We start from the raw sequence: 57671 nt of genomic DNA on the forward strand, positions 1-57671 counted from the left end.
GAACGTTCGACATGAAACTGCGCAACGAAATCTTCCTTGTGGAGCTTCGCTTCGATGCAAAGCCCTCTCTCACAACATTTACCTTTCACTTTTTAATTTAGCCCCTTCACTCTTCCTCCATGAAACCCGCCTGGGACATACTTAAAACCCTCGCCGACCCGACACGCCTTCGCATTCTGAACCTGCTTGTCAAAGACGAGCTCTCAGTTGCCGAGCTCCAAGACGCTCTCGGCATGGCCCAGTCGCGCATCTCCTCGCAACTCTCTGTCCTTCGCCAATCCGAACTCGTCGCCGACCGCCGAGAAGGCAAAAAGTCCTTCTACTCCATCTCCCCGTCGATCCCAGAGCCTGAAGCCCAACTCCTGCAAGCAGCTCTCCATGCAGCCGGCGACTCCCCTGAAATCCAGGAGGACAACGACAATCTAAACCGCGTCATCGCCAAACGCCGCCGACAAGCAGAAGAATATTTCAACCTCATCGCGGGACGCCTAGGCAAAAACTACTGCCCCGGCCGCTCCTGGGAGGGCATCGGCCACTTCCTACTCTACCTCGTGCCCAATATTCGGGTCGCCGACCTTGGAGCAGGCGAAGGTCTGATTTCCCAGCTACTCGCCCGCCGAGCTGAACACGTCTACTGTGTCGATAGCTCAACCCGCATGGTCGAAGTCGGCACCGACCTCGCGAAACGGAACAATCTCGAAAACCTAGAGTACATACACGGCGATATCGAGGAAACATCCCTCCCCGACCAGTGCGTGCACCTTGCTCTACTCAGCCAAGCCTTGCACCATGCTCTCCATCCGGAAAAAGCGATCGCGGAAGCCTTCCGCCTCCTAAAACCGGGAGGTCGCCTCGTAATCCTCGACCTCAAAGAACACACCTTCGAGAAAGCCCATGAGCTCTATGCCGACCGTTGGTTAGGCTTCTCTGAAAACAAACTCCACCACTGGCTTAAAGACGCCGGTTTCGAAAGCGTAGAGGTCACCGTTGTTGCTCAGGAAGAACAAGAACCTCAGTTCGAAACCGTATTGGCCAGCGGACTACGTCCCGCGTAAAGAAAACGTTCCTGGCACCTAAGCCCCGAGAGGTCCTAATACAACTCGTCCATCTTCGACGTATAAAAGTCGAGCAGACGTTCCAAGATCAGCGATCCATCAGTTGTTTCAAGGGCCATCTGGGCGATGTCTTGAGCCTCGGTCATATCCATATTCTGCACCACGTACTTCACGTTTGGCAGTAAGGAAGGAGACATGCTCAGCTGCTGTACCCCGAGACCAATAAGAAGCGGCACCATCACTGGATCTCCCGCAACTTCACCGCAAATACTGACTCCGATGTTGCCGGACTTCGCTGCATCGATGATCATCTTTAGCGTACGCACCACCGCTGGGTGTGTCGGTTCGTAGAGGTGAGCAACTCGGTCATTGAGCCGGTCAACAGCCAGCAAATACTGGATCAGATCGTTGGTTCCGACACTGAAAAACGATGAGCCTTCCAGTAGAGTATCCGCTGCAACCGCAGCGCTCGGGATTTCGATCATCGCTCCCGCCTCTATCTCTTCGTCGAAGGCTACTCCCGCATCGCGAAGCTCCTGCTTCGCCTTTTCCAACATTTCATTAGAGCGACTTAGCTCCAAGGCGCCACTAATCATTGGATACATGATTCGAGCCTTACCAAAGGAGCTCGCCCGCAAGATCGCTCTCAACTGCTCCAAGAAAAGTTTTTCGTGATCGAGACAAAAACGGATCGCTCTGTATCCAAGAAATGGATTGGACTCCCGATACATCGGCATGTCCGTAGAATCCATAACCTTGTCTCCGCCCAAATCCAAAGTGCGGATCGTTACAGGCCGGCCTTCCATTTTCTCGACGGCCAATTTAAAAGCGTCGAACTGCTCCTCCTCCGAAGGCAGCCTGCCAGCATTCATAAAAAGATACTCGGAGCGGAACAAGCCCACGCCATCCGCCCCCAACTCGAGAGCTTTTTCCGCTTCATCGCCACGCTCGATATTAGCCAGCAAATCTACAGGCACGCCATCTCGCGTACGCGAAGAGGCATCCTTGGCCAGCTCGATCATCCGCTTTTCTAAAGAAAGCTTCTCATCCTTGAGCTTACCGTACTTGAACAACGTCGCTTCGCTCGGATTGATGATCACCTTCCCATCGTAGCCATCAACCAAAACCACAGAATCCGAATGGACCCGAGCGGAGACGTCCGAAAGCCCTACCACCGCCGGGATTCCCATGGACCGAGCCACAATTACCGCGTGACTGGTCTTGCTGCCCGCATCCGTAACAATCGCTAGCAAACCTGATTGGTCCATCGATGCCGAGTCAGACGGCGTAACATCGTTCGCCACCAAAATACGGTTCTTCACGATTTCGCCCAAATGCTCGAGCTGCTGGCCCGTCAAATTGGACAACAAACGACGCATTACGTCGCGAATATCGCTCGCGCGCTCACGCAAGTACTCGTCGTCGATCTGGTCAAACGCCTCAATATAACGAGTCCCCACTCTCCAAACAGCGTTCTCAATATTGCAGCCATGTGTCTGCATTTCGCGAATCGTCTCACCGATCAACGCCTGATCTTCTAGAACCAGCAGGTGGGCATCGAAAATCCGAGCCTCGTCCTCGCCGATCGAGTTGCGGATCTCATCCTGTATATTCTGAATCTGCTGACGGGTCTCGACGATCGCATTGTCGAAACGGATCTCCTCGTCAGCCATCTTCGAAGTGGAAATCGCGTACTTGGGAACCTTGATCTCGCGCTCCGCAAGCAAGTAAATCTGACCAGTTGCTATCCCTGGTGACGCAGCGATGCCCGACAATACCTGTTCAGATCTTTCATTATTTTCCATGCAGCAACAAGTTGCCTGCCAAGAGGGGTATTCGCGGGCAACTGCGACATAGCAAACTGGAAACGCCTAAGCCTCAAGAGGAAATATCGGATAGGGCAAATTCTTCATCCCAAAACCCGGGCTCGCTGCACAAAGGCCCGCTCGCCCCAGCACTCTCCTACCAAGCCCTCCACCTCATTTGCCTCCGAATCCGAGCGCACCAAGGAAAAACAACAGCTTCCACTTCCAGACATTAGAGAGGCTACTTTTTTCTCTCTCAATTTCCCGAAGAGCGCATCAAACGCCACGTATTTGGAAAACGCCGCCTTCTCAAAGCTATTGTGAAGCAGCTCACCCGTCGACATCCCTCCGTCACGCCACGCCGCCAGGCGCTCCTCCGCCCAGGCGCTTTCATCGTAACAATCGCCACGCTTGATCAGGCTCCCGTAAGCCCAACCCGTATTGATCGAGAAACTCGGCTTGAACAACACGATCTCCACTCCCGCCAAACTCCGATCCACCGCGGAGAGCAGCTCCCCGCGCCCTCTCATGACAACAGGCCGTTTCTCCAAAAACAAAGGGCAGTCCGATCCCAACTCCGCCGCGAGCTCCAAGCGCTCCCCCCGCGAAAGCCCCAAAGCCCCCGCATCCTCCGCCAATTCCGACAGGCCTCGCAATACAGCAGACGCATTGCTGCTCCCGCCGCCCAACCCCGCCCCATGCGGTATCCGTTTCTCCAATTCGATCCTCACCCGCCAGTTCAAGCCGCTTCGCAACAGAAATCCCTCCGCCGCCGCGTAGGCCAAATTGCTCCGATCCGTCGGCAAACTCTCGTCGCTGCAGCGCAGCTCCACCGACGCAGCGCTCGCCTCTTCCACCTCGATCCTCAGCGTATCGCCGAAGTCCACCTGCCCCACCAAGCTCACAAGCTCATGGAACCCATTCTCCATCCTGCCGAGCACCGACAGAAACAAGTTGATCTTTGCTGGACTGAAAACCTCGATTTGCCCCATAGTCGCCCAAACCAAAACCTGTATGACCGATACGCTTCAAAGCAAAAATACCTGCGAGCTCATTCTCGCCTTGGACATCGAAGACCGCGAGGACGCCCTCGCCCTACTCGCCAAAGCCGGCCCTGAGCTCAAATGGGCCAAAATCGGCCTGCAGATGTTCACCAAATACGGCCCCGACTACGTCCGCCAAATCGCCGATCTCGGCAAAAACGTATTCCTCGACCTCAAGCTGCACGACATCCCCAACACCGTCGCCAAAGCCATCGAGTCAGTCGGCCAGCTGCCAATCCAGATGCTCACCATCCACACCTGTGGAGGCAAAGAGATGATGGAATGGGCCATCAAAGCCCAACAATCCGTCAATCCAGAGCTACAGCTCCTCGGAGTAACCGTCCTCACCTCCATGGACCAGACCTCCCTCGACCTGCTCGGCATCCAACAAACGCCCGCCGACCGCGTCGCCCATCTCGCTAGCCTCGCCAAAGACGCCGGCATGACCGGCCTCGTCTGCTCCACCCACGAAGTCAAAACCATCCGCGAAGCCCACGGCGACCACTTCAAGCTCATCACTCCCGGGGTTCGCCCAGCCGGTTCCGCAGCCGGCGACCAAAAACGCATCATGACTCCCGCCCAAGCACGAGAAGTCGGCTCCAACTACATCGTCGTCGGCCGCCCCATATACGGAGCAGAAGATCCCGCCGCCGCCGTCGCCGCCATCAACGCCGAACTAAAAGGGTAGGGCTGGACCGCCGGGCCAGCCGCATCAACCATGACGATCGCCACCGCCATCCTCCTCGCCGGAGGCTCCGGCAACCGAATGCAAGGCAAGGTCGAGGACAAGATCCTCGCCCCCCTTGCCGGCAAGCCCGTCATCGCCCATTCCATCGAAGCCTTCGTATCCAGCGACCAAGTACAGCACCTCGTCATCGTCACTCGCGACGCCGAACAACGATCAGAACTCGAAAAGATCGCGTCCATCGTCCCCAATAGGCAAATATCCCTCTCCTTCACCACCGGCGGAGCCCAACGACAAGACTCCGTCTACGCCGGCCTGCAAGCTGCTCCCAGCGAAACTCAAATCGTCCTCATTCACGACTGCGCCCGCCCATGCGTCACCCCCGCAGCCATTCGAGAGTCGATAGCGAAAGCCTCTGAGTTCGGAGCCGCCTGCCTCGCCCGCCCCGTCGCCGACACCATCAAATCTGCCGACACCTACGACGGAGCCTACCTCCCTACTACCGTAGACCGCTCCAAACTCTGGGCCATGGAAACCCCACAAACCTTCCAGTACCCGATCATTCTAGACGCCTACAAAAACATAATAGAGTCAGGCACCCCCATCACCGACGACCTTTCCGCGATCGAAGACATCGACCAACCCGTCGCCTTCATCGACAACACCCGCCCCAACCCCAAGCTCACCACCCCCTCCGACCTCCCCTACCTCGAGTACCTCCTACAATCTTAATCATAATCTTCCTCCTAATCATAATCCACCACCCATGCTCCCCCCCATCCGCATCGGCCAAGGCTACGACATCCACCCGTTCGAAGACGGACGCCCCATGGTGCTCGGCGGAGTCACCTTCGACACTCCCTACGGCCTGCAAGGGCATTCCGACGCCGACGTCCTTACCCACGCCATTTGCGACGCCCTCCTCGGAGCCGCCGGTCTTCCGGACATCGGTCACTACTTTCCCAATACAGATCCCAAGTACAAAGGCATCGACTCTCAAGAGCTCCTCAAAGAAGTCGCCAAAACGCTCCGCGAAAAAGGCTGGGAAATCGTCAATATCGACACCGCCATGATCGCCGAGAAACCCAAAGTCTACCCCAAGCTCGAGCCCATGAAAGCTCGCCTCGCAGACTCAGCTGGAATCACCACCGACCAGATCGGCATCAAAGCGACCACCAACGAAAAGATCGGCTCCCTCGGCCGAGCCGAAGGCATCGCCGCCCACGCCTCCGCCCTTATCTTCAAAAAGTAGTCGTTCAACGCATACCATGCGAAACCTCACCGCCCACTACTTCCCATTCGCCACACTAGCAGTCTTGCTGCTAACCGCCTGCTCCAATCACGAAGAAGGCACCGCCATACGCGACGAAGCCGCAGCCAACAGCATTTTCCTCTTCGGAAACTCAAGCGAGCCACCCAGTCTCGATCCCCACATCAATACCGCCAACAACGGCAACCGCATCATCACCACCTTGATCGAGGGGCTCGTCACCTACCACCCCAGCAACGACAACATCGCCGAACCAGGCGTAGCCGAATCCTGGACACACGTCGACAACACCATCTGGACCTTCAACCTCCGCAAAAACGCCCGTTGGTCCAACGGCGACCCCGTCACAGCTCACGACTTCCTCTACGGCTACGAGCGCATGCTCCACCCGGATCTCGGAGCCAAATACGCGCAACTCCTCTACCTCCTCAAAAACGCCAGACAGTTCAACGAAGGCACCCTTAGCGACTTCTCTCAAGTTGGTGCCAAGGCGCTCGACGACCATACCCTCGAAATCACGCTCGAAGGTCCCACCCCCTACTTTCTCGGACTCATAAAGCACCACTCCTGGCATCCCGTCCACCCCCCCACAGTCGAAGCAGCAGGCGGCATGACGAAACCCGACTCCACCTGGACCCGAGACAACTACGTCGGCAATGGCCCCTACCGACTCAAGGAATGGGTCATCAGCAAAATCATCAAAGTCGAAAAAAGCCCGACCTACTGGGACGCCGAAAAAGTATCCATCCAAGAGGTACACTTCCTCCCCATTGACGACATCAATACGGAAGACCAGATGTACAACGCCGGGAGCCTCCACTACCAAAACACCATTCCCACCCACATGTACCCGATCTACCAAAAAGAGGGCGACCCGCATCTCCGTGTCGAACCTTGGATCGGCTCTTACTTCTACCGAATCAACACCACAGAACCCCACATGGCGGACAAACGCGTACGCCAAGCCCTCTCCCTCGCCATAAACCGCAGAGCCATCACCAAACGAATTCTCAAAGGCGCCCACTTCGCCTCACGAAGCATCACCCCCAACGGCATCGAAGGGTACGAGCCACCCCAAACCGCCGACTTCAATCCCAAGAAAGCCCGCCAACTCCTAGCCGAAGCAGGCTACCCCAACGGAGAGGGCTTCCCTACCAGCGTGCTGCTCTTCAACTCCTCCGAGCAACACAAGCAGATCGCCGAAGCCGTACAGCAGATGTGGCTCAACATCCTCGGCATCCAAGTAGAACTGCGCAACCAAGAGTGGAAGACCTACCTCGAGACAGTGATAAACCTCGACTACGATGTCGCGCGCGCTGCCTGGATCGGCGACTACGTCTACCCCGACACCTTTCTCACTATGTTCCGCACAGGCGACGGCAACAACAACACCGGCTGGTCAAACCCCACCTACGACCGGCTCGTAACAGACTCGATGCAAGAGTCCGACCCACAAAAACGCCTCTCCATGCTCGCCGAAGCCGAAGCCCTCCTCATGGACGAACTTCCCATCATCCCCATCTACCACTACGCCCGCAATTACCGCATCGACCCCGCCGTCAAAGGGTGGTATCCAAAACTCACCGACAACCGAAACTACAAGCACCTCCGCCTAGAGAAGACCCCGTAGCGCGGTGCTTTAGCCCGCGTCACCATTGCAGGATCCCCCAATCACCACCTTCATCCTCCGATTCAGAATCCCAAGAATCCCTTCGTGACACTAAGTGCCCTTCGTGGGCGACAAACCATGCTCACCTTCATCCTCAAACGCCTCGGTCAAGCCATCCCCGTCCTCCTGGCGATCTATACGATCACGTTCTTTATGATCCGCCTCGCCCCGGGCGGTCCCTTCTCCGACGAACGCAAGGTCGCCCCTCACATCATCGAGCGGCAAATGGAGTACTACGGATACAACGAGCCGCTCCCAGTCCAATTCGTCAACACCCTCGTTCAGCACGTCAAACTCGACCTACCCCCACTTACCTCCCACATCGGTCTCACCGCCGCGGACATCATCTCCGAATCATTCCCCGTATCCCTTGAGCTCGGACTCTGGGCCATGTTCATCGCCCTCATGCTCGGCATTCCAGCTGGAGTCGTTGCCGCATCACGCCAAAATAGCTGGCTCGACTACACCCCCATGTCGCTCGCCATGACCGGCATCTGCCTCCCGACCTTCGTTGTCGGCCCCGTTCTCGCCCTCGTATTTGGTATCTACCTACGATGGACTAGCGTAGCCGGCTGGGCCGGTCCGATCGACCGGATGTTGCCCTCCCTCACCCTCGGCCTCTACTACGCCGCCTACATCGCCCGCCTCACCCGCGGCGGTATGCTAGAAATTCTAAGCTCCGACTTCGTGCGGACCGCCCGAGCCAAAGGGGCGAGCGAATTTCGAGCGGTAGTTGTCCACGCCCTACGCGGCGGCATACTACCCGTCATCTCCTTCCTCGGCCCAGCCCTCGCCGGACTGGTAACCGGGTCCTTCGTGGTGGAAACCATCTTTCAAGTTCCCGGACTCGGTCGCCACTTCGTACTCGCCGCCGTCAATCGCGACCACTCGCTCATCCTCTCCACCGTGCTCTTCTACGCCTCGCTCATCATGCTGGCGAACCTCGCCGTCGACGTCCTGCAAGTCCTCCTCAACCCCAAACTTCGCTACAAGTAGTCGCCCCGCTCACTACTCACACTTCAACACCTGCTACTTGACATGCGACTATCGCCAAACATCTCCGTCGATCCCGAAGCCCCACGCTCCCTATGGGCTGACGCCTTCCAGCGACTCCTCGACAACCGGCTGGCTCTCTTCGGACTCGGATTCTTCGTCTTTATCTCGGCTCTCTGCTACCTCGGCCCCTTCGTCTACCGGCTCAATCCAGACTCACAAGTCCTCGCCCTCGATAGCCAGCTCCCCTTCGCCAACGTCCAGCTCGTTGAAGTTCGCTACGACGCCGAGAAAGCCACCCCAGACGAGACGACCACCCTCGACGACTTCGTCGAAGTCTACGCAAAAAATCCCGAAGCTGATTTAGCCGCTCTCGCACAATCCGGTACCCTCGTCCTCGGAGACATCCACTTTCGCACCCTGTCCCGGTTCCATCTGCTCGGCACGGACTCCAAAGGACGCGACATCCTCGCCCGCATCATGCGCGGAGGACGCATTTCCCTCGGAGTCGCCTTCCTCGCGACCCTCACCGCACTCGTCATCGGCGTTAACTACGGCCTCATCTCCGGTTATTTCGGAGGCAGGGTCGACGCTCTCATGATGCGCGTCGTCGATATTCTCTACGCTCTCCCCTTTCTCATTTTCGTCATCCTGCTGATGATCCTCTTCGACGGATTCCGCTTTAAGATCCTGCTCGTCTTCATAGCGATCGGTGCCGTCGAATGGCTCACCATGGCCCGTATCGTCCGAGGACAAGTCCTCCACCTGAAGGAACAAGACTTTGTCGCCGCCGCTCGCGCCACCGGAGTTAAGACCTTCTCTATCCTTACGAAACACCTCGCCCCCAACCTACTCGGCCCCGTCATCGTTTATTCAACCCTCCTGATTCCCGCCGTTATGCTGCTCGAGTCTACCCTCAGCTTTCTCGGGCTCGGCATGCAGGCCAATATGGCGAGTTGGGGCACCCTCATTAAAGAGGGGCAAGAGTCCATGCGCTCAGCCCCATGGCAGCTCATCGCCCCTTCCCTCTTCTTCTCCGCCACTCTCTTCGCCATGAATTTCCTCGGCGACGGCCTGAGAGACGCACTCGACGTGAAGTCCGACAAGGACTAGCCGAAACCAAAAAACGGCGGTTTCGGCCTCCAAAATGTAAAGCGAATGTAAACGAGCGCTAAATCGAGTTCACAAAACGCGAACATCACAACGCCGGAAAAATCTGCCGTACGCGGAAACAAGCCCTAGCGCCCATGCCTCACTGAGCAGCATCACTCATCGAGCCTTCAAAAGCCTAAGCCCTTTCCGCAAGAACGTTACCTAGGACTCTGCCTGACAAGGTGTTAGGAGGGCTAGAAGCTGTTTTAAGGTTCCGTTCTTTACGTTTTTTTAGCACAGTTAAGGCAACATCAAGAACAGCTAATGGAAACCGCATTAAACAGTACCGATCACATTCCAACGCCAGAGGTAGTCTCTCCCACTGCCAACTGGGGGAAGCCAACGTTCAAGAAAGGCCTCAAGCTCAGAACAAAGCTCAAGCTCCGTAACGAGTTTGGAGAGCGCAGCATCCACCAGCCAACTGAGCAACCAACGCTCAACCGTATCAAGGCGGATCAGGACGAGCTGCTCGACGCGATCAACCAGATCAAGTCCACCGTAAACACGACACGCCGTCTCCACGCCCAGTACTTCAACCAAGAGGAAAAGTAGATCCTCTCTCTAGCATTGGACGAATCTGGCTTACCAGAGCTCGTCTAATCAAGATTCCCGCCTGCCAACGCCATCTCCAGTTGCTCAGGGGCAATCTCTTCGGCAACGAGTCGCCCGAAAGCGTCGTACAAGTAGAGAGCCGGAGCCTCCGTCTGGCCGAGAGCATTCCAAGCTCCAGCTCCGCCCCCGCTTTCCGAAACGCCACTCTCGTCGAGAAAAACAAGCTTATCGGATCCATACCGCCGAGCCAGATCGATCCCGCGATTTCGGTCGCTCCCGACAAAGGAGCACACTACGACCGAATTCGCCGTGGCAAACGGACCACTCTCAGAAAGTCCCCTCAACGCTCGAAGCCAGTCAGCCGATTGGTCATCTTCCTGCCAGAAGAACACTGTAACCGTCTTGCCGACCAGAGTCGACGAATAGAAGCGTGTCCCCGAACCTCCATCGAGGTCCAACAGGTTTGCCTCGAAAGCTGGTAGAGACGGTCGAACATCCCCACCTCTGGATCCTCCCAAGAAATGGGTATACGCAAAATAGCCCCCTCCAGAGACGAGGGTAACGAGTGCCAGAAAAACAATCCACCGCCCCAAGCCTAAGCCAGAGCCGCTCGTACTCCTCTTGCTTTTTCCCGGGCTCAGCTGCTCCTCAGTCAACACCTCCTTGTGAAGAGCACGCAGGCGCCGGAACGAAACCTGATAGCCTTGCGAAAATCCCCAGTCCTTGTCGTGCGTTGTCTGATCCATGTTTACCGAGAGCTCGTCCCTATCTTGAAATACCGATGAAGGCTCCTCCATTTTCGCTGGAAAGCCATCTCAAGGCATTCGCAAACTTAAATGCCCCATCGCTGTCCGTATTGCTATTTCGCTTTAGAATCGAAGGGAAACCAACCCCGTGTATCCGGAATTGCCCGTTCGCATTCTTCTGTTGAGTCAATTGAACCATGCGGTCCAAATTATCTCCCCAGTCATCGCCGAAGACGAAAATAGAGATCTCCTCCTTGCCGCCTGAGTAAGACTGGAACGCTTCCTCCAAGCCACGACGAGGACTACTCTGGCAGGGAACTCCCATTCTCACGTATTCAACAAAGGCATCGAAGATGAGCTGCCGTCCTTGCCGGTCAGGCTTTACCCAGCGCCCCGCTTGCGCACTCCCTCCCCGCACAGGCGGAATACTCGGTCCTCCCCCTGTCAGCATACTTAAAATCGATTGCGAATTGAATGCCTGTACGCGACTCGAAGCCATCGCCTTATCAAGCATGTAGGCTCCATCAGAACTGAGGATCTGAAATCCTTTCGCTTCTGGATACATGGCAAGTACGTCCCGAAGCTTGTCCTTAATCGTATCCAACATTCGGAACTTCCTGTCCGTCATGCTCCCAGAGGTATCGATGATAAAGATCACATATTCACTGTCAGCCGGAATTCCTCCCACAAGATCGGCATTCCATGGCTGAGGCGTATTACGCTTTTTTTCCAGCTCCTGCTTCGCTTCGTGCAACTGGTTGCTCAACCCCTCCACTGAGGTCGCCGCTTGCGAGAGGTCGGGAACTCGATTAACCACCTCCGAAACGCTATTGTACAAAGTCGCTACTTCCTGATCTACGGACTGCAACTTCTTCTGAGTCTTCGTGATCTCTTGCTTCAACAAGTCACGTTTCACCTTCGCTTTCAGAGTATTGACCATGATCTCCGCTCGCATCTCGTGCATTGCGTCTTCCTCCTCCTGGCTAGTCTCATAGATCTGCCCCATCGCTCCCACCGTGGTACCTCGATTGAGAACAAACAGAAGAATCACCGCACCAAAGCCGCAGCAAATACAGTCCATAAAAGAGAGACTGAAGATATTAAGAGGTTTCTTAGCTCTTGCTTTCATCTTCTAAACTTAATTCGGCCAATTGGGAGAAGGAGTAAAAAGCGACCCCTGGGTCGCGTCCGCAAGTTTCCAATACAAACCCGGCGCATTGAAGTCCCCATCGAGCGGAAACAAAATCACATTCATCGGATAACTATTCTTTAACGCGACACGGTAAGCGTTTTGAAAATGCTTCACCCTCTCCACCTCATTCACTGTGGCCCCGGTAATCAAACCCGAGTGAGTCGGCAGGCTGTCGGTGATAACAAATACGTTATCAGGTTTGGGAGACAGGCTTGATACCAACTCGAGAGCATCCTCCAGGTTAGATCCACCATTGGGCAACGTATTCCACATCGCATCTGAAACCTCCTTCGCAATCGGCGGATCATTGGTCGGCAGCCAGTCGCCAGCCGACTTTGGCAGAAGGTACTGAGCGCTTTGGTTGTAGGTTACCACTTGGTAGTACTTCGACTCATTGGTCGCCATCAACCAGTCTACAGTATCCAAAATTCGGGTCCACTTTCTCGATGCCAATTTGTTAGGATCCGTCACACCATAAAACTGGGCGACCCCGCTAACCGTCTCGCTGACCATACTCGAAGACGTGTCGACTAGGATCGCGACGCGCTCCCCGTCAACCTTCATACCGGTCAAGTAGTGCCGCCGTCCATCTCCTTGGAATGGCGATACCGCCTTCCCAGTAGAGCCTGTCTCCCCATCGGAAGCGCTAGCGATCTCTTGCTTGATCGCCGCAATCTCCTTCGCCAGGCCTTGCTCTTTCTTCATGAGCTCCTGCAACTCTTTTGACTGCTTGCTTTGAGTTTCGATGGCAGCGGTCAGTTCCTCCTCTGCCTCGATCTTCTTTTTATCAGCATTCTCGAGAGCCGAGAGAATCTCTCCTAGCTCTCCTTCAAGCGAAGCAATCTCCGCTTCAATCTTAGCCAAAGACTCCTCTTCGCTCTTGAGCTTATTCTTCGTCCCCTGGATCGCGACAGTCAGCTTGTCTTTCGTCTCGCTAGCCTCTTTGGAGTTCTCACCAGTGGTCAAAATAAACATTAGGATCACCGCTCCAAAACCGCAGCAAATGCAGTCCATGAAGGAAAGTCCGAAGATATCGTTTTCAGCCTTTTTTCTAACTTTCATTAATCGATTAACGTATCCTCAATTTCATCACGAATCCCGAGAGAGCATCATCAACACGTTCGTACTCTCGATCTCTATGATATCACCGACAAACACCTCCACCTCTGACTCTACTCGTTTCGAGTTCCTCAAAAACCGCAGACGATTGGTCAAAGGCGTTAGGAAAGCTCTTCCCGAACGATTGGCCAAGCGCAGCAACTCACCTTCAAAATCGACATACTCGGTTCCTACAACCAGCCCCCCGTTCGAGGAACGCGTACCTGAGCTGACAAGCAACTCCTTCTCCCTAAAATCGAAAAGCCAACCTTGAAACAATAGCTTCTCCGGAGTCGCCGGTGCAAACCAACGAGAGTCGGATGAAAAAACCTCCTTAGCTTCCGATTTAGGACTGACCACCTTTTTCGGATTAGCTACCGACTTGGGTTCAGCGACCACTTCAGGCTCACTCTCTGCACGAGCAGGCTCTGGCCGAGGTTCCAATGCCACAAGAGATACCGTATTCATAATATCATCACCTGAAACAGCCTCATCGATCACCCACGAAATGGCGTAGGCCGCAACTTCGGAAACGTCCTTCCCCGAAACGTAAGTCCGTCCCCCGTCTGTTTCATTTGCCAGCATAGAAACGGCGCCATTCAGACCAGAGCAAACCACAGTAGTAGCTTGCTTCTCCAGCAATTCGTACCCGCGTTGAAGTTCGCTACCGAGATCTGACTGACGAAGGATTGAAGCGAGATCGAATCGCTCCTCCTCCACATCCGGAACATAATCTCCAACGGAGAAGGATTGATCGGGATTTAAGAGCGATTGCGACAGCCCTTTGAATAGAGCGAGCATAGCTTCCGGATCTGCACGACGGAGATCCAAACGAAACTGCTCTCGGATGTGCGACAAGACACTCTTAAGAAAATCAGGATATTTGGATACAAGATCCAGCGATCGCTCCTGCACATCGCCAGAGGGAACGACCATCTCTCCATCCCTCTCAAAACGAGAAGAAGAAGAGACTCTAGAAAAATCGTTTAGAAAAACGGATACACTTTGACTCGCATCCCCCGAACCCCGCAAAGCCGTGCCTGCAACCAATGCAGCTCGCGAGAAGAAGCTGACGTTCTCAACGCCCGATTTCTGAAAAACGCCAGCAATTACCTCAAGCCAAGCCTCATCCAGACTGGCGTCGACAGAAATTCCAACAGCCGAGATCTCCGCCAGAGCTAATCGCTCCTCCTTTAACAAATTCTCCAAGAAAAAAACGAGTTGCTCTGCTCTCGTCCCAACGATTCCCCGTCCCTCTTCAATCGTCTCGGTCGGTCTCCCTGCTAGGACAGGGACACACACAGAATTAGGCGTACTGGCCAAGAGCTCGAATGCAGCCTCACCAGCCACCTGCTTTCGTCGTTTAACGGCAGTGGCGATCGGGCAATTCCCGTATTGAGTAGCTTGCCCTGCCGCACGATCCCATAAAGTCAGCGACACATCAGCATCGCTAAGGTCGATTCCTAAGTACTTCATTCCGAGCCTTAGATATGGCTAAGCAGGCGTTCCTGACAGTATTCCTCGGACTCCATCACAAAGCCTTCCTGCATGCGCTTCAGGATATAGATGAAGAACATCAGGACCATGCTGACCAGGAGAGAGACCAAGGTCGAATTAAACGCCAAGCCAAGAGCCGCCGTCACCTGACTCATACCTCCCTCTTGCCCAACTAAGTCGGCCTTCGCGAGAGCTGCTCCAATACCACGTACCGTTCCGATAAACCCTACAGACGGGATCGCCCACGCAATGTAGTTCACCATGGCCAACTCCGACTCCAGCTTGCTGAGTTCGCTCTCGCACACCGTACTAATCGTGTGCGAGACCTCTTCGGCCTTCGCGCTTTGATCTTCGTTAAAACGGTTCAATCCTCTGCGAAACGCCCGAACGACCAGCGAATTCCTGAAACTCGGCAACGCCATCGACAAAGGGCGTGGCATGTCAGCCGGTAGATTCTCCTCCATCTCAAGAGCAAACTCGCTCGCCTCTTCACGCGGTATGATACGGCCCTTCGGCAAGTCGATAACATCAATCGTCAACATATGACGCTCCCGAAACACGAGCAGGTATTTATAGAGCAGGATCGAGAGCGACAAAAGGAAGAGCACGAGAGTGAGCTGCTGCTCGTATCCATCCAGCACTACCCAAATCGAGGTTGCCCCTGGACTGCTGTCCTTTGCATAAAACAGCTCGACTCGCGGATTGACGATAAACTGGTAGACCGCCGCCACAAATCCGTACGCGGCGATAAACGCAAACAAAGTTAAGAAGTTTTCGAAAGAAAGCGGGAACTTCTTCCGGGCGTTGTTACTAGAGGATTTTGCTGTCATTGATGTTATTTTGCGAAGTACGTTTTTAAAGTTTCACCGTCGGCCAATCTGATCGTTTTGAAATTTTCCAAACTCCCATCGATGCACACGTAAGCTTGTCCAGCTGGCCGCGCGTCAAATCGAAAGGTGCCATCCTTTCCGGTTCGAGTCTCACTCCCTTGGCAACTCACCAGAACGTCCGGCAGAGGGCGACCACTACCGCTAGAGCGAACAATACCATGGACCGTCCCTGCAAAGTCGGGCGTATCGCAGTCCTCGATTACTTTGAGAAAATCTACGGCAAACTCTGTCTGCGATCCAGTATCCCCCAATCCGATACGAACGCCTAAGCTCAAATCATCAGCATCAAGAACGTCACTATAAAACTGATACGAAAACAGGTAACCTTGCCGTGGCTTCATTTCGGTCAGACTTATCAAACGACCAAGTTCGGGCTGACTCTTACCATTCAACGCGACCTTCCAATCGTTGCTCCCCGAACGTTGCCCCGAGGTGACAAGGTAAAATTGCAGCGTATACGATTGAGCACCTTCGGAACGCCCTTCCAGAAAGACCTCCGCCTCCAAGCTCGACGGACTAGACTCAGCCAAGGTCCGATTGAAAACCGTATCCGTCACCTCTTCACCTTCCGTCCCATTGACGGATAGACCTAGGATATAGGACTCTTCGTCCACACCCTTTGGCAACGAGGCTTTTGCCTCTTCGGGAATATCTCTTTTTTTAAGTCGCGAGGCGATCTCACCACTAAGAGGATTGTGAGCAATTCGCCACGTCTGACCGAAATTGTCGATATCGCCGACGCGCCAACTCTTCGCACCTTCCGGCGTATCGCTGATCGTAACGGCCGCCTCCATCCAAGCTCCATCGCTCGCAGTCTCCGCAAGACTCAATCGCTTAGCCAGCACACTGTAATCAACATCCTCTTGAGCCACAGCCGCCCACCCCTGGAGAGCGAAACACGCTAACCCAATTACCGCGACCGTTCGTATTTCCAATTTCACTACAGTTCTCAAAAAAGCCATTCTCCTACCACTCCTCAACCTCTTCGCCCTTCACGCCTTTCGGAGCTTCGTTCAGCAACTCCGAATCAGACCGCTCCAAATCCACACGTTTCTTCCCTTGGTAAACTTCTGACCGAGACGTCGTTTTGGCTTTCTCTCCCTCGATCTGATAAACAGTCGCCGACTTCAAACGAGCCGAACTCATGTTGGGAACCTGCAAGGCCAACTGGCTCACCTTTTGAGCATGCTGCGCCACCTGGCTGAGACTCGACGACGAAGGCTGCATCCCCGCCGCTTCCTGCTTCATTTGCTCCACCTTCTCGCGCAGCTCGGCATTCTGCTCCTTCGCCTGAGAAGTGGGGTTGGGGCGACTCTCTATTTCCTGAGCCTGCTCCGCCAGATTTTGCTCCATCTGCTCAAGCTGCTCCTGCGCTTGCTGAGCCATCTGCTGCGACATCTGCGACATCTCTTGCTGGACTTGCTGCTGGGCTTGCTCCGCCTGCTCAGAAATTTCGCTGGCCTGCTCGGCTTGCTTCGCCATTTCCGACAAATTCTCGGCGCTCGCTGGCGTCTGAGACATCTGTTGCTGCAACTCCTGAGCCTGCTCTGAAAGCTCTTCCATCTTCTGCGATTGCTCTTGCAGCGTCTCATTCGCCTGTTTCGCCATCTCGCTGAATTCGGGAGATTGCTGCATTTCCTTCAAGGTCTCAGCTTGCTGCTTCATGCTCGCCTGCTGCTGCTGCATTTCCGACTCGAGCTTTTGCATGGACTGTTGCACCGCTTCCGAGGTTGCCTCGGCTGCCTGCTGCTTTTGCTGCTCGGTCGATTGCTGATCGAAATTCTTAGGCATCGGCTTGTCCATCATCTCGCTCGCCTTCTGCATCGCTTTTTGGGCCATACGCTCCTGCATGAGCGGACTTTGAGAACTTTCCATTTCCTGCAAGCTTTCAGCGAGCTCCGACATCTCCGACTCTTGCTGCGAGGACGGCTTCTTGTCAGGTGCCTGCTCCTCCGGGAGTTGCTGCCCGGTCATCGCCTTCTGAGCTTTATCCGCCAAGCTCTTCGCTTCTTCCGCCTGCTTTTGCAGTTTCTCAATATCCTCTCCCGACTCACTCTCTTTCGAGACTTCTGACTTCAGTTCAGAAACGTCCTCTCGAATCTGCTTCAAAGTCTCCTGAGTCTTTGGATCCTGCGCCTCAGCCTCTCCCGCCCCTTCGTCGATCGCCTTCTCCAAGGCTTCCAACTGCTTTTCAATCGCTTCCGATGCCGATTTCGCAGCCTCCTTAGCTTGAGCCTCCGCGGGCTGGTTCGGATCCGACTGGCTCTGTGGTTCCCCCTTCATTGCGTCCGCCTGCTCCTGGAGTTCCTGAGAGGCTTGCTCGAGCTTCTTTTCCGCCCCAGCCGCCCCACTTTGCTTCTGCTCCATGGCCTTTTGCAATTCGCTTAGCCCGCTCTCCAATGAAGACAGCTCGCTCTCGACCTCTTCCGCCTTTTCGGCGGCATCCTTTCGCTCGAGCCCTTCCGAACTCGCCTTGGCCAACTCACTGAGCGTTTCCGCATGTTCCGCAAGCGTCTTGGGATCCTGCGGCTTCCCTTCGCCTGCCTGCAGCTCTTCCTTCAGCTTCTCAATTCCACCAGCTGTCTCTTCGAGCTGGCGTTTCTGTTTATCAGTGAGTTCCCCTTCCTTCTGCTCTCCCAAGGCGCCATCAACCATCTCGCTCAACTGCTCGAGTTTCTGCTCCATCGCAGCCTGAGCCCCGGCCGAGGCCGCCTCTTGCTTCTCCTCCAGGGTCTTCGGCTCTTCAGAAGGCGCTCCGCCCCCCGGTTTCTGCGCCTGCTCCAACACCTCTTCCGCCGCTTCGCTCGCAGCTGCCGCCTTGGCTGAATTCTCCGGCTCGGACTTTGCTTCAGCCGAAGTTCGTCCCAGCTTATCAAGAGAAGCCTCGAGCGCCTTTGCTTCCGCCTCTATTTTTCTGGCAGCTAGACTTTCCTGAGACTTCTTCTTTTGGGAAGACGATGCCGCTTGGGAAGGAGCTCCCGTTCCTGATTGCTGATCAGAGTTGCTCGGCTTTGCCGCCTCTTGCCCGTCTCCGCTGCCTTGCGTTCCTTCCAGCTCTCTATCTTCAATTCTGTACGGACCCGACTGAGCAAGACAGATTGGAGCGACCTGCCAAAGCAGAACGCAGAGAAAAGCCCATTTTGCAGGATTTTGCATCATCAAATATCAGATGGCATCTCGACCGAGCGTTTGTAAGGATGACGAGCCGGAGCGCCTTGCTTCTTTATCTCCGCCTCCTTTTTCCTCGCAGCCGCTCTTCGAGCAGCCTTGTCCACTTTCACCTGCGACTTGCCGGCCGTATTCGGCGCGACCTGCGGAGCTGGGGAGGGCGAGTTGGACGTCGCTTGAGAAAACAACGAATGAGGCGAAGCAGCCGCAAAGGCAGTCAACGCCGCAAGTATCAATCGAGCTGTCAGTCGCCTCTTCATTTCGATTTCACCAGGTTAATGTATGCTTGCGAAGGCAGGACTACCCGAAAGCCGAGATCATCCTCCTTCGCATCCTTAGGCTCTCCCTGCCGGTAGGAAACCATCAGCTCCTTCTTTAGCCCGGTCATGTAGCTTCCTCCTTTAACAACCCGCATCTCCACTTCCGCAAAGTTTGACGGATCTTCAGAACCGGCATAGCGCCAAAAGGATCGCTCGTATCCATCGTGACACCACTCACGCACATTGCCGGACAAGTTGTAAACGCCGTCAGGGTGCGATCTGAATGAGGCGACTTGAGCGGAAAACGCATTTCCATCATCGTATCCCGAAATAGGATACTCGACTTCATATCGCTTCCCGGTCTTGTCCGCAAAATTATCGGTGAACTTTGGAGGTGGCCATTCGTCCCCCCAGGCAAATGAGCGAGGCGATCCTCGATCGTCGATCCGCATCAGGTATTCATATTCCGCTTCAGTCTGCAAACGCACGCCTCTCGAAAAAGCTTCCTCGGTTGTCGTGTAATTCGATCCCACCTGACGGTAGACCTCTCCAAAACCGAGCGCTTTGTTAAGTTCGTTACAAAAGAAGGCAGCGTCATTCCAGCTAACCCGCACCGCAGGGTAGTCGCTCTTGTTCAAATTAAATCCCTGCTTGTCGAGCTCTCCCCGACGAATACCAGTGATCGACTCGAATACGAAACTCGGAACTTCAGTCGTACTGACGTAAAAAGCGTTAGAGATGGTTACCTCCTTCGTGTTGCCGGGCTCGCCAAACGGAAAGGTCCCAGGTTCGATCAGAATGAACTCCAATCCATCCACCAACTCCAGCTTCGGCGGCAACCGCACCTCCCGTTCCTTCTCGACCACCGCCTGTGCCGGTGTTTTCACGAAGTCATGATGAAGCGGATACGTATTTCCCGCCCCAAGCTCGACAGTAAACTGCTTTTCGCCCTGCCCTGCTGCCTTCAAAACCACACTACGCGTCCCAGCAAGATACTCACCTTGAACGGGAGTGAACCCCACGAACTCGCCATCAACCATCACTGCAGCCTCGATGTCGCTGGTAATCTTCAGTTCACCCATTTTCGAGACAAGCGTCACATTAATCGAGCGGGACTGATTCGGCATCATCCCTCCCATAATTCGAGACTTATCCTCGTATCCACTCTTCGATACAACGACCGACACGTCCTTCTGCGGTTCTATCTCAATCCCTCGGATCGGCGTCTTTCCTAAAAGCTGTCCGTCGATGTAAATGTTCGCCCCACTCGGCTCACTGGTAAAATGCAACACCGCCGGCTTAGGACTCAACTTTATGTCAAAGGTTCTCGTCTGCCCGGGCACCAAAGGAGCACTCCACGCGTAAGGCTGGTAGTTCTCCAACTCGAAACGGATCCGCGGTATTGGATTCTGCTCCAAATCGAAACTGATCGTTTTCTCCCCCGTCGCCACCACACCGAGGGAGCGTCCGCCGCGATTCAGGTCGCTGATGTTCGCGCCTCTGGGTTCCACACGGAAGGTGATATCGGCAGCGTTTCGAATCATCTCCAACTTCAGTTCCTGATCCGCGCCTCCACCCTTGACGGTAACCTCCGTCTCGGAACGCACCCCCACATAACTCCCCGTATTCCCAAGCGTGATCGTGTAGACTCCGGGGTCGATCCGATGCGAACGAAGCGGAGTCGCTCCGATTTCCTTCCCGTCAATATTAACAACAATCCCCTCCAAAGCCGCGCCACTTTCAACATCAACAGTCTCTACCATCAAATAACCGGGCAACGGACGAAGCGTTATTTCCAAGCTCTTCTCGCCCTCGGAGCTGACTTCAAACTCTCGAACGTACTTCTCAAACCCTGGAGCTACAACTTCGACGCGATTAACACCTTCGGCCAGCTCGAGCGTCATGGGGCCCTGCCCTGAAACCGCATCGGTCTCGTTGATCCTCAGCTGATACTCGGCGTTCTCTGGCCCAATCTCGAACTGGAACAAAACCGGCGTCAGCATCAGCATGCGGAACCCGACAATCCCAGCCACTACAACTCCTCCGAAAAGGATCGCGACAATCGCGAGTTTCATCGCCGCCCCTCGGCGACTTCCTAATCCTCTCTTTTCCATACCAATCTAAAACTTCTCACCTGCTTCCAAAACGATCGGCTCAGGCCTCTTTCCCGGCTCGATAACGATGCGTACCAAATTGTCCCGATGCCCCTTCTGCGTGCACCGCGCCTTGTAAACTCCAGGTTTCAGTGGGACCGTCTTTCGACGAAATTTCCCGAGATCACCGTATCCACGCAGTTCTACATTCGCCTTCTTGTTGGAAACGAACTCCACATCGATCTTCGCATCGAAACTAGCCTCCGTCTCACTCGCCCGTTTTTCCAACGCTACAAACTCTTCCGTGATCGCGTCCGGATACTTGCTCCGGGACTCTTCAAGCAACTCAACCACATACACTACCAGCGGGCGATCCATCTCCTGGCTCGCCTTGTCTAGGTGGAACGTCCCCTGCGCCACGACCTCAGCCATGCTGATAATCTGCTTCCGCTGCGCGATAGCTTTATCGCGGGACGTCACGGCAAAATGGTTTCCAGGCTGGATCGCGAGCAACTCATCCGACGCCCGTATCACGGTCCCCCAATCTTCCTCTTCCAAAGCCTGCTTGATCTCTCCCGAGATGACACTGACCGAAGCGCTTCTAATGTCGCTCTCCGCACGCTCGATGAGGGAACGAGCAGAGTTCTCTTCCAATCGATACGCCTGGGAAAGCTTCAAGGCTCTCTTGGCAGGCACTAAGGCACCGTCTGGATCTCCAGCCACGATCAGTTCGAGACTCTGCGCTAGAGACTCTTTAATGATTTGCTCACTCGCCAATCTCTCAAGATTCGGCAACTTTCCCTGAGCCTCTTCAGTCAACGGATCAAGGTCCAGAATCGTCTCGTACAGACTGATCGCCTGAGCAAAGTCGCCATTCCTCTCATCCGCTTCAGCTGCCTTCAACAAAGGTACGATCCGGTAGCGTGTCGTGATTCGCGAGTGCATCGACTTGGCAGGAGCAAAATCAGGCCGAAACCGGCGGGTCGCAACCAACTCCTCATCCATGGAATCCGAAGCCGTACGAAACGCTTCCCGAGCTTGACGCCACTGCAGATCGAAAAGCCGATCAAGGTCCGTACGCAAAAGAGCACTTCTCGCGGACAACTCGGAAAGCTCAGCACTGGCTTGCTCGAAATCCCCCGCCTTGATGCTAGTGGCATCAATCTCCGCGAGCACCTTTCTCAACGCTTGGTAACGTTCCTTGGTCTCCTCATGTCGACTTGCCCCATCCTTTTCCAGACCATCAAGAAACGCTTCCGCACCATCACGCTGAGCAAGCAGAGCGTCCGACGTCTTTACCTGATCCAAGAACTGCTCGACCAAACCGATCTGCTCCTCGTAGGCTCGTGCTAACTCTTCAAAACTCCCCTCTTCCTCCAATTTCTGGATACGATCATCTCCTTTCGAAATTCTATCGATCGTCTCCCGAAAGAACCGGTTTCTCAAAACGCTATCCGGAGCAGAAGTCAACGTATCCACATACTGAGGATAAATAACTTCGAACTGAGCCTTCGCCTCCACGAGTTCAGCAGGCAACTCGACCGGTTCGTTAGCCGGCACCTCTGAAACTGGCTCCGCTTCAGACGGGGGCGTTTCATTCGCTCCAAGTCCCACCGACACGACAGCAAGACTTAGCGCAGAAACGTGCAATCCAACGGTGCACCATCTCGAAAAACGTGTCAGCATATTCGAATACACGAGGGAAGACTCAATCCAGTCGCTTAGCTCAAAACCCGACGCCTTACGATTGGGTCATGCTCTCCTGATAGTCTTCGCTCAATATGCGCTGCAACATCGCGACTTTATCTTCGATCTGACCGGTCAAAGTGAAGGAACGCCCTCGGTATTCGATATCGATTGGAGCAAGGTCCTCCGAAAACTCTTTCTGTAAGGCGATCAGCTTTTCGGCATGTCCATTGGAATCAACCGAGAGTTCCTGGATCTTCGCCCTGCGCTCCGTGAACTTCTTGGCAAAGTTTGAATCCATTTGTCCCAGACGCTCATCGTCAAACTGGATACGCCCGTCCTCGACCGTAAATACGTCGGAAAGCGTTTTCAGAGTATGAATGATAACCGCCGCATCCTGCACCTTCTCGAAATCACTACCAAGCCCCAAGTCCTCAGCCACATTGTTCTTTTTCAAGGCTTCGTTTATGACAATCGGACCTAGCAACTTCAGAGCGATCGCCGCGTTGATCCTTCCCTTTAGGGCTTTTATCTCTCGCTGCGCCTCGTAGTACTCGTTCGCCGCGAGATAGCTCCGATAGCGCCAGACCGCGTAGCTTGCATACGACTTAGTGCGACCCGCGGCAACCACCTCCTCATCAAAGTCACGGTAGATTTCGATCGTCGCCAAGCGTGCTTCCAAGCTTTCCCGGAAATAAGGATCATCCTCCGAGGGAAGCGACTTCAGCTTGGTCCCCCTTTTATTAAGGTAGTTGTCGCGAACAAAAACCTCAGGAGCCATGTAGATGGCGAACTTCATGTTGGTGAAATTCTCGTAGCGGTCGTAGTCACCCTTCCTGTTCTTAGCTCTGAGAGCCCGCACAACCGCTTCCGCCGCTTCGCTTAGCGGCTCATGATAACCTTCCGTCAAGCGGTTCTTGCTGTCCACAAACGCTCCCTCGCTCATCTTCTCCCCGATTTTCTTCTGGTTCAGCAAGGTCTCGCCCGCGCTTGTGGTCGCGCGGACAACCAGTACGAAATCCTCCGCGTTAGCCGCCTCTACCGTGACCTCGACCCACAAGTCGACCGCTGCCGCGAACGAGCTCTTCGCATCCATTCCCACAGGAGCATTGATCACTGAGGCGAAAAGGTCGCCTCCCTTCTTGTACAGCATCTTGCTGAAGTAATTCTGCAAGGCCAGCGCCTCCGCATTTCGAATCTCCAAGCTCGCCCGCTCAAAGTCCGGCTGGGCGATCGCGGCGGCCACCTCGGCTTGCTTCTCAACTGCAGCCTCTTCCTCTGTCTTCTCCGCTTCAGGAATCTCGATCTCCTGCCCTTCTAGCCCAGGAATGAGCAAGGGTCCATCGTCCTCCTCTTCAACCTCCGCAACGGTTTCAACTTCCTGCTTCTCCTCAGCCTTCACCGTAGAGGCGCTGTGCTTGAACGGGGCAACCCCGACAGTCAGCTGATATGCGGCGCTCAGCTCTGTCGCAGCAAGGAACATTAAACAAATCGCGGCCAGCACACCGCCCGAAGCAAGTTTGGATTCTCTCAGTTTCATGGATCAGGATTGTTTGGGAAGACGAATGGAGAACTCAGGGGCAGGAAGCTCTCGGAAAGAGTTATGGAAACAGGTTCATTTCTGCTCTTCGCTGATTTCTTGAACCGTCTTTTTGAGCAGCTCGGACGAAGTTTTGCCCTCGATGGGGCCCGAAGTGTCTATCGAATCGAAGAGCGAGGAAGCCGAGCCTCTCACTGACTTATTCTCCTTTTTCTGCGGCCCCTCGATCACATCGGCATCTACAACTGTCTTGCGCACGACCGGCTGGGTTCTTTGAGCGGGTAAGGCCTCGATTCGTTTCGTAAGAATGCCGTGATCCTCCTTCAGGCTCAGATAGCTTTCCATATCCCGATTCAACCTTTCCGACAACGCCTTTTCCTTTTCCATGTGAACCACCATCTCATCCTCGTTCACAAGATCGTCGGCACGTTTCTTCCGCAGCGTATCAAGAATCTCAGTATTGGAATCGATCTTCCAACGCAGCCGCTCGATCTTCATAAACAACTCCCGTTCCGACTCCTGCAGGCTAAGCGCCGGCTTGGGAGATTGCACAACAGCCGGTACACTCGACACCCCCTCTTGCCCCTTCTTCATCGGAACTTTCACGATCGGCCTCACCTTGAGCTTCCCGCCAGTCGTCTCGCTCGCCGTCTCTTTGCCAGACGCATCTCCCTTTTGCGCGACACCGGGAGATGCCGCCTTTTCCCCATACAAAACACTCACCTGGAAAACCAAAGACAGCCCGAGCGGTACGAACCAACGAACCGACCAGGATCTGCTCTTCAAAAAGGAATCAAGCTTAGGAAACTTCATTTCTAGGATGCCAAAATAGGAGCGCAGCTGAACATGCTCTTACCCGCTAAAACAGGCGAATATCAGCGGCACCAAAACTTCAGCGTAGAGAAAAGTGATGCTAATAGAGAGAATTAGCCGAATAGGTGAACATACTCCCCTTAAGGGTAAAAGCTGCAATACAAAAATATGAAAGATTCGTAAAGGTTGGGCGAATCCAAGGCAGGGCAAGTACCGATCCGGACAGAGGCAGTTCTCCCTACCACTCATTCTCCTTGTACCTTCGGGCTAAAGTGTGGTTAACCCACTGCAACGAACCGCCATTCCCGTTATCTCGTGCTCAGCGACCTAAAGATCTTCCTACGCCTCATGGCCGACCACAAGAAGTCGGTCATCTTCTCGATCCTGCTCGGCTCCGTCGCTGGACTTGTCACCGGAGGGGGTCTCACCAACGGCGTGGAACGCCTCTTCACCATCATTCTGTCGGAGGACAATAGCCTAAGCACCTCGCAAGTATTCGGCGTCGCCGCCGCCTTCCCCATCATCTTCATCGTCCTCGGGGTCTGCGTCTTTTCCAGCGCCTACTTGCTCAATTACGCTGGCCTCGCCTCCATTCGCGACCTCAGAGCAAAAGTGTTCGCCCGCGTGCAATGCCTCCCGCTCGCCTACTTCCAAGCGTCCAAAACCGGCGACCTCATTTCCCGCATCACCGCTGACACGGCGGCTCTCCAGCAGACGCTTACCTTCATCGCCCGCAACGTCCTCACCCAGCCCGCCACCATCATCGGCGCCGTCTTCTACCTCTACTGGGTCGCCGCCAACAACGAAGGCGTCTACAAGATCTACCTCTGCCTCATCGCTCTCCCCATCGTCATCTTCCCCATCCGCAACTTCACACGGAAGATCGAACGAAAAGCCCGCAAGCAACAGGAGGACCTCGGCGAACTCACCAACAACCTCGCCCAGAATCTCAGCGCGACCCGCGAGATTCGCGCCTTCAATCTCCAAGAACGCGAAAACTCCCGCTTCGCCTCTCGCCTGGCCGAGCTCTTCATCTCTCAGATGAAGGTCGTGAAATACCAGTTCGGCCTCAGCCCCGTCGTGGAATTCTGCTCCTCCATCGGCCTCTCCATCGCCTTCATCATCGGCTACTACAACGGAGTGCCCGGCGGCGTCTTCACCTCCATCTTCCTCGCGCTCTACCTGACCTACAGCGCCGTCAAAAAACTGGGCACCTTCGCTTCCGAGCTGTCTAAAGGCGTAGCCTCCTACCAACGGATCGAAGAGATACTCGCCTCCCCCGTAGACATCGACGATCCAGACCAACCGATCGAGTTCGACAACATCCAAGGCGAGATCGAGTTCCGCAACGTTTCCTTCTCCTACGGCGACACCATAGCCCTAAAATCCGCCGACGCCCGTATCCAAAAAGGCGATATCTGCGCTCTCGTCGGACCATCCGGAGCAGGCAAGTCCACTTTCGCCAACCTCGTCCCGCGCTTCTACGACGTCTCCCACGGCGGCATTTACATCGACGGGCACGACATCCGCCACTTCCGCGTCGACGAACTGCGAAACCAGATCGCGGTCGTTTCGCAAGAACCCGTCCTTTTCGACGACACCATCCTCGAAAACATCCGCCTCGGACGCCAAGACGCCACCGACGAAGAAGTCCGCGAAGCCGCACGTCAAGCCTTCGCCCACGACTTCATAACAGACACTTCCAACTGCCCCAATGGCTACGACACGCTTGTCGGGGAACGCGGAGCGAGACTGTCCGGAGGCCAGAAGCAACGCATCGCCATCGCCCGCGCGATTCTCCGAGACGCCCCGATTCTCATCCTCGACGAAGCCACTTCCGCCCTCGATTCCGAGTCTGAGTCAAAAGTCCAAGCAGCCCTCGACAAACTCGTATCCGGAAAAACAGTACTCGTAATCGCCCACCGGTTCAGCACGATCAAAAACGCGAACAAGATCCTCGTGTTCAACGATGGCGAAATCGCCGACAGTGGCAGCCACCAAGAGCTTTTCGAACGCTGTCCGCTCTACCAGACACTCTACAACCAGCAGCTAAGCAGCTAAGCCCAAGCTGTTCGACACGCCCCAATCGCGAAACAAAAAACAGCAATGAAAGAACTCACGCTCGCCCTGCTTCTAGTTCTCGTTGCACCGATTTCGGAACTGTCCTCGAAGATCGCCCTAGAGCACTACGACAAGATCAAAGATGGCGATATCAACGAGCCGTCAGGCCTAGTAAAAAGCCGCCAGTTCAAAAAAGTCTACTGGACTCATAACGACTCCGGCGACAAAGCCCGCATCTTCGCCATCACTCGCAAAGGCAAATCCGTCGAAGCCACCGAAGCCAAAAAAAACGACGATCCCTACAAGGGAATAAAAATCGCCAACGCGTCCAACGAGGATTGGGAGGACATCGCTCTAGACGATCAAGGAAACCTCCTTATCGGCGATTTCGGCAACAACGACAATCGCCGACGAAACCTCACGATCTATGTCGTTCCAGAGCCTGACCCGCGCAAGACCACCAAAGCGCAAATCAGCCAAAAAATCGAATTCCACTACCCCGATCAAAAACGTTTCCCTGATCCCGAGGACTGGAACTTCGATTGCGAGTCACTCTTCTTCGCGGAAGGAAAAATCTACCTTGTATCCAAAAACCGGAGCACTCCATTCGCAAAACTCTACCGGCTCGACCAACAAGACTCCGGAGTCAGTAACCCGCTCACACTGGTCAGCACCTTTGATCTTAAAGGACAAGCCACCGCAGCTGACGCGAGCCCCGACGGGTCCACCCTCGCAATCCTCACTTACACCGGAGTCTGGCTCTTCGAAAGACCGGAAGGGAGCGACGACTACTTCGCTGGCAAAACCTCCTTCCGCCCCTTTTACGCAAAGCAATGCGAAGCCGTCTGCTGGCAAGATCCAGAAACGCTCATCATCGCCAACGAGCAACGGCAGCTCTTCGAGTTGAAAATAGAAGACATCCCTCGATTCGAACCCTAGCCTTGCCATAAACAAGCGAGCATTCTAAGTTGCGGACGCCTTTTTCCAACCAAAGCTCCGTATGAAACTACCTCTCGCCTCGCTTGCCTGCGGCGTCTTAGTAGCCGCCCCTCTCCTATCCCAAAACGTATCAGTCGAGCTCATACTCGCTCCAGGCCTTACCACCCACGGCGGAGAAATCGAGTACGACCTCTACTCCTACCCCATCTGGAACTCCAACGGCGATACCTACTTCAAAAGCCGATTCCTCGACTACACCGGCGATCTGGGTACCGGCGGTTATGTTTTCCACAAACTCGACGCTCCAAATACAGCAAACCCAATCCTTAGGGACGACACAGGCGACTTCGATAGTTTCAACTTCAGCCGATTTGGCATCAGCGACGCGAACGAACTCTTCTTCGATTCCGCCACCGACGACGATGCAAGCCATTCCCTTTTCAAGCTCGTCAATGGAGGTACGACAAAGATCGAGCAACGGGCAACCCTGATAGGCGTCGCCCCCAACGGTTCAGCTATCGCCCGAAACTACGCCGATGTTGCGACTCTCGATATCGGCCGCGTCGCCCCCGGCAGCACTACTCTCGATTCAATAGTAAAGAGCGGAGAGACAGTGGCCGGCCTCGACGGCGCGACAATAAAGACCCTCGGAACCATCCACTACAATCCCAAGGGCCAGATCGCCTTCACCGCCATCCTGCAGGGCGATGGCATAGACATTTCAAACGACCACGCCCTCATTCGCGAGAATACAGATGGCAGCTTGGAGCTGATCGCTCGCGAGTCCAATTCCCACCCAGAAAACTCAAGCCTCGAACCAGACGGAGCCTACCTAAGTCTACAAGAGAATGAAGCTGCCTTCGGATTTAACGGGCAAGGCCACATCGCATTTAAAGCAGATGTCAGCGACAATTCGAGCGAGCTCACCAATCGTACCACAACACTCTGGTTCGCGGCCCCTGGCGAGGACGCTCAACTGATCGCCAGACTCGGTGTCCCAACTCCAACGAGCAATGCCGGGACAGTAGAATTCGTAGGCTTCCGTTCCGACAATGGAGAGATCGGTCGTCAACCTATCCTGGACGCGACCGGCAACGTTTACTTCATGGCGAGAGTCGACACCGGCGAGTTTCCCGAGCCACTCTCCCTCTTCAAGTGGGATGGAAGCAGCATCAGCAAAGTTATCGAATTCAACAAATCGCTCCCTCTTCCCGAAATTGAAGCCCCAAGTGTCTCACCTCAAAGTCTAGCCATCTCCCCCAACGGACGGATCGCCATCTATGGCGTGGTAAAAAGCGGATCATCCAGTCTAGCCGGAGTTCTGTGGGCTCAAGACGACAAAGGAGTCTTCGCCACAGTGGCCGCCCGCAACGTCAGTCAAACACCCTTCGAACGCGAGAACCTAGTCACAACCGGCGGCGATCTTGGAAAGATCACCCGCCTGTACACACCCCCTCAAGAAGTCGCTCTCTCCGGCTCGGAAGACGGGTTGTCTACCCTTTGGTGGACTCCCGACGAGCGACTCCTCTTCGCCACGCGAACCGCAAATTCAGGAATAGATTCGTACTATTGCCTCGCCACAATTGGTGAACCCAAGATCCCAGCATCCGGAAACAAGTACACATGGGATGGGGGGATCGAGACAACCGCTTGGAACGACATCGAATCCGGCCGTACGAACTGGGTGGATACAGTCGGGGCTCGCTGGAGCCTCCCTCCCAATCGAAACGATGCAGAAGTAGTCATTCCCAATCAGACCGACTCCGTGCTACTCACCGGAGAAAACGTGGAAGTAGGCTCGTTCACTTCCAAAGGGACATTGGAATTAAACACCAATCTCACCGTAAATGGAGATGCTGACGTCTTCGACATAAGCCTCGAGGAGTCAGGCAACTTCATTGCAAAAGGCAGCCTCACACAAGGAGGACTCATAAGTTCGCTAAACGACGGAATCCGATTCACCCCGATGGCGGAAAGCGAAACCGCAACCACATCAGGTACGATTCTCGCCGAGAAAGTCGGAATCAACGCCACATCGGAGTACACCCTATCAATCGACAATTCAGCGGATATCCACACGGACGGAACCGCCGGAATATTCGCGGAATCAACGAACGGGGACATCCTGCTAGACAACACAGGCGAAATCGATTCGGCAAACGGCCCCGCCTTTCATCTCATCGCCCCACAGGGCACGATCGACCTGACCTCCTCCACTCCAGAGTCGGACATCAGAGGGCTCACCGAATCAGGTATTCACCTTCACTCTCTCAAAGCGATCACCGCGACGGTGGAAGGGGGAATCACCGCAATCGCAGAGGATGTCCAGGGCGAGCATGCTGGGCTCTACGCTCATTCAACCGCAGGTCCTGTTTCCGTCGAAGTGAACGGAGAAATATCAGCTACCAATACACAAGGGATACGAGCGAAAGCAAAGGGACTCGCAAGCGTTACCCATGAGGGAAGAATCACCTCCTATTTCTCAGGCATCTTCGCCTCTTCGACTGATTCAGATGTATTCGTAGAGTCACGACAGGCGATTATATCTGGCGATCTGGGAGGAATCACCGGAATCGCCGAGAACGGCAGCGCTACAATACACGCCGGCGAGATTAGCGTTAACGGAGGCCACGCAGTCAGCGCGCAGGCCGAGAATACAGTCGGCGTCTACGCCTACTCTCCAATCAATGCTATCGACGTGCAATCGGCAATCGAAGCGATCAGTTCGAGCGGCAACGTCCTCGTTGATTCAGCAGCGGAGATCTCCACCTTCGGTTCGAGCAATCCAGGAACAGGGATATCGGTCCGAGCTGCAGGCGACATCACCGTCAAACAACGAGCGAAGGTTACCACAAGCTTCCCAGCCGTCATCGCCGATTCGAGCGACGGCCACGTTCACATCGACTCTTCCCAAGCCTGGATCGATGCAGACTACGGAGGACTCATCGCTAAGGCGAGCAACGGCGAAGTTGAGATAAAAAGCGGAGAGTTGAACATAGGTCGAGGCGACGCCATCGAAGCGCTGGCGAAAGGCGACGTATCGATCACGCACAACGGCCCCGTTAAAGTCATCGGCGACGGAAACTCCCAGCGTACAGCCTTCGGCATCGACGCCGAGTCCACCGAAGGAATGGTAGAGATCAATTCCAACGGAAACATCGATACGACACACAACGGGCTCTCTACCGCCATATCAGCCCTCGCCAAACAAGACATCTTGATAAACAGCAGCGGCGATCTGAGCACCTACGATTTCGGGACATTTTTCGCCAAGAGCGAGACAGGGTCGATCCAGCTAACGCACCGCGGCAGCATCCTCTCGACCAACAACGGGCGAGGCCTCATCGCAGACGCGCCACAGGGATTCATCGTGATCAACCTGCTCGACTCCGACTCCCTACTCGCTTCCATCGGTTCCAAAAATGAAGCTTTAAAAGCCACAGCCGACCAATCCATTTCCGTTATATCCAGATCTTCCATACAGTCAAAAGGCGACCAGTCGCCCGCCGTCTCGCTTACATCCGCGACATCGGGAGTGAGCTTCACCGGACACAACGACATTTTCCCAGGTCCAGACTCAGAAGCGATCCGGCTCAGCAGCCCAACCACCTCCACCATCAATTTGACCGGAGGCGACATTCTCTCCCCAGGCGGCGAAGTTAGCGTAATCCAGTTTCTCGACGGTACTCAAAACAGACTCACAAACCACGCAAGCATTGAAGCCTTAGAGGGCATTGCCATCAAATCGGAAGATGCAGATGTCACAATCGACAATCACCGTTCGATTATTGGCGACATCGCTCTTGGCACCGGGACCAACATCCTCACCAATCACCCGAACGCTATCTTAAGCCCAGAGAAAGACCTACACATTGGCCCTGACGGCAGCATCGTAAACCAAGGAGTACTAGATCTAACACGCGGAGGAGATTTCACTCTAATCGGAAGTATTCAATTTTCAAACACATCTAAATTCCTAATCAAGCAAACATCCCCAACCCTCACAAATTGGCTCAACGCCTCAAAGGAATCAACGCTCGCGGGCACGGTCGTCCTGCAACTCGATCCAGACCTTACGACCGCTCCCGACCAAAGCTTCCAGATCATGACCGCGCTAGGGCTCACAGGCACCTTTGATCAAGTCCATCTCGCGCCCCTCGGCCTAGACAACCAAGAGGCGATTCAATTCGCGACCCAATTCCCGTCACGCCAAACCGCGCTTACCACAAGCTACACCGACAACGATGTGAACGTCGTGCTCAGCCCCCTCGCGATCGATGACTACGAGAGCTGGAAAAACCACTTTATCCCCGGAGAGACAACCTCCGACTCCCCAACAGCAGCGCCCCAAAATGATTCCGATCTCCTCGCCGACCCCGACCAAGACGGGCTTAGCAACCTAGAGGAATACGCCTTCGGCACACACCCGCTACTGGCCTCACGACAGCCAATCGAATACGCCACACTCGCAAGCAACGATTCCGTATCCGATAAACTGCTACTAACCTTCCCATGGGTAGCGGAGAATGGAGATCTCAATTGGTCTCTCGAAGAAAGTGAAGATCTAGAGGCTTGGGAAACAGTGAGCGTTGAGGTCGCCTCTACCAAGAAAATCGGAGAGATCACCTTCCTCACGATTGAACCAACAATAAAGGCGGAGAAATCCTTTCTCCGCCTGAAAATCAATTATGTGAGCGACTCGAATTAGTCGCCTAAAATAGCTGGCGTTTCGCCCGCTCCCTCAAGCCACGACGCATCCGCTGCAGTTTCGCCGAGCGCTTGCGTCGCCTCTCTGGCCGGATCGACTTTAGCTCATCCGGGTAATCGTTAAGCAATTGTTCAATCCAGTCTTCGAGAGGATATCGAAGCTTGAGCTGCCCATCGCTGTGATGGGTCTCGGTTTTACGATTCGTATCCATTTTCCCTCCTATTATCTTAGTATACGTATGAGAGACCGATTCGCATGAGTCTCGTTCCCTGCCGTCGGGTTTTGACAGGGAATTAACCAATGCAAAACCAGTTCATTTCCCCATACTTCTCCTCTCCGTAGCCCCCGCAAACGGTTGCAATACCACCTCCGAAGCGTCGCCCGCCAAATACTCCTCCGGGAAAATAAACGCTCCCGAAGCCCTCTTCGCATCAATCGACGCAATAATCTGGTGCTGCACCTCAAGGCGAAGAGCATCCTCCTTCTCCAACATTCCAGAATACCTTTGTTTCGGGAACTGCTTCTCCCAAAACTTCGGATAATTCGCGAGATCATAGCCTTGGGCCGCCAGCAGATAAAGCGCAATCAAATCGGCTTCCACATCAAACAACCTCTGCTTGCTCTTCGCAGAAGCATTGCCCAACACCCCGATCGAAGGGATCCCGGTAGCGATTATCGCCAAATCCATAGTGCTCCCAATCCAAAGATTCTTACGCCTCTTCTCAGGATGCCGCATAATGCTCTGAGCCAACGCAAAGGAGCAGGCATAGGCAAAGTCCGACGGATCCGCCAGATCTTCCACCATGGCCAAACTCAGCCAAATCACCTCTCCATCCGGCCTGATATCCACATGAGATTCCGGGGACACGATCACTGAATAGTAGGCCGCCTTCTCCGGAGTCACCGATACAGAAAAGGTCTCCTCCCCTCTACGCACTTTGATCTCGTTGACCTCGCCCGGCACCAGATCCCGCTTCATCCGCACAGACGCATAACGGGCTGCACGCCCCCAACGCGGCACTCGCTTTCCATTTACGGACAAGATCTGGTCTCCTTCCCTCAAGTCCGCCCGCTCCGCCGGCGAATCTGGAAACACTTGAGAAACGGACACGTAAGGACCAATTGAATACCTTCTCAAAGCGTTTCTCAATCGGAACGGATAAAACTCCTCCGACACAAACACCGCCCCCAAATACCCGTAGGTCTCCGAGCTTTGATAGTTCGCCGCCTCCTCCATCAGAGGATGCAACACATCCCAAACACGCGCTTCCGCGTCCTGAATTCGCAGCAATTCCCTCGTTTTAGCCGTGAGCAAACTCTGCCGTTTCATCTCGGCTTCCTGCTCCAAAAGCTCGGTTCTGCTCGTTTCGCAGCCCGCAAGCAAGAGAAGCGCTCCAGCAAAGAATCCGCTCCGCACAAGTGTCCGATGAAAATCCACGCCCATAACCTCCAAAACCTCTCGTTTCCTGCAGGAACAACAATATCCAGCCAACTCCCAGTATCAAGGGCTTATAGACCGAAAAAGTGGCACTTATTTGCCCCTTAGCCTCCAGTTAACGCACAGCCACGTCCGACGACATCCCTTGAACCACTCCATTCGCGACCAAAGAGCGCTCCAGCTCCCGCTGAATCAGCGTCTTCTTCAGCCCCCAATTCGGGGCAATCAAGTCCTCTTGGTCGGCCAGTCCAAACAGACGCTGCACCACGATATCCGGCGACAGTCGAGCCAGGAACCTCTCTAGAAACGAGGCATAGGCCTCCAGCGAAAACAGCTCGAACGGCTCATCACGATACCGCTTCGCCAGAATGGATCCCCGCACCACATGCAAGTGATGCAACTTCACGAAGCGGACCGGCAGGCGATTCAGCTCATCCGCAACTCTCAACCAATCCCCTTCATCCTCCCCCGGCAGCCCGAAAATCGTATGGGCGCAAACCTCGAAACCAAACTCAGCCGTCCGTCTAACCGCGTCCACAAACTCCGCATGCGTCGCCCCACGATTGATCGCCTCCAGAACATCGTCCCGCATCGACTCCAATCCGTATTCGATCGAAACATACAAATCGCCAAAACGCCGTTTGAGCATTTCCAGCTTCTCCCGATCAATACAGTCCGGACGCGTCCCGATCGTCAGTCCCAACACCGCACCCGGAGCCGCCTCGATCGCTTCCGAGTAAATACCTTCCAGCTGCTCGACCGGAGCATAAGTGTTCGTGTTCGGCTGGAAGTAGACGATGAACTTCTCCGCCCCATAGTTTTGCCGAGCCCGCTCGATCCCCGCCAAAACTTGCTCACGCACACTGAGCGAGGTCTTGCGATTCTCACGCGGCGTAAACGAGTCCACATTGCAATACGCGCAGCCGCCCCACCCCTTGGTCCCATCCCGATTCGGACACGTGAATCCCGCATCGACAACCACCTTAAACACCTTCGCCCCCAGACGCCGTTTCAGGTACGGACCATAGGCGTTATAACGTTTCGGGTAAAAACGCTCCAACAACTCCTCATTCCATGGCGAACTCATAATCAACCGGCAATTAATTACACACTTGTATTTATTCTAGCCAAAAAACGCAGCAGCCGCGCTTATTCAAGAAAAGCAGCATCGAAAAAACACGTTGCTCCCCTTTCCAAATTAGACATGACTCGCCCCTTCCCCTCTTGTTATGCCCAATCTAATACCCGCCAACCTCCGAGCCTTGGCAAAACGCCCGGCGTTCACACTTGCAGCAACCAGCATCGTAGCGATCGGCATCGCCCTCACCATAACGGTCTCTTCGGTAGTCGACGCCCTCATCTACCGCCCCATCCCGGTTCCACAAGTCGAACAGCTGCACCGAGTAAACGGAAACGCCTTCAACGGCGTCCTTCCCGCCCCTGAAGCGAGAGACATCATTGAACGCACCGACCCGATCGCCTTCAGCTACGATCACCGCTTCTCGGTCGAATTCACCCTCGAAAAGAACGCCGGACTGCTCCTCCTCTGCGAACTCCAAGGGCTCGCGTTCGAGACCCTACAATGGACCGCCCAAGAAGGACGCCTCCTCCAAGCCGACGACTACCTGCCAGGTTCCGACCCCGTCACCGTCATCTCCCATTCGTTTTGGCAAAACGAACTAGCCGCCTCCCCAAACGTCCTCGGGCAAGCCCTCATCCTAAACGGCAAGCCATTCAAGATCGTCGGCATCCTGCCTCCCGAACTGAATCGAATAAACCGGACCATCAAGCCCCACGCCTACACGGCCCTTATCCACACCTTCGACAATTGGATCTACGACAACCGAGGCCTCTACGGCCAAACGCTCGTCGCTCGGCTCGATTCGCCTCAGGAACTCACCGCCTACCAGACTCAACTCAACCAAGCCATCGAGTACCTCAAAGAGGCGAATCCCGACAGCAACCAGCAGAGGACGCTCACAGCCCTCCCTGAAACTCACGCCGCCCGCGAAGAAGCGGCTGAAGCAGAGACTCAAAGCTACATCATCGTCGGACTCGTTTCCGCCCTCCTCCTCATCACCTGCTTCAACGTCGGCAACATGCTCCTCTCAAACGCGTACCGACGCGAGCGAGAGTTCGCCATCCGCCGATCCGTAGGTGCCGCGCCACTACAAATCGTCCGCCAGCTATTCGCCGAGAGCGCCACGATCTGCGTCATCGGTGGCCTTTCGGGTACAATCCTCAGCATATGGCTCGTCCAATTCGCGGACAACCTCCCCTTCACCAAATACGTCGACGTCCATATAAACGGCCCCACTCTGGCCGTCGCCCTCGCCGCGACGCTGTGCACCGCCTTGCTTAGCGGGCTATTCCCCTCATGGCACTTCGCCCGGGGAGACTCCGCCGAAACGCTAAAGCAAGGAGGAAGAACATCACGGGTCACTCCCTCGGCGAAGCTCCTAGTAGTGGCCCAAGTCGCACTTTCCACCACCCTGCTCTGCGTCGCCTTCCTCTATACCTTGTCGCTCAAAAAATCCCTCGAGTTCGATCCGGGATTCGATACGGAGCGCCTGTCCTACTTCGAAGTGTCCTTCCAAAGCATCGGAGACGATCGGCGCCAACAAGCCGCCCAAACTCTGCGAGCCCGCCTTGCCAACCTCCCCGGCGTGGAAAGCGTCGGCTTCTCTACAACCCGACCATTCAGAGGATACGGTACCAGCCATATCAATACAGACAGATTCAAAGCCAACGAAGAGGCAGACAACTGCGCAAGCGGCTACTGCTACGTCTCACCAGAATTCTACGACACGATCGGCGTCCCCATCCTCTCCGGCCGAGACGTACTAGAAAGCGAATCAGTCTGGCCCTTCGAAGTCGCCATGGTAAACGAAGCCTTCGAGAAACGATTCTTCCCCGACAGCTCCGCCATCGACCAAACCTTTAAGCCATGGGGAGGAGAAGAGCAGCCGCCTGTCCGCATCGTTGGCGTTTTCAGAGACTACGCTCATCGCCCTTGGAGCACCCCCGGACCTTTCTTCGCCCTCACTCAAGCATCCAAGCGAGTCAACTTCCACGTCCGCTCAGAAGGCCATCCACGGTCCATCCTCAAAACGCTAGAGTCAGTCCTCCGCGACCCCGCAAACGAATTCGTCGCCCAAGAAATCCGCTACTTCAGCGACGCCCAAAAGGAAAGCCTCAGCAACGAACGTTCCGCCCTCATCGTCCTCGGAATCCTCGCCATGACCGCCTTGCTGCTCTCATCTGTCGGCATCTGGTACACCACTCGCCAGCTCGTTCGCCAAAGCCAAAGAGAGTTTTCCATCCGCATGGCCCTGGGAGCGGCTCCGACCAGCCTGCTCGCTCTCTCGCTTCGCCGCAGTCTTACCCTATCAGGCATAGGACTCGCCCTCGGCACACTGATCTCTTTTGTCGCAATCTACTGGATACAATCCTCACTCAACGGCGTAAGCCACTTCAACCTCTTGCCCTACCTGGCAACCCTTGCCGCCTTAGGCTCGGTCTCCTTCCTCTCCAGCTACCTCCCCGCCCGCTCCGCCCTTAAGGCGAGCCCCCGCGAAGCCCTCGTCGAAGTGTAAAACCACTTCCCTAGATTAACTAGGAGAATAAACTTGCCATGCTTCTCCTAGAAAAACTAGGAGTAGAACATGGCAAAGTCTAAAGCGGATCTACTGCAGGGAACTCTGGACCTGCTCATCCTGAAAGCGTTGCGGCGCGGAGGCCCGATGCACGGCTACGGCGTATCGGTTTTGATCAAGCAATGGTCTAAGGACGTGCTGGTCGTCGAGCAGGGCTCCCTCTACCCAGCCCTCTACCGTCTCGAGGAGAAGGGCTTCATCGACTTCGAGTGGGGCGTCTCCGAGAACAACCGCCGGGGCAAGTTCTACAATCTCACCGAAGCAGGACGCGAACGGCTCAACGAAGAACTCACCCAGTGGCAGCGTCTCTCCGCCGCCGTGAACATGGTCCTCGAGCTCTCCTAGCCGTTTCATCGCAGTGGGCCTATTTCGCACACTCAGCTACCGCATCCGGGCCCTCGCCCGCAAAGCCCACCTCGACCGCGAGGCGGATGAAGAGATGCGTTTTCACATCGAGATGCTCGCCGCTGACTACGAAAAAGCCGGGCTTCCCAAACACGAAGCGCTCCGCCAGGCCAAGATCGATTTCGGCGGCCTCGAGCGCATGAAAGAAAACCTACGCGACGCCCGTGGCGTCCTTTGGATCGAAACGATCATGAGAGACATTAGCCTGACCCTACGCCAACTCCGCAAATCTCCTGGTTTCACCTTCGTCGCCATCGCCACCCTAGCCCTCGGAATCGGAGCGTGCACCGCGATGTTCAGCGTAGTGAATTCCGTGATACTCAAACCGCTCCCCGTCGAAAAACCGAATGAGCTTGTTTGGTTCACCAGCAATCTCGGCGAAGGCCTTTCCGCTCAAACCCACCGCATCGACAATTTCGAAGAATTTCGGGACCAGAACGAGTCGTTCTCCTCCATGGGCGCCTATTTCGCTTTCTTCGATTTCTGGAGCATCCTCGTCGATAATGGATCGGGAGATGGCAGCGACCGAATTCGCGGTGCGGGCATCACATTAGGTTTTTTGGATACACTTGGCGTTAAGCCAATGATCGGTCGAGACTTCACCGAGGCGGAGTACCAAGCAGCCATCAACGAAAGCGTACCATCCGCCATCCTTTCACATTCCTACTGGCAACGACGCTTCAACGGGGACCCAAACATTATCGGAACCAGCGTCCACATGAACAGCGCCCCAACCGAAATAATCGGAGTCATGCCACCCAGTTTCGAGTTCGACTCCATTTTCACCCCGGGCACAGAGGTGGAAGCCCTCGTCGCCTTCCCGCTTATCGAACAGACCAACAATTGGGGCAACGTTCTCTCCATAGTCGGCCGACTCAATCCCGGCGTCTCAATCGAACAAGCCCAAGCCGAGCTCGAAGTCATATCCGAGCGGATACGCACGGAAAATCCCAATACACCTCGCTTCTACCATGGCGTAAACACCGCTATGCTCGACGACTGGATTCGTGGCCCCTACCGCACGGCCTTCTACGTTCTTGCAGGAGCAGTAGTATGCGTCCTTGCCATTGCGTGCGCGAATTTGGCGAACCTCCTAATCGCCCGATCAAACAGCCGCCGCAAGGAGTTCGCCCTTCGCTCAGCCCTCGGCGCGAAACGTGGCAGACTCATTCGCCAAACCTTAACCGAAAGTTTCCTCCTCGCCGCAGGTGGCTGCCTTCTAGGAGCGATTCTCGCAATCTGGGCCACGAAAGCCATATCAGGACTTCAAGCATTCAGCATCCCATTGCTCCAGACAGCTTCGGTCGATACACAATCAATCGTATTCGTAATCCTGATATCCTGTGCCGCTGGTTTCTCATGCGGCATATTGCCCGCTCTCCAGCTATCGCAAAAACAACCCGCCACTGCCCTGAGGGAAGACGGACAACGCGGCTCTTCAAGCGCTCGCTCAAATTGGCTCCGCCGAGCACTCGTGGGAGCGGAAGTTGCGCTCGCTTGCTGCTTGCTCATCGGAGCAGGCCTCCTAATCCGCAGTTTCGAAAGCCTGATCTCCGTGGATGTGGGCTTTGACCAAGATAACGCCATCGCTTGGCGGATCGATAGTGAACGCCAATTTGCGAACAATATCGAGAGGAGCGCCTACTACGTCGGCATCGCCGAACGAATCGCCGCATTGCCGACCGTAGAACACACGGGACTCACCGACGCGCTTCCACTGGGCAGAAATCGCTCATGGGGGGTACAAGCGAAAGGAGAAGAAGGTAAACGAGGCCCCGGTGGAGTCGCTTTCCCGCGAATCGTCAGCTACGGATGCGCCGACGCGATGGGGATAAAAGTCCAAGATGGTCGCTTCTTCAACGCCTTCGACACGGCAGATACCCAACAGTCGATCGTCATCAATGAAGAGATGGCCCGACGCTACTGGCCCGAACAAAACCCCATCGGGCAAATCGCGATTGTGAATGGCAGAGAATACCTCGTCATAGGAATCGTCGACAATGTGAAACACAGCTCTCTCGACGCAGACGACTCCCCCGAGATGTATCTATTGATGAGTCAGCAGCCTGACTACGCCTCCATAGAGTTGGTCGTGCGCTCCAGCGCGCCCAAAGAGCTCCTCATCGCTCAAGTCGAGCAAGCCCTCGAAGCTCACGACTCTTCCATCCCCACTGGAGAATATACATCGCTCGACACAATCGTCGGCAAGTCCGTCGCCCCCCAGCGCTTGATCATGAGAGTGCTCAGCGGTTTCTCCGCCGCCGCAATCGCCCTCGCCGCCATCGGCCTCTACGGCGTCATCTCCTACACCGTTGGGCAGCGCTCGAAGGAAATCGGCATTCGCATGGCCATCGGCGCAAAGCAACGTGTCGTCCTGCGCTTGATCATGAAAGAAAGCCTGCAGACGGTTGGAGCCGGAGTCGTCGCTGGCATAGCGGCCGCCTTCGCCTTTTCACGCTACCTCGAGTCACTGCTTTTCGAAGTCAACGCGACCGATCCGTGGATCTTCGCCAGCAACGCCACACTTGTCCTCGGCGTCTCATTGATCGCCAGCATCCACCCCGCCCTCAGAGCCACGAAAATCGATCCCGTAAAAGCGCTCCGAGAAGAGTGATTACTTCACTGGCAACACACTATTCACGAGCCTAATCAGCAAGAAGCGCATGGCTTATGAATCCATTTCATCAAAAACCCCTTGCTTCATTCATGTGACGACGGATTAATCCACGTCACAGATGAAGCGAATAAAATCCCTCCTCCCACTAGTCGCTCTACTGTCCCTCCCTCAAATCTGCCTTGGCCAAGACGCCGCTGCAGACGGAGCAGTAGACTCCGGCACGACCGCTTGGATGCTCATATCCACTGCGCTCGTCCTTTTCATGGTCCCTGGCTTGGCCATGTTCTACGGCGGCCTCGTCCGAACCAAAAACGTCATCAGCACCATGATGCACAGCTTCGTGGCCATGGCCCTTATCGGGGTCCTCTGGGTCGTCTGCGGCTATTCGCTCTGCTTTGGCGAAAGCATCCTCGGCGGATTCGTTGGCTGGAACCCTGACTTCTTCATGCTCAGCGGTATCGACGACAGCATCACGGACGGCATCCCTGAGTACATCTTTGCCATGTTCCAAGGCAAGTTCGCCATCATCACCCCCGCTCTCATTAGCGGCGCCTTGGCTGAGCGTGTATTCTTCCGCGGATACGTCTTCTTCATAGCCCTCTGGTTCCTCTTCGTCTACTGTCCGCTGTGCCACTGGATTTGGGCAAGCGATGGCTGGCTCTTAAACGCTGGAGCAAACGGCGTCATCGACCTCGCAGGTGGACTCGTCATCCACGTTTCCGCTGGTACCAGCGCTCTCGTAGTCGCCCTCTGGCTCGGACGCCGTCACGGCACACCTCGAGAACTCATCAACCCGAACAACCTCGTCATGACTATGATGGGAGCTGGATTCCTTTGGGTCGGCTGGTTCGGATTCAACGCGGGCTCTACCGTCCAATCCGGACTCGACACCGCCCGCGCCCTGACCATGACGCAAATCTCCTGCGCGGCAGGCGCCTTGGCTTGGACACTGATCGAAGCCATCAAATTCAGAAAAGTCACCTCCCTTGGCTTCGTTTCCGGCATTCTCGCCGGCTTGGTCGTCATCACACCCGCAGCAGGCGTGGTCCAACCGATGGGAGCCATCATCCTCGGTGTCGCGTCCACCTTCGCCTGTTTCCTCGCTCTGAAGGCGAAAGAGAAATTCGGATACGACGACACCCTCGACTGTTTCGGCATCCACGGCGTGGGCAGTGGTCTCGGTGTGGTACTGCTCGCATTCTTCATTCGCCCTAGCTGGCTCGAAGACGCGGCAGCAGCGACCACCGACGGCGTCTGGACAGCCATGGATCAATTCGGTATCCAAATGCTGGGCATGGGAGCAACCATCGCACTCTCCGGCGTAGCGACCTTGGTCATTTGCTTTATCGTCACCAAGACCGTCGGTTTCCGAGTCGACAAGCAAAGCGAGATCACCGGCCTCGACCAGTCCCTGCACGGCGAACACGGCTACGGCCTCGCCAATAGCGACTAGAAAAGCGAGTTTCACACACCTTTCCAGCCCCGCTTCGTCCGAGCACGAGCGGGGCTTTTTCGTTCTGGTAAAGCACTGTACAAGTCGCCACTCTCCCCGCCCTCATGTACCGGTTCTTGCTACTACTATCAGGCGTCGTATTCTGCTCGACCTCGGTCATTATCATCCGATCGAGCTCGCTCGAGCCCAGCCTTGTCGCAACCTACCGCCTGATTTTCGCAGTCGCGCTGCTCTCCCCCATGTTCTTCCTCAGCTGGAAGAAACATCGGAACTGGGCCCGTCCAAAAGTCTTCCTCCGCTGCATTCCTCCAGCCCTCCTCCTAGCCATCCACTTCATATCGTGGGCATGGGGAGCGCGCATGACCTATATCGCGAACGCCTCCCTCATTATCAACCTGACGCCCGCCGTGATGCCCTTTCTCGCCTACTTCCTCATTCGCGAGCAAGTGACTCGACGCGAAATAGCAGGAACCGCCGTAGCCATGACAGGAGTCGCCCTCATGGCTTGGAACGCCTTCAGCATCGACCCGAGCTACCTGTGGGGAAACATCGTTTGCTTCGGATCGATGATCACGTTCGCAGCCTACCTAGCCTTCGCTCGGATCAACAAAGACTTCCCATCCATCTGGCTCTACATCGTACCAATCAACGCGCTCGCTGCCATCATCTGCCTGATCTACTCCTTCTTCGCGCTCGAATCCATCTCGATCGACTCTTGGGAAGAAGCGGGGTGGATGCTCGCGATGGCCGTGTTGCCCACCATCCTCGGACACGTCACCCTCAATCGCAGCCTACGCTACTTCACCGCCCAAACCTTTGCAGTGGTCAACCTCCACCAGTTCGTATCCGCAGGCATAATGGGTTGGCTCATCTTCTCAGACGTACCACCCAACATCTTCTTCTTAGCGGCAGCTCTTTGTATCGGAGGAGCCGTGATCGTCATTCGCGAAACCGCTCGTATCCGAAAAGCGAATTCAGCCTGAACCGTTTGTCAGCCTTCAGCTTTCGCCTCTAGCTCCGAAACGTCCCCCTGGAGATACTCCTCCGGGTAAACCATCTCTCCCGCTTCGATCTTGGATTGGATCGAAGCGATCACGCTCCGCATTTTATCCAGACGCTCAACATCCTTTGACTTTAGCTGACCGTTTTTCCTCTGACTGCGAATCACTCGGTCCCAATATTCCGGATACGTGTCAAATTTATAGCCAGCAGACGCAAGCAGGTAGAGAGCGATCAAATCTGACTCAATATCGAAGGCATGGGCGTGAGCCGCACCTCCCATCGAACCAAACATTCCTCCCGTATTCACTCCTCCGGCCGCTGCTGCAACATCAAGCAATTGCCCCAAAAAGGCGTTTCGCCCGACTTGCTTGGAATGCCGCATCACGTTCTTCGACAGAGCATAGGCGCAGAGATAAGGCAGCTCCTCGCTATCATCCAAATATTCGACCAGAGCCAAGCCCAGCCAGATGACATCCCCATCCACGTGGACGTCCACCGAATTGGACGCATCGATCACCACCCCGTAGTAGGCACTCGGTTTCGCTTCAATCTCCAGCTCCAAGATCTCGTCGCCCCGAGCCACCTCGATCTGGTTCATTTCTCCCGGCTTTAGCAGACGCTTCACCTTTCGGGCAGCGAAGACAGCGGAATTCTGTCCTCTCGGAACCTTCACGCCATTTACCGAGACGAGCCGATCGCCTCCTTGCAATCCAGCAGCGGCAGCCGGCGAACCATCGAAAACAGTCAGCACCGAGATGTGCTGGCCAAAACCTTCCGCCCTCACCTCCTCCACCAAGGCCTCGCTGTAAAACGCCTCCGTCACGAACACTGCTCCGATAAAGCCATGCGTCTCCTCCGCCCGATACCCAGCAGCCTGCTGCATCAAAGGCTGCAACACCGCCCAAGCGTCCGACTCGGCTTCATGGACACGCGCCAGAAAAGCGGCTCTCATACGGGCCTCTTCCGCCTCCTTTCTCTCCCGCTCCGCCTTACGAGCCGCAGCTTCCGTCGAATCGCATCCCGTCAAACTGAAGAGAATGATCGCGGAAAGGCAGGCAGGAACAAGCAAGCGAATCAATGTCATAGGCAAGGAACACCCTAGAAACCTGCCCTCTTCAATCAACGTCGGATTGACCGGAGCTGCAAAAGAAACGCTGTTCGCTAGTTATTCAGGTAGCGACGCACTTCACCAATCGTCTCTCCCACCATCTCTTCGAGTCGCTCCACGTTTTCACGGGCGAAACGACTTTGCCCCGCTCTCAGCGATTGCTCGATCTCCAGAGCCAACAAAGAGACCGCGGTAAGATCCGCATTCTGGGAGGCGCCTTTCATAGCGTGAATTCGGAGCGTCGCATCTTTCATTTCGCCAGATTCGAGCGCTTCCGCGAAATCCTTGAAATTCGCGTTTATGTCGGGAACGCAGGCCTCAAGCACCTGAGCCACCAGCTCATCGTCCCCCATAAGACGGGAGCGCAAGCTTTCAGAGTCAAAGAGTCGTGGCGAGTCGTGTGTGGAGTCTTGCATCGGCGGGAAGGGTTAGCTCCCAAGGTTGGATCAGTTCCCCCTAGTAATCGGCACTGAAGGCACTTTCCTCAAGTGATCTCCGTGCGAACAGGGCCAATTCCTTAGCTAGGAGTGAAGGTAAATACCTAAACATACGAATACCCGCGTAAACTAGGCTCAGCGGAACGATTCGACTCTCTCAAACCCAACCGGCTCAAGCTCCTGCTCATGACCTTCGGCAAGCGGGAGCGTAAAGTGGAAGGTGGATCCCGAGCCAAGCTCGGATTCGACCCAGATACGGCCGTGATGGGCATCGATCACTCGCTGGCAGATCGCCAAGCCGAGCCCGACCCCTTCCTGGTCGTTCACCCCCGTCAAACGCTTAAATGGCTCGAAGATTCGAGCGAAGTACTTCGGATCGATTCCACGCCCGTTGTCGCTCACGGAGAATTGCACCTCTCCGCCACGAACCACGCCTTCCACTTTCACATGAGGAGGATTTTCGCCGTGGTACTTGATAGCGTTTCCGATGAGATTTTGTAGGACATGAATCAACAGGCCCTCGTCCGCTCTCGCCTTGGGCAGTTCCGCCACCTCTACCAGAGCGCCATCCTCACCGACCTTGGCAGTCAAATTAGAGACCGCCTGCCTTGCCAAAGCCTCCACATCCACTTCGTCGAGAGCAATCGCCTTTTCACCTAAGACACTGAAGTGCAATAAGCTATCAACCAGCTTCTCCGCCTGTTCGGCAAAGGCTTCCACAAACCCCAGATACTCGATCTCCTCCTCATCCGCAGATCGGGCCTGCATCATCTCCTTGAGCAAGCCCGAATAGAGGCTGATCGACTTGACCGGCGACTTCAGGTCGTGCGCCGCCACGTGAGCGAAGCTCTTCAGATTACGCTGAGCTTCCTCCAACTCCATACGCTGCCTCCAGCGCTCCAGTCCGTAACGAACCGCCCTGGCGAGCTGGTCCGCCCCAAACTCCCCTTTGGTCAGGAAGTCGATGGCTCCGACCCGTATAGCGTCTTCTCCGATATCCTCGCCCGAATTCGCCGTGAGCACGATCACCGGATTGGAAGGTCCCCGCACCCTGAAAAAAGTCTCGATCGTCTCCATCCCCTGACTCTCGGGCAAGCCGAGATCGAGCACTACCAGATCGTAGTGCTTCTCGTCCATACGCTCGAAGCTTTCGGCCAGGGAACAGGCCGTATCGATCTCATGGTCGTGCTTAAACGCCTTTCCGAGGGCGACCCTGAAGAAAACCGCATGGTCACGGCTGTCTTCAACAAGCAAGATTCGTATGGGGCGGGGAAACTTCATCGCTAGACCTCCAGTTACACGCAAAATATCTTCCCAGCAAATGGGGCCATCTCTTTAGAAGGTATTTCGCAATTCAGGTCGGAAATATCCAAAAACCGTTACTAGAGCAGACCCATTGGCAGCTTCAAAGGCAGCTTGAAGGAAAACTGGACGCCCTTGTGAATGTCGTTCTTCAACTCCAAAGAGCAGCCCATGGAATCGAGCATATGACTCGCCACCTGGATGGAGCAAATAGCCTGGCGGTCTTTGGCATTCCAATTGTGCCCCTGCTCCTGCTTGCCACCGCAGAGAGTCGCGAAATCCGAGTTCTCAATGCCACGACCTTCGCATGAGATCGCCAGGTTCAAGTATCCTGACTCCACCGAGGACTCGATACAGACCGTCTTGTCATCGGCCGAGTAGCTGAGAGCAGCCGAAAGCAGATTCCTCAGAACCGTGCTGATGATCCGCTCGTCGCAATAGGCCTTGAAATCGAACACGCCTCGCTGGGCGATATAGATGCCTCTCTCGTCAGCCAACGTAGTCAAGAGACGAACTGCTCGATGCGTGATCGCCGCCACGTCGACCATCTGCATATTGGGACGAACCGCACCGTGCACGCTGCGCCCCCAATCAAGCATCTCTTTAGTAGCGACCAATGCCTCGCAAGACGTTTGATAAGCCGTATCAAGCAACTCGATCAGCATCTCCTTGGGCATGTTCTCCGCTTCCTTGAAAGTAGTGGAAAGCAGCTGATTCAGAGCGAAAAGCGGCGTAGCCAAGTCCGTTTCCAACAGCGACATGAGCCAATCCTTGGAAGCGTTCGCCACCTTGAGAGAATTTTCGCTACGCTTCCGCTCGACCGCGTATTGAGCCATCCGGTCGAAAATTACCCCGCAGTCCTTGGTCTTCTGCACGAAGTTCACAGCCCCCGCCTGAATACCACGCTTGTAAACATCAGGGTCCTGATTCCCTGTCACCATAATATAGGCCGATCCGGGATAGCGCTCCGAAAGCCGCTGGATCACCTCCGAGCCTTCCTCCAAGCCCAAATTATAGTCAACCGCTACGATTTCAAAACGGCCATCCTCCAGCTTGAGCTCCGCCTCCTCCGAGTTGCGAGCCCATTGAAATTCATAGTCGTTGCTGGTGTTCGCTCCGATCATCACAGAAAGAGATCGGTAGTCGTGAATGCTGTCGTCGACGATCAAGACATTCACGGGCGCAGGTACAGATTTGGTCAAAGCGTTGTCAGTGGTAGGATTCATAAAACTTGGTGCTGTATGTGAGAACGAGGGGTGAATCGCCTGCTCGCATGGTCAGTGCTACGCAGGCCACGATGGGCTTGGCTGTGACGCCACCCTAGGAATCGGCGCCGGAATACTCCTTACGTAGAGTGGGGGCACCTTTTTTCCGCTTATTTCCCCGATTAGCGGACGTTTTAAGCCGTGTAAAAAACACGGGGCTCCTACTCGCTAAAAAAGCGCGAATACCAAGAATTCGTTTACCGATTTTTTACCCCTTCAGTCGGCAAAGTTTGCAGTGAGCGAACAACCTTCGGGAGACGTCCATATTCTCCCTATTTTTCCGCTAGGAAGTACCCTTCCACCGCCTGAACCGAGGCCCCCACGACTCGAGACAACTCCCCTAGCAGAGCCAGCGCCTCGACCGCTTGCCCATTTTTCAGGTGCTCCTCGATATCTCTGGCTAGAAACGCGAGGGATTTAAGGTCCGCATTCTGCGCGGAACCTTTGATCGTATGAATCGTGCGCAGAGCTTCCCTCAGGTCGCCACTCTCAAGCTGCGAACTGAAAAGCCGGTGATTCGTGCGGAGATCCGGCAAACATGCATCCAACACTTCCCGCATCAAATCCCGATCTTCCATGAGGCGGGACAGTAACAGCTCCGGCACGAAGAGTTCCTGTGACTTGTAAGCGGGCTCAGACATTTGAGGGATTAGGACGAGGAGAGAAGCTGCACTATAGTTGAATTCCGCCAAGTCGCCAATCGACGAGGCGAATTCACCCCAATTTCTCGAAAGCTCGGAGCACAAAAAAACCGTCTAGGCAGCCTAGACGGTTCGAAAGTTAACTTTCTCTCCCCTTAGGAGTAGATTTCGTCGTCTGCGAAAAAGCGCTTCAGCTCCGCGGCCGCCGTATCAGGGCCGTCAGACGCGTGAACCACGTTACGCATCATGTCGGTACCGAAATCGCCACGGATAGTACCTGCAGGCGCTTTGGTGGAGTCAGTTGGGCCAAGCAACTCGCGAACACGAGCGATCACGTTTTCGCCTTCGAGCGCCGCGAAGATCACTGTGCGTGAGCTCATGAACTCCTCAATATCCGGGAAGAACGGAAGATCCGCCACGTGCGCGTAATGCTCGCGCAAAATCTCGGAACCGAGCTTGGACATCTTGCAAGCCACGATCTGGAAACCTTCCTTTTCGAAGCGCTGCAGGACTTGTCCCGCTAGGCCCTTCTCCATGCAGTCTGGTTTCAGGATAATGAATGTCTTTTCCATTTTTAAGAACAGGTTATCTGTAATAAATATTCAACTACAGCGTCTTGAAGATCAGCGATGCGTTTTGGCCACCGAAGCCAAGACTGTTACTCATAGTGACGCTTAGCTTCGCTTCACGAGCTTCATTCGGCACGTAGTCCAAATCACAATCTGGATCTGGCGTAGAGAGATTGATGGTCGGAGCAACCTTGCCAGCCTGCAGCATCTTGGCGCAAGCAACCGACTCGATACCACCGGCAGCACCCAACAAGTGACCCGTCATAGACTTGGTCGAGCTCATCATAAGCTTGTTCGCATGGTCTCCGTAGAGGCCACGAACCGCAGCAGTCTCGAACTTGTCGTTGTACGGAGTCGAAGTGCCATGAGCGTTGATGTAGTCGATCTGGTCGGAATTGATCTTCGCAGAATTCAACGCGCGCTTCATCGCCGAAATGAGGCCCTTGCCTTCCGGGTGAGGAGCAGTGATGTGATTGGCATCACAAGAAGCGCCATAACCAGCGATCTCGCAAATGATATCCGCACCTCTAGCCTTAGCATGCTCGAGCGTCTCCAAAACGAGGATACCAGCGCCCTCGCCCATCACGAAGCCATCGCGCCCCGCGTCGAAAGGACGACTTGCCCCCTTTGGATCGTCGTTGTTCGTAGACATCGCCTTCATCGAACAGAATCCAGCGAAAGCGAGAGGCGTGATGGAAGCTTCACTACCGCCGCAAATCATCACATCCGCCTCACCAAGGCGAAGCGTCTTGAGAGCTTCACCAATCGCATGAGCACCCGTCGCACAAGCGCTCACGATAGAGAAATTAGGTCCCATCGCGCCGTACTCGATCGCGATCACCCCGGAAGCCATGTTGGAGATCAAGGCTGGGATCAGGAACGGAGAAACCTTACGCGGGCCACTTTCGAGCAGCTTCTGCGCGTTTTTCTCCATTGTATCCATACCGCCGATACCGGATCCGACAAATACGCCAACTCGATCCGGATCTTCCTTTTCGAAATCGATTCCGGAATGGGCAACGGCTTCCTTGGCGGCAGCCATCGTAAATTGCACAAAGCGATCGTTGCGACGGGCTTCCTTCGGATCCATCGCCACCGTCGGATCAAAATCCCGGATTTGACCGCCTATCTTACAGGTGAACTTCTCCGTATCGAAGGCATCAACGTGGCTAATACCATTTTTGCCCTCCAGCAGGCCATTGAAGAAGCTATCGACATCCATGCCAATAGGGGTGACGGCACCAAGCCCAGTCACGACCACTCTTTGATTATCCGGCAATTCGCTCATAGAATACTGAGGTTGTAGTACGAAAAAGCCGCTTGAAGCAAAGACTTCCAAGCGACTCTTGTCGAAAAATGTTCTTTTGCGGTGAGGTCGCTCTTAGGCGCCAGCCTTTTCGTTGATGTACTTGATTACATCACCGACAGTCTGAAGCTTTTCAGCGTCGGACTCAGGAATTTCACCGTTGATCTCATCCTTGAACTCTTCTTCGAAGGCCATGATGAGCTCGACTGTATCGAGGGAATCTGCACCCAAGTCGTCGAGGAAGGACGCGCCTGGAGTGATCTGCTCTTCGTTAACGTTGAGCTGGTTTACGATGATCTCGGATACCCGTTGTTCGATTGTTTTTTCGTCAGCCATGATCGGTCAAAAAATAAGTGATAAAGGTCACGAGGGATCACATCGCCATGCCGCCGTCAACGGTAAAAACTTGGCCCGTGATATAATTGGCCTCCTCCGACGCTAAGTACGTAACCATGTTAGCGATATCGCTCACTTCGCCCATGCGTTTGAGCGGGATTTGAGGCAGAATCATATCGAGCGCCGCGTCAGCCAACTTGGAAGTCATATCCGTCTGGATGAAGCCGGGAGCAACCGCGTTCACCGTCACGCTGCGAGACGCGAGCTCGCGAGCCAAACTCTTGGTAAAGCCGATCATACCCGCCTTGGCTGCTGAATAGTTTGTCTGCCCCGCGTTGCCCATGATGCCGGAAACCGAAGTGATGTTGATCACGCGGCCGAAGCGCTTGCGGGTCATCGGACGTGCCAGGCCCTTCACCCAGTAGAAGACGCTGTTGAGGTTGGTCTCGATCACGCTTTCCCAGTCCTCTTCGGACATGCGGAAAAGCAGGTTGTCACGGGTGATGCCGGCATTGTTTACCAAGATATCGATGTTGCCGAACTCGGCGAGCAACTCCTCGCTAGCCTTTGCTACGGCCGCCTTGTCCCCTACGTCCACCGCCTTGGCAACCGCCTTGCCGCCCGAGGCGTTGATCGCTTCCGCAGCCGCGCCGCAGGACGATTCGGATTGAGAAACGCAGATAACGGTAACGCCTTCCGCGGCGAGAGATTCAGCGATAGCACGGCCGATACCGCGACCAGCGCCTGTTACGAGGGCTACTTTATTGTCGAAAGTGAGTTTCATGAATAGGAAGGGTTGCGGATTTTTGGCCCGTGCCGCACGGTCGGACGCCAAGAAAAAGAGAAGAACTAGGGCTCGCCCGCCGCTTGGCAACGAAAGTTTTGCCGAAAGGCCTTTCAGACAGTGAAGAAACATTGCCACAAGCGATTTCCACTGCACGATCTGCCCTTTTTCCATGGACTCGCCACAACCGATTAGAACTCAAAAGCTCCTTGCCGACGCCGGGCTCTGCTCCCGCCGCGTCGCTGAAGAGTACATCAAGAACGGCGAGGTTACCATCAACGGCAAAACCGCCGAGCTAGGATCCAAGGTGCAACCGGGCGTCGACGACGTCCGACTCAACGGCCGGCGCGTCAAGGCCGTCAAAAGCCAACAGCTCGTCATCGCCCTCAACAAGCCCAAGGGCTACATCTGCAGCAACGACGACCCGCACAATGAACGCACCGTCTTTGATTTGCTCCCCAAGGAATTCGCCCAGGAACGCCTTTTCTGCGCCGGTCGCCTCGACAAAGAAAGCGAAGGCCTGCTCATCCTCACCAACGACGGGGATCTCGCCAACCGGCTCATGCACCCGTCCAACCTGGTAACGAAACGCTACCGCGTCACCCTCAAGCAACCCTACCCTCGCGCCAAGTTGTTCCGCCTGGTTCGCGGCGTCACTTTCGAGGGAGAGAAACTAAAGGTGGAAAAAGCGGTCTTTGCTGGTGACAGAAACAAAGACGAGTCTGCGGAACTCGACCTCGCTATGCATCACGGCAAAAAACGCGAAATCCGCAGACTCTTCCAAGCCCTCCACTACGACGTGAAAAAACTCAAACGGTATCAGATCGGCAAATACAGCATAAAAGGCATGCCCAAAGGAGCGGGCATCCCCCTCAACTCAAGGGAAGTCGGTCTGCTCTTCAAAGCCGACACAGAACTCTAATCCAATTTCGATACAATGAAGCTACTGACCGCACTCTTATCCACCGCAATCGCAACTCTTTCGCTCTCGGCAAGCTCCATCCCCGTCCACCTCGATCCCGACGCTGAAACGCCCGTGATCGGCGCGCTCGAAGCCGTCTCGCTTGCCGTCCCCGCAGAATGGCCCAAAGGCCGCGAGAGCGTCGAAGGCTGGCAGCCCGTCTACTACCGCGGCGTCTTCGAGGTGTATGTAAACAACAACGACATCAGCAAAGATCTCACCGCCAAGCCAGGCAGCCCCTATTTCCTTAGCGCAGAAAAGGACTCTCCTACCCTCGCCATAGCCACCGACAAGGACAAGGTCGACGTACTCAGTGTCGACACCTGGTTCTGCAAGATGCAGCTCGAAACAATCGTGCTCGGCTATATCCAAGACACATCCGTCGCCGCAGACAGCATCGTGACAAGCCTCGCTGAAACGCCCACCGTGAGCACTCCAAGCGCGTCCACCGCCCAAGCGATTACCGAACTTGTGGGTCGTTTGGAAAAGACAGGCCTTCCAGGCAAGAAACGCACCGGAACCGCATACAAGCTCATCTCGGGAGACGGCAAAACACTGGCGTTCCTCGAAACGGCGGACATCCCTGACCGCATTCAACTGGGCGATCTGATTAAACTGCAAGTCCGCGTATCCGGATATCTGAAGCAAGGCGAGAACGAGACCGACGTCATTCTCCGAGCCAAAACCATCAAAAAGGCCCAATAAATATCTCCACCCGAAACCCTCACTTCCCGCTAAAAGCTCTCATGAAACTCATCGACGGAAAGCAAATCTCCAAAGATATCGTCTCAGAACTGACCGAGGAGGTCTCTAAAATCGAAGGCGAAAAGCCGTGCATCGCCTTCATCCGAGTCGGTGAAGACCCGGCCTCTGTTTCCTACGTCCGTCAAAAGAACCGCACTGCGGAAAAGATCGGCATCAAGCCTCTGCTCTTCGAGATGCCCGAAACAATAACGCAGGACGAGCTCTTCGCCAAGGTCGACGAACTAAACGCAGACTCCTCCGTTCACGGCATTCTCATCCAATCTCCCCTGCCTAACGGACTCGACGAACAAGCCGCATTCAACCGCATCGATCCAAGCAAGGACGTCGACGGCTTCCATGTGCAAAACGCAGGTCGAATCGTGCAGGAAGATCCCGAAGGCTTCGCATCCTGCACCCCTGCCGGCATCATCGAAATCTGCCAACGCGAAGGGATTTCACTCGAAGGTAAGCATGTCGTCGTGATCGGCCGCAGCCTCATCGTCGGCAAGACCTTCGCCCTACTCGCCATGCAAAAAGGCTCACATGCGAACGCCACAGTCACCGTTTGCCACTCGCGTACCAAAAACCTACCAGAGGTCGTGAGCCAAGGAGATGTAGTGGTCGCAGCGATCGGGCGAGCCAACTTCGTAACCGCTGACATGGTCAAGGAAGGAGCCGTCGTCATCGACGTTGGCATCAACCGAGTGGAGGACGCGTCCAAGAAGTCTGGCTACCGACTCGTCGGAGATGTCGATTTCGCCGCGGTAGAACCCAAGGCTTCGCGCATTACCCCAGTGCCCGGAGGCGTTGGTCCAATGACTGTCGCGATGCTGATGAAAAACACTTTCAAAGCCCACCAACTTCAGTCAGCCTCCTAGATCATCCACTCTAATTGCTAATTTCCGCTTCCTGAATGAGCGAACTCCCTCCAACTCAAGACATTCCTCAAGCCAAGCGCACCGTCCTCGTCGTCGACGACGAGCCCATCAACATCCAGCTACTACAACGTAAATTGGAGTGGGATGGCATCACGGTTTTAACCGCCACAAATGGCGAAGCCTGCCTTGAAGTTGCGAAGAACGAACGGCCGGATCTTATCCTTCTCGACGTCATGATGCCAGGCATGGACGGTTTCGCCGTTTGCGGGAAACTCCGCGAAGACAAACGCACCGCCGCCATCCCTGTCATCTTCGTGACTGCCCACAACTCCAAAAAGGGCAAACTCGAAGGTTTGGAGGCCGGAGCGGTTGACTACATAACCAAACCGATCGACCTCGACGAGACGATCGCGCGTGTTCGTACCCAGTTGAGCTACCTAGCGATCAACAAGGCGAACATCGAGTTGACCCGCCGCCTCGGCGAATCCCGTCGATCCGCCGCCATCGGCGCCCTCACTCAAGGCATCGCCCACAATCTCAACAACCTGCTCGGCGTCGTCATGGGTTACCTCGAGCTGGCGAAGGTCAACTACAAGGACCCAGATAAAGTCCTCAAGAACATCGCCCGCGTCGAGTCTGCTTCGAACCGCATCGTTGGAATCATCAAACAACTAAGCACCGTCGCCTTCACCACGCGCCTACCGCTGCATGAGATGAGTCTCGAACGCCTCGTGACTGGCAGCCTCCGACGAGCCAAGGAAGACTCCAACCGCGACTATTTGGTCAACATCAAAAACGACCACGGCGAGCTCTACATCCGGACCAATATCGAAGCCTTCGAGGACGCCCTGTCCAAACTCATCATCAACGCCTGGGAAAGTTACGGCACCGAGCACACCGGTCCTCGTCCAATGACCCTCGAAGTCTCCACCGCCGACAACGAGGTCGAGTTCAAGCTGATCGATCAGGGCAACGGCATCGACCCAGAAGTCGAGGAGAACATGTTCGAGCCCTTCATCAGCACAAAGAACACCGTTGGCGTAGGCATGGGACTCACCGTGGCCCGCCACGCGATCCGTACCCTCGGGGGCGAGATCTACGTGCTGCCAAACGAAAACGGCAACGGCGTCACCGCCAAGTTCAGCCACCCGATCAATCGGGAGGAAAGCTAGCCCCCCCCTACCCGCCTCAACAAAGAGGCCAAAGAATTTATGAAAATCGGATTCATTGGAGCCGGAAACATGGCTCGTGCTATCGCAACAGGCTTGGTCAACAGTGGTCTCGCCCCACAGAACATTTCCTGCATCAGCGGAGACGACCCGACCGCAGCAAACCTCGCCAAGGACCTCGGAGCGAATCTCGCCGCCAACCGCGAAGAACTCATCTCGTTTGGCGATATCGTCTTGCTCGCATTCAAGCCGAACCACCTCGAGACCATTACACCTGAAGAAGGTGACTTCGCGGAAGGGAAAGTCGTCCTCTCCATCCTCGCGGGACGCACCCTCGCCGACCTTGCAAAAGCCTTTCCCAAGGCCGCCAACATCGTACGCGTGATGCCAAACACTCCTGCCGCAATCGGAGCAGGTGTCGCCACCTACTGTTTCCAAAACGAGCCGAGCGATGAGCTAAAGGCCAATGTAGAGAAGATCCTCGGAGCGCTTGGAACCGCCTACCAAGTAGTCGAAGAGCAACTACACATCGCTACCGTAATCAACGGCTGCGGGCCTGCCTTCTATTTCCGCATCGTCCAGCTACTCGGTGAAATCGCAGAAAAGCACGGTCTCGACAAAAACCTAGCCATGACACTGGCCAGCGAAACCGCGATCGGCTCCTGCCAGCTCTTCAACCAAAGCGATAAAAGCGCTCAAGAGCTGATTGACGCCGTTACCTCTCCAAACGGAGTTACCCACGCCCTACTACAGAGTTTAGACCGAAACGGCTTCCCGAACGTATTGGAAGTATCCGCCCAGGACGCAGTCGACCGCTCGGTAGAGTTATCGGAAGGCTAATCAAAAGGAGGGCAATGCTCTGTCATTGCCTAAACTTGACTACGGCAATGACGGAGCATTGCCCTCCAACAAAAAAGGCCGCCCTTTTCAGGACGGCCTTAAAAGTATCTATTCGGCTCAGCTTAGAAGTGCTCGGCGAGCTCAGCTGCTGTCCAAGTGCCACGGGCGCCGATATCAGCACGGATGGCTGCGACCTGCTCTTCGGTAACCTCTTCTGCACCGTTATCCCATGAGGTACGGATATAGTTGGTAACCGCAGCGATTTCCGCGTCGTTGAAAACAGCTCCGAAGGCTGGCATCGCTCCGTTGTAGGTCTGGCCCTTGACCTGGATTTCTCCACCAAGACCAGCGAGCAAAACCTTGATCGGAATCTCAGGAGCACCGGTAACCCACTCCGAACCAGCGAGTGGCGGGAATGCACCGGCGAGGCCTTGGCCGGTAGCTTGGTGACACGCTACACACTGCTGAGCGTAAAGCTTGCCGCCATCGATCACGACGGGGCCAGCTGGCTCCTTCGGGCGATTCTTGTAAGCTTCCATCGCTGCGATGTCCTGACGGTCATGAAGAACGCTAGCTGAATCGTACTCCGCGAAATAACGACGCTGGTAGAACCAAGCGAATACGAAAACGATGATCAGCGCAAAGGCGGTGAAGAATGCGACTGGCGAGCCTTCCTTACGCTCGCGACGGAGCTGAGCGTGCACGCGAAGTACGCTCTCGTCGTTCGCCTTGCTGGCGTCGACTCCGGGAAGATGTGGTTGTTCTTGATCGTCTTGCATTACTTGAAGGCGAGCTTTTCAGGCGCAGGAGCCTCTTCAATTTCGTACGCTTGGCTAAGGCCGAGCATGTAAGCTACGAGCGCTTCCGCTTTACGAGTCGGAACGACTTCGTAGCCTTCTTCCACCGCGTAAGCTTCTGGAAGGGCGAGAGCACGATTTGATCCTTCTCCCACGATTTCACGCTTCTCGAAAAGGAAGGCGAACGAAGGCATGTTGCTGCCTGGAGAAGTGATCTCTGGATTGTAGAAGTGCCGGTAGTGCCAGTCCGCTTCAGTGCGGCGATTGCCCACATTTGCGAGGTCCGGGCCAACACGATTAGTGCCAGTGAACACGACCTTCTGGTCGATATAGTCAATCGGCATAGATTGGCGAGAGCCCCAGCCGCGCTCAACATCAGTTCCAACGAGCGCGAGCGTTTGCTGCGTGTGACAGTTAACACACCCAAGCTCTTGATACACTTCACGTCCTTGTTCAGCCAAACCGGTCAAACGAGTTGGAATACGGTCTTCACCCTTTCCGATTGGAGAGAGATTACCCGCCTCCTGGATAGGCTTAACCAGCGTCACCGCCCATGATAGGGAAACGATGATGAGAACGCCGATAAAAATGAAAGGTCCTCTATTCATTAGTTAGGAAACTCGAGTTCAGGAGCTGCCTCAATCAAGTCAGCTGATTTTTCCTTCTCGGTGCGTGGAGAGAGGAGTATCCAGATGAACGATACCGCGTAAGCGAAGTTACCAACCGCGAAGATTGAGGCACCGATCGTGGAAAGGAAAAGGTAAGTGTCTGTGTGCTTCAGGATATCGATCGTATCCGCTGTGCTGCCATTGAGCAATGCACCGTGCGCGTAACCACCGTAAACGAGAGCAACTGTGACAGTGAAGATTCCCAAGCCCTGGACCCAGAACTGAAGGTCGGCGAGCGGAGTGTTTGGAATCTCCTTATTGAGAAGACGCGGCAGGATGTAATAGATCGTTCCTGTGAACGCCATTCCCGCGAAACCGACTAGGAAGAGATAACGAACACCGTCAGCGAATTGGCTGAACTGTGTCGCCTCCTGTACGCC

General features: G+C 55.1%; 50 protein-coding genes (1 of these 50 running past the window's edge). 21 read left to right on the forward strand and 29 right to left on the reverse strand.

All coding sequences use genetic code 11. The features are described 5' to 3' along the window. Positions 1–119 precede the first annotated feature (119 nt). A complete protein-coding gene (locus JIN87_RS14010) occupies positions 120–1055 on the forward strand; it encodes an ArsR/SmtB family transcription factor (RefSeq protein ID WP_200356202.1) in 936 nt (311 codons plus the stop codon). A gap of 35 nt (positions 1056–1090) precedes the next feature. Here JIN87_RS14010 and ptsP read toward each other — a convergent pair whose 3' ends face one another. Together ptsP and ispE are read right to left on the reverse strand one after the other, a co-directional pair. Beyond that, positions 1091–2860 (reverse strand): phosphoenolpyruvate--protein phosphotransferase, encoded by a 1770-nt coding sequence (gene ptsP / locus JIN87_RS14015; RefSeq protein WP_200356203.1) that lies wholly within the window; start codon positions 2858–2860, stop codon positions 1091–1093. A gap of 104 nt (positions 2861–2964) precedes the next feature. Then, positions 2965–3852 carry a 4-(cytidine 5'-diphospho)-2-C-methyl-D-erythritol kinase gene (gene ispE, locus JIN87_RS14020; RefSeq protein ID WP_200356204.1) on the reverse strand — a complete coding sequence of 296 codons (888 nt, stop codon included), beginning with the start codon at positions 3850–3852 and terminating at the stop codon, positions 2965–2967. Positions 3853–3874: 22 nt separating this feature from the next. Between ispE and pyrF the strand changes: the two genes are divergently transcribed. The 7 genes from pyrF (at position 3875) to JIN87_RS14055 (ending at position 10224) form a co-directional block, all read left to right on the forward strand. Continuing rightward, entirely contained in the window at positions 3875–4591 is a 717-nt protein-coding gene (gene pyrF, locus JIN87_RS14025) for an orotidine-5'-phosphate decarboxylase (RefSeq protein ID WP_200356205.1), read from the forward strand. A gap of 30 nt (positions 4592–4621) precedes the next feature. Then, positions 4622–5320, forward strand: a complete 699-nt coding sequence (ispD, locus tag JIN87_RS14030; RefSeq protein ID WP_200356206.1) for a 2-C-methyl-D-erythritol 4-phosphate cytidylyltransferase — start codon at positions 4622–4624, stop codon at positions 5318–5320. A gap of 34 nt (positions 5321–5354) precedes the next feature. Next, complete coding sequence (ispF, locus tag JIN87_RS14035; RefSeq protein WP_200356207.1) at positions 5355–5840, forward strand: 2-C-methyl-D-erythritol 2,4-cyclodiphosphate synthase; 486 nt, start codon at positions 5355–5357, stop codon at positions 5838–5840. Positions 5841–5856: 16 nt separating this feature from the next. Continuing rightward, the gene (locus JIN87_RS14040) at positions 5857–7488 is read left to right on the forward strand and encodes a peptide ABC transporter substrate-binding protein (protein WP_200356208.1); all 1632 of its coding nucleotides are present in this window, start codon (positions 5857–5859) and stop codon (positions 7486–7488) included. Positions 7489–7605: 117 nt separating this feature from the next. Beyond that, positions 7606–8523 carry an ABC transporter permease gene (locus JIN87_RS14045; RefSeq protein ID WP_200356209.1) on the forward strand — a complete coding sequence of 306 codons (918 nt, stop codon included), beginning with the start codon at positions 7606–7608 and terminating at the stop codon, positions 8521–8523. A 42-nt stretch (positions 8524–8565) separates the two neighbouring features. Then, positions 8566–9633: an ABC transporter permease gene (locus tag JIN87_RS14050; protein ID WP_200356210.1), complete on the forward strand. Its 1068-nt coding sequence runs from the start codon at positions 8566–8568 to the stop codon at positions 9631–9633. A 303-nt stretch (positions 9634–9936) separates the two neighbouring features. Beyond that, complete coding sequence (locus JIN87_RS14055; RefSeq protein WP_200356211.1) at positions 9937–10224, forward strand: hypothetical protein; 288 nt, start codon at positions 9937–9939, stop codon at positions 10222–10224. Positions 10225–10268: 44 nt separating this feature from the next. Here JIN87_RS14055 and JIN87_RS14060 read toward each other — a convergent pair whose 3' ends face one another. The 12 genes from JIN87_RS14060 to JIN87_RS14115 all read right to left on the reverse strand — a co-directional run bounded on the left by JIN87_RS14060 (position 10269) and on the right by JIN87_RS14115 (position 25207). Further along, complete coding sequence (locus JIN87_RS14060) at positions 10269–10970, reverse strand: TlpA family protein disulfide reductase (protein ID WP_200356212.1); 702 nt, start codon at positions 10968–10970, stop codon at positions 10269–10271. A 19-nt stretch (positions 10971–10989) separates the two neighbouring features. Then, on the reverse strand, positions 10990–12099 hold the full coding sequence (locus JIN87_RS14065) for a hypothetical protein (RefSeq protein WP_200356213.1): 1110 nt from the start codon (positions 12097–12099) through the stop codon (positions 10990–10992). A 9-nt stretch (positions 12100–12108) separates the two neighbouring features. Then, positions 12109–13224 carry a vWA domain-containing protein gene (locus JIN87_RS14070; protein WP_200356214.1) on the reverse strand — a complete coding sequence of 372 codons (1116 nt, stop codon included), beginning with the start codon at positions 13222–13224 and terminating at the stop codon, positions 12109–12111. A gap of 27 nt (positions 13225–13251) precedes the next feature. After that, positions 13252–14736 (reverse strand): hypothetical protein, encoded by a 1485-nt coding sequence (locus JIN87_RS14075; RefSeq protein WP_200356215.1) that lies wholly within the window; start codon positions 14734–14736, stop codon positions 13252–13254. A gap of 8 nt (positions 14737–14744) precedes the next feature. Beyond that, a complete protein-coding gene (locus tag JIN87_RS14080) occupies positions 14745–15587 on the reverse strand; it encodes a MotA/TolQ/ExbB proton channel family protein (RefSeq protein ID WP_200356216.1) in 843 nt (280 codons plus the stop codon). A gap of 5 nt (positions 15588–15592) precedes the next feature. Continuing rightward, positions 15593–16588, reverse strand: a complete 996-nt coding sequence (locus tag JIN87_RS14085) for a carboxypeptidase-like regulatory domain-containing protein (protein ID WP_200356217.1) — start codon at positions 16586–16588, stop codon at positions 15593–15595. A 25-nt stretch (positions 16589–16613) separates the two neighbouring features. Then, the gene (locus tag JIN87_RS14090; RefSeq protein WP_200356218.1) at positions 16614–18806 is read right to left on the reverse strand and encodes a hypothetical protein; all 2193 of its coding nucleotides are present in this window, start codon (positions 18804–18806) and stop codon (positions 16614–16616) included. After that, complete coding sequence (locus tag JIN87_RS14095) at positions 18806–19075, reverse strand: hypothetical protein (protein ID WP_200356219.1); 270 nt, start codon at positions 19073–19075, stop codon at positions 18806–18808. The genes JIN87_RS14090 and JIN87_RS14095 overlap by 1 nt, the downstream gene beginning before the upstream one ends. Further along, positions 19072–21189 (reverse strand): PEGA domain-containing protein, encoded by a 2118-nt coding sequence (locus JIN87_RS14100; protein ID WP_234033417.1) that lies wholly within the window; start codon positions 21187–21189, stop codon positions 19072–19074. The genes JIN87_RS14095 and JIN87_RS14100 overlap by 4 nt, the downstream gene beginning before the upstream one ends. Before the next feature lie 6 nt (positions 21190–21195). After that, positions 21196–22854: a tetratricopeptide repeat protein gene (locus JIN87_RS14105; protein WP_200356221.1), complete on the reverse strand. Its 1659-nt coding sequence runs from the start codon at positions 22852–22854 to the stop codon at positions 21196–21198. A 55-nt stretch (positions 22855–22909) separates the two neighbouring features. After that, entirely contained in the window at positions 22910–24394 is a 1485-nt protein-coding gene (locus JIN87_RS14110; RefSeq protein WP_200356222.1) for a hypothetical protein, read from the reverse strand. 75 nt (positions 24395–24469) lie between these two features. Continuing rightward, positions 24470–25207, reverse strand: coding sequence for a hypothetical protein (locus tag JIN87_RS14115; protein WP_200356223.1), 738 nt, complete (start codon positions 25205–25207; stop codon positions 24470–24472). Between the two features lie 315 nt (positions 25208–25522). On the opposite strand from JIN87_RS14115, the gene JIN87_RS14120 reads away from it, so the two are divergent. From JIN87_RS14120 to JIN87_RS14130, 3 genes are all read left to right on the forward strand, one after another. After that, positions 25523–27268, forward strand: a complete 1746-nt coding sequence (locus JIN87_RS14120; RefSeq protein WP_200356224.1) for an ABC transporter ATP-binding protein — start codon at positions 25523–25525, stop codon at positions 27266–27268. A gap of 45 nt (positions 27269–27313) precedes the next feature. Continuing rightward, entirely contained in the window at positions 27314–28207 is an 894-nt protein-coding gene (locus JIN87_RS14125; protein WP_200356225.1) for a hypothetical protein, read from the forward strand. A 61-nt stretch (positions 28208–28268) separates the two neighbouring features. Next, positions 28269–32915: a DUF7453 family protein gene (locus JIN87_RS14130; protein ID WP_200356226.1), complete on the forward strand. Its 4647-nt coding sequence runs from the start codon at positions 28269–28271 to the stop codon at positions 32913–32915. Positions 32916–32919: 4 nt separating this feature from the next. Here JIN87_RS14130 and JIN87_RS14135 read toward each other — a convergent pair whose 3' ends face one another. From JIN87_RS14135 to mnmL, 3 genes are all read right to left on the reverse strand, one after another. Beyond that, positions 32920–33126, reverse strand: coding sequence for a hypothetical protein (locus tag JIN87_RS14135; protein WP_200356227.1), 207 nt, complete (start codon positions 33124–33126; stop codon positions 32920–32922). A 102-nt stretch (positions 33127–33228) separates the two neighbouring features. Further along, a complete protein-coding gene (locus tag JIN87_RS14140; RefSeq protein WP_200356228.1) occupies positions 33229–34245 on the reverse strand; it encodes a M48 family metallopeptidase in 1017 nt (338 codons plus the stop codon). Between the two features lie 223 nt (positions 34246–34468). Then, positions 34469–35440 carry a tRNA modification radical SAM protein MnmL/YtqA gene (gene mnmL, locus JIN87_RS14145; RefSeq protein ID WP_200356229.1) on the reverse strand — a complete coding sequence of 324 codons (972 nt, stop codon included), beginning with the start codon at positions 35438–35440 and terminating at the stop codon, positions 34469–34471. A gap of 142 nt (positions 35441–35582) precedes the next feature. Here mnmL and JIN87_RS14150 point away from each other — a divergent pair, with 142 nt between their 5' ends. The 5 genes from JIN87_RS14150 (at position 35583) to JIN87_RS14170 (ending at position 43467) form a co-directional block, all read left to right on the forward strand. Further along, positions 35583–37949, forward strand: coding sequence for an FtsX-like permease family protein (locus tag JIN87_RS14150; protein WP_200356230.1), 2367 nt, complete (start codon positions 35583–35585; stop codon positions 37947–37949). A gap of 69 nt (positions 37950–38018) precedes the next feature. Further along, positions 38019–38354 carry a PadR family transcriptional regulator gene (locus JIN87_RS14155; RefSeq protein WP_200356231.1) on the forward strand — a complete coding sequence of 112 codons (336 nt, stop codon included), beginning with the start codon at positions 38019–38021 and terminating at the stop codon, positions 38352–38354. 13 nt (positions 38355–38367) lie between these two features. Continuing rightward, positions 38368–41028: an ABC transporter permease gene (locus tag JIN87_RS14160; protein ID WP_200356232.1), complete on the forward strand. Its 2661-nt coding sequence runs from the start codon at positions 38368–38370 to the stop codon at positions 41026–41028. Between the two features lie 121 nt (positions 41029–41149). Then, positions 41150–42484, forward strand: a complete 1335-nt coding sequence (locus JIN87_RS14165) for an ammonium transporter (protein WP_200356233.1) — start codon at positions 41150–41152, stop codon at positions 42482–42484. A 104-nt stretch (positions 42485–42588) separates the two neighbouring features. Beyond that, complete coding sequence (locus tag JIN87_RS14170; RefSeq protein WP_200356234.1) at positions 42589–43467, forward strand: DMT family transporter; 879 nt, start codon at positions 42589–42591, stop codon at positions 43465–43467. Between the two features lie 8 nt (positions 43468–43475). Here JIN87_RS14170 and JIN87_RS14175 read toward each other — a convergent pair whose 3' ends face one another. The 9 genes from JIN87_RS14175 to fabG form a co-directional block, all read right to left on the reverse strand. Next, entirely contained in the window at positions 43476–44570 is a 1095-nt protein-coding gene (locus JIN87_RS14175) for a PDZ domain-containing protein (protein WP_200356235.1), read from the reverse strand. 77 nt (positions 44571–44647) lie between these two features. Continuing rightward, positions 44648–45010, reverse strand: coding sequence for an Hpt domain-containing protein (locus tag JIN87_RS14180; protein WP_200356236.1), 363 nt, complete (start codon positions 45008–45010; stop codon positions 44648–44650). Between the two features lie 156 nt (positions 45011–45166). Beyond that, positions 45167–46312 (reverse strand): sensor histidine kinase, encoded by a 1146-nt coding sequence (locus tag JIN87_RS14185; protein WP_200356237.1) that lies wholly within the window; start codon positions 46310–46312, stop codon positions 45167–45169. Between the two features lie 101 nt (positions 46313–46413). After that, a complete protein-coding gene (locus JIN87_RS14190) occupies positions 46414–47559 on the reverse strand; it encodes an ATP-binding response regulator (protein ID WP_200356238.1) in 1146 nt (381 codons plus the stop codon). A gap of 311 nt (positions 47560–47870) precedes the next feature. Further along, positions 47871–48239: an Hpt domain-containing protein gene (locus JIN87_RS14195; RefSeq protein ID WP_200356239.1), complete on the reverse strand. Its 369-nt coding sequence runs from the start codon at positions 48237–48239 to the stop codon at positions 47871–47873. A gap of 155 nt (positions 48240–48394) precedes the next feature. After that, positions 48395–48811 (reverse strand): nucleoside-diphosphate kinase, encoded by a 417-nt coding sequence (gene ndk, locus JIN87_RS14200; protein ID WP_200356240.1) that lies wholly within the window; start codon positions 48809–48811, stop codon positions 48395–48397. 34 nt (positions 48812–48845) lie between these two features. Then, positions 48846–50096, reverse strand: a complete 1251-nt coding sequence (gene fabF, locus JIN87_RS14205) for a beta-ketoacyl-ACP synthase II (protein WP_200356241.1) — start codon at positions 50094–50096, stop codon at positions 48846–48848. Positions 50097–50189: 93 nt separating this feature from the next. Next, positions 50190–50450, reverse strand: a complete 261-nt coding sequence (gene acpP, locus JIN87_RS14210; RefSeq protein ID WP_200356242.1) for an acyl carrier protein — start codon at positions 50448–50450, stop codon at positions 50190–50192. Positions 50451–50487: 37 nt separating this feature from the next. Continuing rightward, entirely contained in the window at positions 50488–51234 is a 747-nt protein-coding gene (fabG, locus tag JIN87_RS14215; RefSeq protein WP_200356243.1) for a 3-oxoacyl-[acyl-carrier-protein] reductase, read from the reverse strand. Between the two features lie 172 nt (positions 51235–51406). Here fabG and JIN87_RS14220 point away from each other — a divergent pair, with 172 nt between their 5' ends. Genes JIN87_RS14220 through proC form a run of 5 tightly spaced genes read left to right on the forward strand, consistent with a single transcriptional unit; the run spans position 51407 to position 55826 of the window. Continuing rightward, positions 51407–52156: a pseudouridine synthase gene (locus JIN87_RS14220; RefSeq protein WP_200356244.1), complete on the forward strand. Its 750-nt coding sequence runs from the start codon at positions 51407–51409 to the stop codon at positions 52154–52156. 15 nt (positions 52157–52171) lie between these two features. Next, positions 52172–52900: a hypothetical protein gene (locus JIN87_RS14225; RefSeq protein WP_200356245.1), complete on the forward strand. Its 729-nt coding sequence runs from the start codon at positions 52172–52174 to the stop codon at positions 52898–52900. A gap of 41 nt (positions 52901–52941) precedes the next feature. Then, the gene (folD, locus tag JIN87_RS14230; protein ID WP_200356246.1) at positions 52942–53817 is read left to right on the forward strand and encodes a bifunctional methylenetetrahydrofolate dehydrogenase/methenyltetrahydrofolate cyclohydrolase FolD; all 876 of its coding nucleotides are present in this window, start codon (positions 52942–52944) and stop codon (positions 53815–53817) included. Positions 53818–53852: 35 nt separating this feature from the next. Next, entirely contained in the window at positions 53853–54989 is a 1137-nt protein-coding gene (locus tag JIN87_RS14235; protein WP_200356247.1) for a hybrid sensor histidine kinase/response regulator, read from the forward strand. A 39-nt stretch (positions 54990–55028) separates the two neighbouring features. Continuing rightward, positions 55029–55826, forward strand: a complete 798-nt coding sequence (gene proC / locus JIN87_RS14240) for a pyrroline-5-carboxylate reductase (RefSeq protein WP_200356248.1) — start codon at positions 55029–55031, stop codon at positions 55824–55826. Positions 55827–55948: 122 nt separating this feature from the next. Here proC and JIN87_RS14245 read toward each other — a convergent pair whose 3' ends face one another. The 3 genes in view from JIN87_RS14245 to JIN87_RS14255 are tightly spaced (each overlapping or abutting the next) and all read right to left on the reverse strand, a layout consistent with a single transcriptional unit that may run on beyond the window. After that, complete coding sequence (locus JIN87_RS14245) at positions 55949–56605, reverse strand: c-type cytochrome (protein ID WP_200356249.1); 657 nt, start codon at positions 56603–56605, stop codon at positions 55949–55951. After that, on the reverse strand, positions 56605–57231 hold the full coding sequence (locus tag JIN87_RS14250) for a cbb3-type cytochrome c oxidase subunit II (protein ID WP_200356250.1): 627 nt from the start codon (positions 57229–57231) through the stop codon (positions 56605–56607). Before JIN87_RS14250 ends, JIN87_RS14245 begins: the two co-directional genes overlap by 1 nt. Next, on the reverse strand, positions 57231–57671 hold the 3' portion of the coding sequence (locus tag JIN87_RS14255) for a cbb3-type cytochrome c oxidase subunit I (protein WP_200356251.1). The gene runs 1038 nt beyond the window's last position; only the last 441 of its 1479 coding nucleotides appear in the window; its start codon lies off the right edge, out of view — the gene reads right to left on this strand; it ends in the stop codon at positions 57231–57233. Before JIN87_RS14255 ends, JIN87_RS14250 begins: the two co-directional genes overlap by 1 nt.

Origin of the sequence: Pelagicoccus mobilis (assembly GCF_016595505.1) — a bacterium.
Taxonomy (GTDB): domain Bacteria; phylum Verrucomicrobiota; class Verrucomicrobiia; order Opitutales; family Opitutaceae; genus Pelagicoccus; species Pelagicoccus mobilis.

Excerpts from the sequence above, each read along its gene's own strand:
- JIN87_RS14010 (WP_200356202.1), top strand. The coding sequence starts at position 120 with ATGAAACCCGCCTGGGACATACTTAAAACCCTCGCCGACCCGACACGC.
- ptsP (WP_200356203.1), bottom strand. The coding sequence starts at position 2,860 with ATGGAAAATAATGAAAGATCTGAACAGGTATTGTCGGGCATCGCTGCG.
- ispE (WP_200356204.1), bottom strand. The coding sequence starts at position 3,852 with ATGGGGCAAATCGAGGTTTTCAGTCCAGCAAAGATCAACTTGTTTCTG.
- pyrF (WP_200356205.1), top strand. The coding sequence starts at position 3,875 with ATGACCGATACGCTTCAAAGCAAAAATACCTGCGAGCTCATTCTCGCC.
- ispD (WP_200356206.1), top strand. The coding sequence starts at position 4,622 with ATGACGATCGCCACCGCCATCCTCCTCGCCGGAGGCTCCGGCAACCGA.
- ispF (WP_200356207.1), top strand. The coding sequence starts at position 5,355 with ATGCTCCCCCCCATCCGCATCGGCCAAGGCTACGACATCCACCCGTTC.
- JIN87_RS14040 (WP_200356208.1), top strand. The coding sequence starts at position 5,857 with ATGCGAAACCTCACCGCCCACTACTTCCCATTCGCCACACTAGCAGTC.
- JIN87_RS14045 (WP_200356209.1), top strand. The coding sequence starts at position 7,606 with ATGCTCACCTTCATCCTCAAACGCCTCGGTCAAGCCATCCCCGTCCTC.
- JIN87_RS14050 (WP_200356210.1), top strand. The coding sequence starts at position 8,566 with ATGCGACTATCGCCAAACATCTCCGTCGATCCCGAAGCCCCACGCTCC.
- JIN87_RS14055 (WP_200356211.1), top strand. The coding sequence starts at position 9,937 with ATGGAAACCGCATTAAACAGTACCGATCACATTCCAACGCCAGAGGTA.
- JIN87_RS14060 (WP_200356212.1), bottom strand. The coding sequence starts at position 10,970 with ATGGATCAGACAACGCACGACAAGGACTGGGGATTTTCGCAAGGCTAT.
- JIN87_RS14065 (WP_200356213.1), bottom strand. The coding sequence starts at position 12,099 with ATGAAAGCAAGAGCTAAGAAACCTCTTAATATCTTCAGTCTCTCTTTT.
- JIN87_RS14070 (WP_200356214.1), bottom strand. The coding sequence starts at position 13,224 with ATGAAAGTTAGAAAAAAGGCTGAAAACGATATCTTCGGACTTTCCTTC.
- JIN87_RS14075 (WP_200356215.1), bottom strand. The coding sequence starts at position 14,736 with ATGAAGTACTTAGGAATCGACCTTAGCGATGCTGATGTGTCGCTGACT.
- JIN87_RS14080 (WP_200356216.1), bottom strand. The coding sequence starts at position 15,587 with ATGACAGCAAAATCCTCTAGTAACAACGCCCGGAAGAAGTTCCCGCTT.
- JIN87_RS14090 (WP_200356218.1), bottom strand. The coding sequence starts at position 18,806 with ATGATGCAAAATCCTGCAAAATGGGCTTTTCTCTGCGTTCTGCTTTGG.
- JIN87_RS14095 (WP_200356219.1), bottom strand. The coding sequence starts at position 19,075 with ATGAAGAGGCGACTGACAGCTCGATTGATACTTGCGGCGTTGACTGCC.
- JIN87_RS14100 (WP_234033417.1), bottom strand. The coding sequence starts at position 21,189 with ATGGAAAAGAGAGGATTAGGAAGTCGCCGAGGGGCGGCGATGAAACTC.
- JIN87_RS14105 (WP_200356221.1), bottom strand. The coding sequence starts at position 22,854 with ATGCTGACACGTTTTTCGAGATGGTGCACCGTTGGATTGCACGTTTCT.
- JIN87_RS14110 (WP_200356222.1), bottom strand. The coding sequence starts at position 24,394 with ATGAAACTGAGAGAATCCAAACTTGCTTCGGGCGGTGTGCTGGCCGCG.
- JIN87_RS14115 (WP_200356223.1), bottom strand. The coding sequence starts at position 25,207 with ATGAAGTTTCCTAAGCTTGATTCCTTTTTGAAGAGCAGATCCTGGTCG.
- JIN87_RS14125 (WP_200356225.1), top strand. The coding sequence starts at position 27,314 with ATGAAAGAACTCACGCTCGCCCTGCTTCTAGTTCTCGTTGCACCGATT.
- JIN87_RS14130 (WP_200356226.1), top strand. The coding sequence starts at position 28,269 with ATGAAACTACCTCTCGCCTCGCTTGCCTGCGGCGTCTTAGTAGCCGCC.
- JIN87_RS14135 (WP_200356227.1), bottom strand. The coding sequence starts at position 33,126 with ATGGATACGAATCGTAAAACCGAGACCCATCACAGCGATGGGCAGCTC.
- JIN87_RS14140 (WP_200356228.1), bottom strand. The coding sequence starts at position 34,245 with ATGAAACGGCAGAGTTTGCTCACGGCTAAAACGAGGGAATTGCTGCGA.
- mnmL (WP_200356229.1), bottom strand. The coding sequence starts at position 35,440 with ATGAGTTCGCCATGGAATGAGGAGTTGTTGGAGCGTTTTTACCCGAAA.
- JIN87_RS14150 (WP_200356230.1), top strand. The coding sequence starts at position 35,583 with ATGCCCAATCTAATACCCGCCAACCTCCGAGCCTTGGCAAAACGCCCG.
- JIN87_RS14155 (WP_200356231.1), top strand. The coding sequence starts at position 38,019 with ATGGCAAAGTCTAAAGCGGATCTACTGCAGGGAACTCTGGACCTGCTC.
- JIN87_RS14165 (WP_200356233.1), top strand. The coding sequence starts at position 41,150 with ATGAAGCGAATAAAATCCCTCCTCCCACTAGTCGCTCTACTGTCCCTC.
- JIN87_RS14170 (WP_200356234.1), top strand. The coding sequence starts at position 42,589 with ATGTACCGGTTCTTGCTACTACTATCAGGCGTCGTATTCTGCTCGACC.
- JIN87_RS14175 (WP_200356235.1), bottom strand. The coding sequence starts at position 44,570 with ATGACATTGATTCGCTTGCTTGTTCCTGCCTGCCTTTCCGCGATCATT.
- JIN87_RS14180 (WP_200356236.1), bottom strand. The coding sequence starts at position 45,010 with ATGCAAGACTCCACACACGACTCGCCACGACTCTTTGACTCTGAAAGC.
- JIN87_RS14185 (WP_200356237.1), bottom strand. The coding sequence starts at position 46,312 with ATGAAGTTTCCCCGCCCCATACGAATCTTGCTTGTTGAAGACAGCCGT.
- JIN87_RS14190 (WP_200356238.1), bottom strand. The coding sequence starts at position 47,559 with ATGAATCCTACCACTGACAACGCTTTGACCAAATCTGTACCTGCGCCC.
- JIN87_RS14195 (WP_200356239.1), bottom strand. The coding sequence starts at position 48,239 with ATGTCTGAGCCCGCTTACAAGTCACAGGAACTCTTCGTGCCGGAGCTG.
- ndk (WP_200356240.1), bottom strand. The coding sequence starts at position 48,811 with ATGGAAAAGACATTCATTATCCTGAAACCAGACTGCATGGAGAAGGGC.
- fabF (WP_200356241.1), bottom strand. The coding sequence starts at position 50,096 with ATGAGCGAATTGCCGGATAATCAAAGAGTGGTCGTGACTGGGCTTGGT.
- acpP (WP_200356242.1), bottom strand. The coding sequence starts at position 50,450 with ATGGCTGACGAAAAAACAATCGAACAACGGGTATCCGAGATCATCGTA.
- fabG (WP_200356243.1), bottom strand. The coding sequence starts at position 51,234 with ATGAAACTCACTTTCGACAATAAAGTAGCCCTCGTAACAGGCGCTGGT.
- JIN87_RS14220 (WP_200356244.1), top strand. The coding sequence starts at position 51,407 with ATGGACTCGCCACAACCGATTAGAACTCAAAAGCTCCTTGCCGACGCC.
- JIN87_RS14225 (WP_200356245.1), top strand. The coding sequence starts at position 52,172 with ATGAAGCTACTGACCGCACTCTTATCCACCGCAATCGCAACTCTTTCG.
- folD (WP_200356246.1), top strand. The coding sequence starts at position 52,942 with ATGAAACTCATCGACGGAAAGCAAATCTCCAAAGATATCGTCTCAGAA.
- JIN87_RS14235 (WP_200356247.1), top strand. The coding sequence starts at position 53,853 with ATGAGCGAACTCCCTCCAACTCAAGACATTCCTCAAGCCAAGCGCACC.
- proC (WP_200356248.1), top strand. The coding sequence starts at position 55,029 with ATGAAAATCGGATTCATTGGAGCCGGAAACATGGCTCGTGCTATCGCA.
- JIN87_RS14245 (WP_200356249.1), bottom strand. The coding sequence starts at position 56,605 with ATGCAAGACGATCAAGAACAACCACATCTTCCCGGAGTCGACGCCAGC.
- JIN87_RS14250 (WP_200356250.1), bottom strand. The coding sequence starts at position 57,231 with ATGAATAGAGGACCTTTCATTTTTATCGGCGTTCTCATCATCGTTTCC.